At 69.0% G+C, this 55964-nt stretch carries 54 protein-coding genes (2 of these 54 only partly in view); 31 read left to right on the forward strand and 23 right to left on the reverse strand.

Annotation, left to right across the window (positions count from 1 at the left end; all coding sequences use genetic code 11):
• Positions 1-612, reverse strand: partial view of a SulP family inorganic anion transporter gene (locus ACFRAQ_RS17135; protein WP_379100485.1) — the beginning only. 1077 nt of this gene lie to the left of the window's left edge; only the first 612 of its 1689 coding nucleotides appear in the window; its start codon is at positions 610-612; the stop codon falls past the left edge of the window.
• A gap of 207 nt (positions 613-819) precedes the next feature.
• Here ACFRAQ_RS17135 and ACFRAQ_RS17140 point away from each other — a divergent pair, with 207 nt between their 5' ends.
• From ACFRAQ_RS17140 to ACFRAQ_RS17165, 6 genes are all read left to right on the forward strand, one after another.
• Complete coding sequence (locus tag ACFRAQ_RS17140; protein ID WP_379100487.1) at positions 820-1362, forward strand: TetR/AcrR family transcriptional regulator; 543 nt, start codon at positions 820-822, stop codon at positions 1360-1362.
• Positions 1363-1465: 103 nt separating this feature from the next.
• Positions 1466-2323, forward strand: coding sequence for a metal-dependent hydrolase (locus ACFRAQ_RS17145; RefSeq protein WP_379100489.1), 858 nt, complete (start codon positions 1466-1468; stop codon positions 2321-2323).
• Positions 2324-2354: 31 nt separating this feature from the next.
• Positions 2355-3236: a metal-dependent hydrolase gene (locus ACFRAQ_RS17150; protein ID WP_379100492.1), complete on the forward strand. Its 882-nt coding sequence runs from the start codon at positions 2355-2357 to the stop codon at positions 3234-3236.
• Between the two features lie 16 nt (positions 3237-3252).
• Positions 3253-4824, forward strand: a complete 1572-nt coding sequence (locus ACFRAQ_RS17155; protein WP_379100494.1) for a flavin-containing monooxygenase — start codon at positions 3253-3255, stop codon at positions 4822-4824.
• Complete coding sequence (locus ACFRAQ_RS17160; protein WP_379100496.1) at positions 4821-5711, forward strand: SDR family NAD(P)-dependent oxidoreductase; 891 nt, start codon at positions 4821-4823, stop codon at positions 5709-5711. Before ACFRAQ_RS17155 ends, ACFRAQ_RS17160 begins: the two co-directional genes overlap by 4 nt.
• Positions 5708-6751, forward strand: coding sequence for a 2Fe-2S iron-sulfur cluster-binding protein (locus ACFRAQ_RS17165; RefSeq protein ID WP_379100498.1), 1044 nt, complete (start codon positions 5708-5710; stop codon positions 6749-6751). Before ACFRAQ_RS17160 ends, ACFRAQ_RS17165 begins: the two co-directional genes overlap by 4 nt.
• Before the next feature lie 65 nt (positions 6752-6816).
• Here ACFRAQ_RS17165 and ACFRAQ_RS17170 read toward each other — a convergent pair whose 3' ends face one another.
• Both ACFRAQ_RS17170 and ACFRAQ_RS17175 read right to left on the reverse strand, forming a co-directional pair.
• Positions 6817-8019, reverse strand: a complete 1203-nt coding sequence (locus tag ACFRAQ_RS17170) for an amidohydrolase (RefSeq protein ID WP_379100500.1) — start codon at positions 8017-8019, stop codon at positions 6817-6819.
• Positions 8016-9254, reverse strand: a complete 1239-nt coding sequence (locus ACFRAQ_RS17175) for an MFS transporter (protein WP_379100502.1) — start codon at positions 9252-9254, stop codon at positions 8016-8018. The genes ACFRAQ_RS17170 and ACFRAQ_RS17175 overlap by 4 nt, the downstream gene beginning before the upstream one ends.
• A gap of 172 nt (positions 9255-9426) precedes the next feature.
• Between ACFRAQ_RS17175 and ACFRAQ_RS17180 the strand changes: the two genes are divergently transcribed.
• From ACFRAQ_RS17180 to ACFRAQ_RS17205, 6 genes are all read left to right on the forward strand, one after another.
• On the forward strand, positions 9427-10647 hold the full coding sequence (locus tag ACFRAQ_RS17180; protein ID WP_379100504.1) for a serine hydrolase domain-containing protein: 1221 nt from the start codon (positions 9427-9429) through the stop codon (positions 10645-10647).
• A gap of 233 nt (positions 10648-10880) precedes the next feature.
• Complete coding sequence (locus ACFRAQ_RS17185) at positions 10881-12596, forward strand: thiamine pyrophosphate-binding protein (protein WP_379100506.1); 1716 nt, start codon at positions 10881-10883, stop codon at positions 12594-12596.
• A 23-nt stretch (positions 12597-12619) separates the two neighbouring features.
• On the forward strand, positions 12620-13252 hold the full coding sequence (locus ACFRAQ_RS17190; RefSeq protein WP_379102117.1) for an SRPBCC family protein: 633 nt from the start codon (positions 12620-12622) through the stop codon (positions 13250-13252).
• A 2-nt stretch (positions 13253-13254) separates the two neighbouring features.
• Entirely contained in the window at positions 13255-14271 is a 1017-nt protein-coding gene (locus ACFRAQ_RS17195; RefSeq protein WP_357288319.1) for a 3-oxoacyl-[acyl-carrier-protein] synthase III C-terminal domain-containing protein, read from the forward strand.
• A gap of 13 nt (positions 14272-14284) precedes the next feature.
• Positions 14285-15289 carry a pyridoxal phosphate-dependent aminotransferase gene (locus ACFRAQ_RS17200; RefSeq protein WP_379100509.1) on the forward strand — a complete coding sequence of 335 codons (1005 nt, stop codon included), beginning with the start codon at positions 14285-14287 and terminating at the stop codon, positions 15287-15289.
• Positions 15289-15795 (forward strand): MarR family winged helix-turn-helix transcriptional regulator, encoded by a 507-nt coding sequence (locus ACFRAQ_RS17205; RefSeq protein WP_379100510.1) that lies wholly within the window; start codon positions 15289-15291, stop codon positions 15793-15795. The genes ACFRAQ_RS17200 and ACFRAQ_RS17205 overlap by 1 nt, the downstream gene beginning before the upstream one ends.
• A 28-nt stretch (positions 15796-15823) precedes the next feature.
• On the opposite strand, the gene ACFRAQ_RS17210 is transcribed toward ACFRAQ_RS17205, so the two are convergent.
• Positions 15824-16534, reverse strand: coding sequence for a Mut7-C RNAse domain-containing protein (locus ACFRAQ_RS17210; RefSeq protein ID WP_379100511.1), 711 nt, complete (start codon positions 16532-16534; stop codon positions 15824-15826).
• Positions 16535-16867: 333 nt separating this feature from the next.
• Between ACFRAQ_RS17210 and ACFRAQ_RS17215 the strand changes: the two genes are divergently transcribed.
• From ACFRAQ_RS17215 to ACFRAQ_RS17250, 8 genes are all read left to right on the forward strand, one after another.
• Positions 16868-17266 (forward strand): hypothetical protein, encoded by a 399-nt coding sequence (locus ACFRAQ_RS17215; protein WP_379100513.1) that lies wholly within the window; start codon positions 16868-16870, stop codon positions 17264-17266.
• A gap of 194 nt (positions 17267-17460) precedes the next feature.
• Positions 17461-19005, forward strand: a complete 1545-nt coding sequence (locus ACFRAQ_RS17220) for a condensation domain-containing protein (protein WP_379100515.1) — start codon at positions 17461-17463, stop codon at positions 19003-19005.
• Positions 19006-19141: 136 nt separating this feature from the next.
• Positions 19142-20614 carry a glycosyltransferase gene (locus tag ACFRAQ_RS17225; protein WP_379100517.1) on the forward strand — a complete coding sequence of 491 codons (1473 nt, stop codon included), beginning with the start codon at positions 19142-19144 and terminating at the stop codon, positions 20612-20614.
• Entirely contained in the window at positions 20611-21582 is a 972-nt protein-coding gene (locus ACFRAQ_RS17230; protein ID WP_379100519.1) for an ATP-binding cassette domain-containing protein, read from the forward strand. The genes ACFRAQ_RS17225 and ACFRAQ_RS17230 overlap by 4 nt, the downstream gene beginning before the upstream one ends.
• The gene (locus ACFRAQ_RS17235) at positions 21579-22412 is read left to right on the forward strand and encodes an ABC transporter permease (RefSeq protein WP_379100521.1); all 834 of its coding nucleotides are present in this window, start codon (positions 21579-21581) and stop codon (positions 22410-22412) included. Before ACFRAQ_RS17230 ends, ACFRAQ_RS17235 begins: the two co-directional genes overlap by 4 nt.
• Positions 22413-22425: 13 nt before the next feature.
• Positions 22426-23778 carry a hypothetical protein gene (locus ACFRAQ_RS17240; RefSeq protein ID WP_379100523.1) on the forward strand — a complete coding sequence of 451 codons (1353 nt, stop codon included), beginning with the start codon at positions 22426-22428 and terminating at the stop codon, positions 23776-23778.
• A 93-nt stretch (positions 23779-23871) separates the two neighbouring features.
• On the forward strand, positions 23872-24879 hold the full coding sequence (locus ACFRAQ_RS17245) for a diiron oxygenase (protein WP_379100525.1): 1008 nt from the start codon (positions 23872-23874) through the stop codon (positions 24877-24879).
• 91 nt (positions 24880-24970) lie between these two features.
• The gene (locus ACFRAQ_RS17250) at positions 24971-26473 is read left to right on the forward strand and encodes a flavin-containing monooxygenase (protein ID WP_379100527.1); all 1503 of its coding nucleotides are present in this window, start codon (positions 24971-24973) and stop codon (positions 26471-26473) included.
• Between the two features lie 76 nt (positions 26474-26549).
• On the opposite strand, the gene ACFRAQ_RS17255 is transcribed toward ACFRAQ_RS17250, so the two are convergent.
• Both ACFRAQ_RS17255 and ACFRAQ_RS17260 read right to left on the reverse strand, forming a co-directional pair.
• Positions 26550-27257 carry a hypothetical protein gene (locus tag ACFRAQ_RS17255; protein WP_379100529.1) on the reverse strand — a complete coding sequence of 236 codons (708 nt, stop codon included), beginning with the start codon at positions 27255-27257 and terminating at the stop codon, positions 26550-26552.
• A gap of 61 nt (positions 27258-27318) precedes the next feature.
• Positions 27319-28878 carry a carboxylesterase/lipase family protein gene (locus tag ACFRAQ_RS17260; RefSeq protein ID WP_379100531.1) on the reverse strand — a complete coding sequence of 520 codons (1560 nt, stop codon included), beginning with the start codon at positions 28876-28878 and terminating at the stop codon, positions 27319-27321.
• A gap of 67 nt (positions 28879-28945) precedes the next feature.
• On the opposite strand from ACFRAQ_RS17260, the gene ACFRAQ_RS17265 reads away from it, so the two are divergent.
• The 3 genes from ACFRAQ_RS17265 to ACFRAQ_RS17275 are packed head-to-tail and all read left to right on the forward strand — an operon-like array spanning position 28946 to position 33144.
• Positions 28946-30244 carry an ROK family protein gene (locus ACFRAQ_RS17265; RefSeq protein ID WP_379100533.1) on the forward strand — a complete coding sequence of 433 codons (1299 nt, stop codon included), beginning with the start codon at positions 28946-28948 and terminating at the stop codon, positions 30242-30244.
• Between the two features lie 30 nt (positions 30245-30274).
• Entirely contained in the window at positions 30275-31624 is a 1350-nt protein-coding gene (locus ACFRAQ_RS17270; protein ID WP_379100535.1) for a M20/M25/M40 family metallo-hydrolase, read from the forward strand.
• Positions 31621-33144, forward strand: a complete 1524-nt coding sequence (locus ACFRAQ_RS17275; protein ID WP_379100537.1) for a YfcC family protein — start codon at positions 31621-31623, stop codon at positions 33142-33144. The genes ACFRAQ_RS17270 and ACFRAQ_RS17275 overlap by 4 nt, the downstream gene beginning before the upstream one ends.
• On the opposite strand, the gene ACFRAQ_RS17280 is transcribed toward ACFRAQ_RS17275, so the two are convergent.
• A complete protein-coding gene (locus tag ACFRAQ_RS17280) occupies positions 33141-33722 on the reverse strand; it encodes a TetR/AcrR family transcriptional regulator (protein ID WP_379100539.1) in 582 nt (193 codons plus the stop codon). The genes ACFRAQ_RS17275 and ACFRAQ_RS17280 overlap by 4 nt on opposite strands.
• Positions 33723-33789: 67 nt before the next feature.
• Here ACFRAQ_RS17280 and ACFRAQ_RS17285 point away from each other — a divergent pair, with 67 nt between their 5' ends.
• A complete protein-coding gene (locus ACFRAQ_RS17285; protein WP_379102119.1) occupies positions 33790-35106 on the forward strand; it encodes a family 1 glycosylhydrolase in 1317 nt (438 codons plus the stop codon).
• Positions 35107-35198: 92 nt separating this feature from the next.
• On the opposite strand, the gene ACFRAQ_RS17290 is transcribed toward ACFRAQ_RS17285, so the two are convergent.
• Positions 35199-36191 carry an LLM class F420-dependent oxidoreductase gene (locus ACFRAQ_RS17290; protein ID WP_379100541.1) on the reverse strand — a complete coding sequence of 331 codons (993 nt, stop codon included), beginning with the start codon at positions 36189-36191 and terminating at the stop codon, positions 35199-35201.
• A 104-nt stretch (positions 36192-36295) separates the two neighbouring features.
• Positions 36296-36760: a MarR family winged helix-turn-helix transcriptional regulator gene (locus ACFRAQ_RS17295; RefSeq protein WP_379100543.1), complete on the reverse strand. Its 465-nt coding sequence runs from the start codon at positions 36758-36760 to the stop codon at positions 36296-36298.
• Positions 36761-36842: 82 nt separating this feature from the next.
• Between ACFRAQ_RS17295 and ACFRAQ_RS17300 the strand changes: the two genes are divergently transcribed.
• Positions 36843-37166, forward strand: coding sequence for a rhodanese-like domain-containing protein (locus tag ACFRAQ_RS17300; RefSeq protein ID WP_379100545.1), 324 nt, complete (start codon positions 36843-36845; stop codon positions 37164-37166).
• Between the two features lie 15 nt (positions 37167-37181).
• Here the strand turns inward: ACFRAQ_RS17300 and ACFRAQ_RS17305 are convergent, their stop codons facing one another.
• Positions 37182-37766: a TetR/AcrR family transcriptional regulator gene (locus tag ACFRAQ_RS17305; protein ID WP_379100547.1), complete on the reverse strand. Its 585-nt coding sequence runs from the start codon at positions 37764-37766 to the stop codon at positions 37182-37184.
• Between the two features lie 85 nt (positions 37767-37851).
• Here ACFRAQ_RS17305 and ACFRAQ_RS17310 point away from each other — a divergent pair, with 85 nt between their 5' ends.
• Both ACFRAQ_RS17310 and ACFRAQ_RS17315 read left to right on the forward strand, forming a co-directional pair.
• Positions 37852-38697, forward strand: a complete 846-nt coding sequence (locus tag ACFRAQ_RS17310) for a CoA transferase (protein ID WP_379100549.1) — start codon at positions 37852-37854, stop codon at positions 38695-38697.
• Positions 38698-38702: 5 nt separating this feature from the next.
• Positions 38703-39863: an acyl-CoA dehydrogenase family protein gene (locus ACFRAQ_RS17315; protein ID WP_379100551.1), complete on the forward strand. Its 1161-nt coding sequence runs from the start codon at positions 38703-38705 to the stop codon at positions 39861-39863.
• Between the two features lie 50 nt (positions 39864-39913).
• On the opposite strand, the gene ACFRAQ_RS17320 is transcribed toward ACFRAQ_RS17315, so the two are convergent.
• Positions 39914-41140, reverse strand: coding sequence for an MFS transporter (locus ACFRAQ_RS17320; RefSeq protein ID WP_379100553.1), 1227 nt, complete (start codon positions 41138-41140; stop codon positions 39914-39916).
• A complete protein-coding gene (locus tag ACFRAQ_RS17325; protein WP_379100555.1) occupies positions 41140-41790 on the reverse strand; it encodes a GntR family transcriptional regulator in 651 nt (216 codons plus the stop codon). The genes ACFRAQ_RS17320 and ACFRAQ_RS17325 overlap by 1 nt, the downstream gene beginning before the upstream one ends.
• A gap of 151 nt (positions 41791-41941) precedes the next feature.
• Between ACFRAQ_RS17325 and ACFRAQ_RS17330 the strand changes: the two genes are divergently transcribed.
• Positions 41942-42403 carry a YiiD C-terminal domain-containing protein gene (locus tag ACFRAQ_RS17330; protein ID WP_357288401.1) on the forward strand — a complete coding sequence of 154 codons (462 nt, stop codon included), beginning with the start codon at positions 41942-41944 and terminating at the stop codon, positions 42401-42403.
• A gap of 62 nt (positions 42404-42465) precedes the next feature.
• Here the strand turns inward: ACFRAQ_RS17330 and ACFRAQ_RS17335 are convergent, their stop codons facing one another.
• Positions 42466-42849: a hypothetical protein gene (locus ACFRAQ_RS17335; RefSeq protein WP_379100557.1), complete on the reverse strand. Its 384-nt coding sequence runs from the start codon at positions 42847-42849 to the stop codon at positions 42466-42468.
• A 125-nt stretch (positions 42850-42974) separates the two neighbouring features.
• Positions 42975-44207: a cytochrome P450 gene (locus ACFRAQ_RS17340; RefSeq protein ID WP_379100559.1), complete on the reverse strand. Its 1233-nt coding sequence runs from the start codon at positions 44205-44207 to the stop codon at positions 42975-42977.
• A 209-nt stretch (positions 44208-44416) separates the two neighbouring features.
• Here ACFRAQ_RS17340 and ACFRAQ_RS17345 point away from each other — a divergent pair, with 209 nt between their 5' ends.
• Positions 44417-45994: a carboxylesterase/lipase family protein gene (locus tag ACFRAQ_RS17345; RefSeq protein WP_379100561.1), complete on the forward strand. Its 1578-nt coding sequence runs from the start codon at positions 44417-44419 to the stop codon at positions 45992-45994.
• Between the two features lie 32 nt (positions 45995-46026).
• Here the strand turns inward: ACFRAQ_RS17345 and ACFRAQ_RS17350 are convergent, their stop codons facing one another.
• The gene (locus tag ACFRAQ_RS17350) at positions 46027-46944 is read right to left on the reverse strand and encodes a MerR family transcriptional regulator (protein ID WP_379100563.1); all 918 of its coding nucleotides are present in this window, start codon (positions 46942-46944) and stop codon (positions 46027-46029) included.
• Between the two features lie 87 nt (positions 46945-47031).
• Between ACFRAQ_RS17350 and acpM the strand changes: the two genes are divergently transcribed.
• Positions 47032-47337, forward strand: a complete 306-nt coding sequence (acpM, locus tag ACFRAQ_RS17355; protein WP_379100565.1) for a meromycolate extension acyl carrier protein AcpM — start codon at positions 47032-47034, stop codon at positions 47335-47337.
• Between the two features lie 95 nt (positions 47338-47432).
• Here acpM and ACFRAQ_RS17360 read toward each other — a convergent pair whose 3' ends face one another.
• Together ACFRAQ_RS17360 and ACFRAQ_RS17365 are read right to left on the reverse strand one after the other, a co-directional pair.
• Positions 47433-47879: a DUF4189 domain-containing protein gene (locus tag ACFRAQ_RS17360; RefSeq protein WP_379100567.1), complete on the reverse strand. Its 447-nt coding sequence runs from the start codon at positions 47877-47879 to the stop codon at positions 47433-47435.
• A gap of 275 nt (positions 47880-48154) precedes the next feature.
• On the reverse strand, positions 48155-49495 hold the full coding sequence (locus ACFRAQ_RS17365; RefSeq protein ID WP_379100569.1) for a lipase family protein: 1341 nt from the start codon (positions 49493-49495) through the stop codon (positions 48155-48157).
• Positions 49496-49913: 418 nt separating this feature from the next.
• Here ACFRAQ_RS17365 and ACFRAQ_RS17370 point away from each other — a divergent pair, with 418 nt between their 5' ends.
• The gene (locus tag ACFRAQ_RS17370) at positions 49914-50489 is read left to right on the forward strand and encodes a TerD family protein (RefSeq protein WP_379102121.1); all 576 of its coding nucleotides are present in this window, start codon (positions 49914-49916) and stop codon (positions 50487-50489) included.
• On the opposite strand, the gene ACFRAQ_RS17375 is transcribed toward ACFRAQ_RS17370, so the two are convergent.
• The 6 genes from ACFRAQ_RS17375 to ACFRAQ_RS17400 form a co-directional block, all read right to left on the reverse strand.
• On the reverse strand, positions 50471-51292 hold the full coding sequence (locus ACFRAQ_RS17375; RefSeq protein ID WP_379100571.1) for a PLP-dependent cysteine synthase family protein: 822 nt from the start codon (positions 51290-51292) through the stop codon (positions 50471-50473). The two genes, ACFRAQ_RS17370 and ACFRAQ_RS17375, sit on opposite strands and share 19 nt — an antisense overlap.
• Before the next feature lie 126 nt (positions 51293-51418).
• Entirely contained in the window at positions 51419-52213 is a 795-nt protein-coding gene (locus ACFRAQ_RS17380) for an SGNH/GDSL hydrolase family protein (RefSeq protein ID WP_379100573.1), read from the reverse strand.
• 76 nt (positions 52214-52289) lie between these two features.
• A complete protein-coding gene (locus tag ACFRAQ_RS17385) occupies positions 52290-52745 on the reverse strand; it encodes a nuclear transport factor 2 family protein (RefSeq protein ID WP_379100575.1) in 456 nt (151 codons plus the stop codon).
• 175 nt (positions 52746-52920) lie between these two features.
• Positions 52921-54684, reverse strand: a complete 1764-nt coding sequence (locus ACFRAQ_RS17390) for an oleate hydratase (RefSeq protein ID WP_379100577.1) — start codon at positions 54682-54684, stop codon at positions 52921-52923.
• 45 nt (positions 54685-54729) lie between these two features.
• Positions 54730-55590, reverse strand: a complete 861-nt coding sequence (locus ACFRAQ_RS17395) for a 3-hydroxyacyl-CoA dehydrogenase (RefSeq protein ID WP_379102123.1) — start codon at positions 55588-55590, stop codon at positions 54730-54732.
• Positions 55591-55592: 2 nt separating this feature from the next.
• Positions 55593-55964: the 3' portion of a TetR/AcrR family transcriptional regulator gene (locus ACFRAQ_RS17400; RefSeq protein WP_379100579.1), read on the reverse strand. The gene runs 276 nt beyond the window's last position; 372 of the gene's 648 nt are visible here — the last part of the coding sequence; its start codon lies off the right edge, out of view; the stop codon is at positions 55593-55595.

Below are 55964 nucleotides of genomic sequence, written 5' to 3' on the forward strand. Positions count from 1 at the left end.
CATGGCGACCAGCAGGGCCAGGGCCTCGATCCTGGGTATCAGCCTGGCGACCGCCCAGACCAGGATGGTTCCGACGGCGACCCAGGTGGCCGAGGACTGCCAGTGCCCGATGCCGGTGAGCCAATTCCATACCTGCACAAGCTTGTTGTGCCCGGGCGGCTTGTAACCGGTGGCGTCCTTGAATACGCCGGTCATGATCTGCAGGGCGATGCCGGTGGAGAAGCCGACCATGACGGCGTTGGACACGAAGCTCATGACCACGCCCAGGCGCAGCACGCCCATGCACACCATGACCACGCCGACCAGCAGGGTCAGCGCGGCCAGATTGCCCGCGTCGTGCGGATCGAGTCCGGCGGTGGCGATGGCGGATTGGCCGGTAAGGGCGATCGCGCTGGTCAGGGTGGTGACCATGAGGACGGTGGAGGCGGTGAGCGAGCCCAGGATGGGCGGCACCACGCCCGCGTAGAGTCCGGCCACCGGATTGAATCCGGCGATGGAGGCGTAGGCCATCCCTTCGGGAATGCTGAACAGTCCGGTCGCCATTCCGGCGGTGACGTCTTTGGCTGTTGGTTTGCCGATGCGTTGCCGAATGCTCGTCACGCTTGTGCCCACGCGTGTGTCTCCTCGCTGCCCGATCAGCCGTCGACAAGCTGGAACCCAGATCAAGTAGAACGCGGCGCACCGCGTCCGCGAACAGCCTTACATAGACCGGGCGAACTTCCGGCAAATTGATACCGGTCTGTTGCTCAGAACTGACCCTGGACGAATCCGGACGTACGTCTCAGGATGAGACCTGATCTTCACCGGTGAGGAGTGGGCATGGTGGCCGAGCAGCGCGTGGATTGGCTGACGGGCGGGGTGCGGCGGTCGGTCGCCTCGGATCGGATCGTCGCGGTCGCCTCGGAACTGTTCCAGACCCGTGGCTTCGATCGGGTGGGCATGGACGACGTGGCGGCGGCGGTCGGCTGCTCACGGGCAACTCTCTATCGGCACTTCCCGGGCAAGGCGGCGCTGTTCGACGCGGTCATGGCCAAGTCGGCGGTGGGGGTCGCCGAGCGGGTGGCCGCGACCGTGCGGCGCTACGAGGGCTCGCGGCGGATCGTGGAGGCCATCCTGGCGTCGGTGGCGGCGGTGCGTTCGGATCCGGTGCTGGCCAAGGGGTTCGCCGGCACCCGGGCGGGCGGCAGTGACGGCGCGTTCGCCAGCTCGCCGGAGCTGGGGCGGATCGCGACCCTGCTCACCGGCGTGGCGCCGGATGACGAAGCGGTGCAATGGATTGTGCGCATCGTGCTCTCGCTGCTGACCTGGCCGCTGGCCGACGCCGCGAGTGAGCGGCGGATGGTGGAGCGCTTCATTCGCTGAAACCGGCCGGAACGCGCGCTTGTCTACTGTCTGGGACAGTCCTACACTTGCTATATCGAACACGCGGTACCAGGTACTTCGTGTCGCATCAAGGATGGTCCAGATGGCGAATACCCTTCCGGCGCAGACCTATCCCCGGGCCCGCCGTATCAGGTTCCGATTCGATCGCGCTTCCGGCGACAAGTACTTCGTCGAGAACGACATGGTCTACAGCCATTTCGTGGCCGGCATGTCCGGCGGCTTCCCGGCGGGGGAGGAGTCCTTCATCCGCTCGGTCCGCCGGGTGGCCGACCGGGTCACCGACCCGGTGCTGAAGAAGCGGGTGACCGGCTTCGTCGGGCAGGAGGCCATGCACGGCCTCGAGCATCGCAAACTCAACGACAAGCTGGTCGAGCTGGGCTATCCCATCGCCTGGCTGGACTCGCCGCGGGCCGTCGAGCGTATGCGGTGGATCGAGGAGCGGGTGTCGCCCGAGGTGCACCTGGCCATGACGGCGGCAGCCGAGCACTACACGGCGGTCCTGGCGCAGCGCATCTTGTCCAGCGATGAGATCCAGGCGATTCCCGGCGATCCGGAAGTCTGGAATCTGCTGAATTGGCATGCGCTGGAAGAACTCGAGCACAAGTCGGTGGCCTTCGACGTCTTCCGTGCGGTCGGCGGCAGCGAGCGCACCCGCATCGCGGTCATGCTCGCCATGTACTCGCTCACGCTGCCGCTGACCTATGTGACGCTGGCGCTGGCCGTCGGGCGCGATCCGGTCGCGCGGCAGCAGCCGATCCGCGTTGCGCGCGAGGCGTATCGGCTGTTCACCGGTCCGGTCTTCCACCGGCTCATGCCGGAGCTGGGCAAGTATCTGCGCCCCGGCTTCCACCCCGACGACATCGACACCTCCGCCCTGCTGTCCCGTTGGCAGTCGGAGCTTTTCGGCGACGACGGCCAGCTCGTCGACCACCTGAAGTAGTCACAACTCCATTGCCAGAAAGGACCGGCCAATGACGATCGGTCGGCAGGACTCCGCGTCCCTCATGCCCTACCCGAAGGTGCGGCGCATGCGTTTCCGGTTCGGCGACCCCGAGCCGATGGCGCACCAATTCGTCCGGGGCGACATCCCTTTGACGCATTTGATCGCCGTGCTCTCCGGCGCCTTCCCGCCGGGGGAGGAATCGTTCATCCGCTCGGTGCGCAAATTCTCCGGGCAGATCACCGATCCCGTGCTCAAGAAGCGGGTGGCCGGATTCATCGGGCAGGAAGCCGTGCACGGGCAGCAGCATCGGCGGTTGAACGAGCAGCTCGTCGAGAACGGCTTCCCGATCGTGCGGCTGTTCACCTTCGCGCCCGGCGCGTTGCGCGAACGCGGGGTGATGGCGATCGAGAACGCGGTGCCGCCGGAGGTGCATCTGGCGTTCACGGCCGCGGCCGAGCATTACACGGCCACACTGGCCAAACGCATTCTGAGCAGCCAGGAGATCCAGGACATTCCGGGGGATCCGGAGGTGTGGCATCTGCTGAACTGGCACGCCTTCGAAGAGCTCGAGCACAAGTCGGTGGCGTTCGACGTCTTCCGGGCGACCGGCGGGACCGAGGTCGTGCGGATCGGGGTGATGGCGGGGATGTACGTGTTCACCATCCCGGTGGTGTCGCTCGGCGTCCTCGCCTCGATCGTCGGCGATCCGCGCAGTTGGCGGCCGTGGCAGGTGGCGCGGCAGACGGTGCGGCTGGCGCGCGGGCCCATCGTGAAGGGCCTGCTGAAGGAGATGCGGCCCTATATGCGGCCGGGCTTCCATCCCGACGACATCGACACCGATGGGCTGCTCGCGCAATGGCAGCGAGAGCTCTTCGGCGCGGACGGCGAACTGTCCGACCGCATCGGCTGAGCCGGAGGAGATCGACATGGCAACACAGCGCGGTGGCACGGGTGCGCCGTCCGCCGTCCGGCCCGATCACGAGGTCATCGTGGTCGGCGCCGGATTCGGGGGCATCGGCAGCGGGATCGCACTGCAACGGAGGGGAATCCACGACTTCGTGATCGTGGATAAATGGGATCGGGTCGGTGGCACCTGGCACGCCAACACCTATCCCGGTGTGGCGGTCGACATTCCGTCGTTCATCTACAGCTTCTCCTACGAGCAGCGCGGGGACTGGTCGCGGATCTTCGCTCCCGGCACCGAACTGCGGGACTACGCCGAGGGCATGGTCGACAAGTACGGGCTGCGGGAGAAACTGCGGCTGAACACCACCATCATGGCGGCCGACTTCGACGACCGGAACAGTCTGTGGCGCTTGCGCACCGACGGCGGGCAGCAGCTCACCGCGCGGTACATCGTGCTGGCGATCGGTGGGCTGGAACGGCCCAAGATGCCCGACATCCCGGGACTCGACGACTTCGGCGGGACACTGCTGCACACGGCGCTGTGGGATCACGATGTCTCCCTGGCCGGGAAGCGGGTGGCGGTCATCGGCACCGGAGCCACAGCGCTGCAACTGATTCCGGCGATCGTGGACGAGACCGAGCACCTGACCGTGTTCCAGCGGACGCCCATCTGGGTGTTCCCGAAGAACGACGCCGAGGTCGGACCGCTCGGGCGGATGATGCTGGGCAATACCGGGATCCGCACCGCCCTGCGGCTGGCGGGCAATCTCGGGACCGAGGTCGCCATGAGCGGCATGGTGGCCGGACCGGCCTGGCTGACCTCGACCGTGCGCCGGGCCGCCGAGGCGCCGATCCGCCGCTGGATGCGGTCCCAGATCCAGAATGCGGAGCTGCGGGAAAAGCTCACGCCGCGTTACGGATTGGGCTGCAAGCGGCCGTCCATGTCCAATGACTACCTGCGGACCTTCAACCGGTCCGACGTCAGCCTGGTCACCGACTCCATCGCGCGGATCACCGAGCGCGGGGTGGTCACCGTGGACGGGACCGAGCACGAGGTCGACGTGCTCGTCTGCGCCACCGGCTTCAAGCTGTGGGAGAAGGGCTCGATCCCGCCGTTCCCGGTGCGCGGGCGTGGCGGGCAGGATCTCGAGAAATTCTGGGACGAGCACCGGTATCAGTCCTACCAGGGTGTTTCGGTACCCGGATACCCGAACTCGTTCACCATCACCGGGCCGTACGGGTTCGTGCTGGGTTCCTACATCTGGATGATCGAGGCCACCTCGGCCCATCTGGCGCGGGTCATCGCCGAGTCCGAGGCGCGCGGCACCACGGAGGTCGAGATCCGGCAGGAGGTGCACGACGAGTACTTCCGGCAGTGCCTGCGCAGGCAGCGGAAGAACTTCTTGTTCACGCCGGTGTGTGAGGGCTCCAATACCTACTACCTCGACAATCACGGCGATTCGCCGTTCCGGCCGTCCACGCACGGCGAGATGTACTGGCAGAACCGGCATTTCGATCTGGACGTCTACCGCTACACGGTGGGTGCGCCGGTCGCGGCCCGGACGGTCGCGCTCTCGGAGGAGGTCTCGTGAAACTCAATGCCATCGATCCGAAGCTGGTGGTGGTCACCGGCGCGGGCAGCGGGATCGGGCGGGCGACGGCACTGCGGTTCGCGCGCGGGGGATCCCAGGTGATCGTCTCCGATATCGACAAGGACGCGGCGCTCTCGACGGTGGCGCTCATCCAGGCCGAGGGCCGGCGGGCGGTCGCCGCCCAGCTCGACGTGACCGATCCGCACGCCTGGGCGGCGTTCGCCCGGGACGTGCACGCCGATCACGGGGTGCCGGACGTGCTGGTCAACAATGCCGGAATCCTGGTCAGCGGGGCGTTCCTGGATCTCGAACCCGACGACTGGGAACGGCAGCTGGACGTGAACCTGCTCGGGGTGGTGCACGGCTGCCGGTCGTTCGGGCGGCTCATGATCGACGAGGGCAAGCGCGGGCACATCGTGAACATCGCCTCCGCGGCCGCGTTCACCCCGACGCCGGTCATGTCGGCGTACTCGGTGTCCAAGGCCGGGGTCAAGATGCTCACCGAATGCCTGCGGCTGGAGTTCGCGCCGAAAGGCGTGGGGGTGAGCGCGATCTGCCCGGGCGTGATCAATACCGATATCGCCCGGCACGCCACCGCGGTGGGGGTGGATCCGCGGCTGGTGGAGCGCGGGCAGCAGCTCACCGCGCAGCTCCAGGAGCTGGCCGAACGCCTGCCGTTCTCGTTGATGAGCCCCGATCTGGTGGCGCGCGCCGTGGTCCGCTCGATCCGCTACGACCTGGCGGTGGTCCCGGTCCGCACCGAGGCGTGGCTGGGCTACTTCATGTTGCGGCTGGCGCCGGGCGTGAATCGCCGGATGACCCAGGCCTTGTCGATGGACCGCATCCAGGCGGCCGGTGAGCTGGTCTTCGGCAGGAGAGCGCCGTGACCGCTCGCGCCCACCAGCTGAAGGTGCGTGAAGTCATCAGCGAGACCGCCGACGCGGTCTCGCTGATCTTCGATATCCCCACCGACCTCACCCCTCGCTTCGCCTATTCCCCGGGCCAGTATCTGACCTTGCGCGTCCCCAGCGACCGCACCGGCTCCGTGGCCCGCTGCTACTCCCTGTCCAGCAGCCCCCACTGCGACGACCGACCCACCGTCACCGTCAAACGCACACCCGGCGGCTATGCCTCGAACTGGCTGTGCGACAACGTCTCTCCCGGCGACATTCTCACCGTGCTCGAACCCGCCGGTGTCTTCGTCCCCCGCACCTGGACCCGCGATCTCCTGCTCTGCGCCGCCGGCAGCGGCATCACCCCCATCATCTCCATTCTGAAATCCGCCCTCACCCTGGGCCGCGGCGACATCGTCCTCCTGTACGCCAACCGCGACCGCGCCTCCGTCATCTTCGGCTCCCAGTTGCACGACCTGACCCGCCGCCACCCTCGCCGCCTCACGGTGACCCACTGGCTCGAATCCGACCGCGGCCTCCCCACTGCCCGAGCCCTCGCAACGTGGGCCCGGCCCTACCGGCGCCACGACGTATACCTCTGTGGCCCAGCCGGATTCGCCTCGACGGTCCGCCAGGGCCTGGGCCGACTCCGCATCCCCGACCGAGCCATCCGCCGCGAGGACTACCGTTCACTGACCGACAACCCCTTCGAAGACCACACCCCACTCGCGGCCGCCCCACAACCTGTCGACCCCACCGCCGCCACCGTCCGAGTCGACATCGACGGCGAATCCCACACCCTCCCTTGGCCCCGCACCCAGAAACTCCTCGACGTCCTCCTCGACCACGGCATAGACGCCCCCTACGTCTGCCGCGAATCCGCCTGCGCCACCTGCGTCTGCACCGTCAAACAAGGCCGCACCCGCATGCTCCGGAACGAATCCCTCATCGAGGAGGAACTGGCCCAGGGTCAAACCCTCGCCTGCCAAACCCTCCCCGAATCCGACGACCTGCACATCTCCTTCGAGCCGTGACCCGCGGCCGGAATCAGCCCGGTATCCCGTGCCGCACAGGCTGAGTGGATACCGGGCTCGCGTCGTTACGGGCGGGTGAGTTCGGAGCGGGCCGCCGTCACCATGGTGGTGATGGCGGCCGGGAGGGCCTGGGCGGGGTCGGGGGCGAAGCGGGGGGAGTGGTTCGAGGGGTAGTGGGGCGGGAGGGCGGATTCGGTGAGCATGTAATGGAGGTCGTCCTGGGTGAAGCGGGCGGGGTCCATGCCGCCGATGTGCCAGAAGACGGAGGGGACCTCGGCGGCGGCGCCGAAGGCGCCGAAATCCTCGCTGCCGGTGATGGGGTTCTCCATGGGCATGACGGGCAGGCTCGCGGCGGCGAGGGCGGCCAGGACGCGCTCGGTGTCGCCGGGGGTGTTCTCGGTGACCGGGAAGTGGTCGTAGAACTCGACTTTCGGTTCCTGGGGTGCGCCCGCGGCGGCGGCCTCGGCCTCGGCGAGGCGCTGGATGCCCTCGATCATGCGGGCGCGGGAGCCGTCGGTGAAGGTGCGCAGGCTGAGCAGGACCTCGGAGCTGTCGGCGATGATATTGGGGCGGGTGCCCGCGTGCAGCGCCCCGGCGGTGAGGACCGGCGTTGCGGCGGTGGCGGTCTGGCGGGCGGTCAGCGCCTGCATGCGCACCACGAATGTCGCCGCCATGAGCAGCGGGTCGACGGCGGTGTGCGGCTGGGAGGCGTGGCCGCCCTTGCCGAGGAAGGTGATGCGCACCGAGTCGGAGGCGGCCATCAGGGTGCCGGGGCGGCTCAGGATCAGCCCCGCGGGCAGCGGGCCGACATGCTGGCCGAGCACGATGCGCGGCGCCGGAAACCGGTCCAGCAGACCGTCGTTGAGCATGCTCTGCGCGCCCGCGCCGGTCTCCTCGGCCGGCTGGAACAGCGCGACCACGGTGCCGGGCAGCGGATTCGCGGACAGTTCCTCACACGCGCCCAGCAGCGCGGCGACGTGCACATCGTGGCCGCAGGCATGCATGACCCCGGGGACGGTCGAGGCGTAGTCGAGGCCGGTCTCCTCCTGCACCGGCAGGCCGTCCATGTCCGCGCGCAGCCACACCACCGGCCCGGGCCCGCTGTGCAGCACCCCGACGACGCCGGTGCCGCCGACGTTCTCGGTCACCTCCCAGCCGGGCAGCGCGCGCAGCTCGTCGGCCACCAGTCGCGCCGTGGCCCGCTCCTCACCCGACAGCTCGGGGTGGGCGTGCAGATGCCGGTAGACCTGCTGCCAGTGCTCGATCATGGGAGACGCTCCTTCGACGGGACGGCCGCCGCGGCGCGCCGGGACACCATCGTCCGGAACGCGTCGGCGGTTTGCGGAACCACCAGCGCCGCCAGCAGTGCCAGCAGCGGCCCGATGGCCATGGTTTCGAAAGCCGTTGTGTACGAGACATGATCGGTGATGAACCCGAAGGCGAGCGGGCTCGCCACGCCCGCCAGCTGCCCGCCGAAGATGATCACGCCGGTGGCCGCGCCGATGTAGACGCTGGGCAGCGCCCGCAGCGGCACCGAGAACGCGGGCATGTAGGCCAGCCCCGCGACCAGGCTCATCACCACCCCCAGCAGCACGAACAGCGGGAACGACTCGGCCCGCGGCAGCGCGAAGAGCATGGCGGCGGTGAACGCCATGGCGGGCACCACGATCACCCGTGGCCGTCCGCCGAGCCGATCCGAGAGCCGCGCCCCCAGCACCACCCCGGCCGCCGCGGCCAGCGTGGTCGGCACCGCCGCGAAAGCGATGCCCGCCATGGAGATTCCGCGCTGCTCATGCAGGAAGGTCGGCGTCCACGCGGTCACGCCCCACACCAGCACGTCGTAGCCGAAGAACATGACCGCGAAGCCGAGCAGCGCGGGGGAGAACAGCACCGAGCGGCGTTCGGCCGCGGGCCCGGCGGGCGCGACCGGAATCTCGTCCTGGGTCAGCGGTTCCGGCATCCACCGCCGCCAGGCCAGGATGACCGCCACCCCGAGCACCGAGATGACGGCGAACATGACGCGCCAGCCCACCGTGGGCAACAGGACGCCCGCGATCACCGCCGCCAGCAGCAGGCCCGCCGCGTTGGAGGAGTTGGTCCAGCCGGCGGCCGTGGTGCGCTGATCGGGATGGCTGCGTTCGGCGAGCGCCTTGATGGCCGCCGCCGGGAACACGCCCTGCACCAGACCGAACAGGAATCGAATCGCGAGCAGCACGCTGAACGACCAGGCGAGCGCGGTCAACCCGGTGAAGACCGACCAGGCGGTCAATCCGACGATCCCCACCCGCAGCGCCCCGTACCGATCCGCGAGCAGACCCCCGGGCACCTGGATGATCGCGTACGCGACGAAGAACACCGACACCAACAGCCCCTGCTGCGTGTGGTCCAACCCCAGGTCCTCGCCGATCGACGGCAGCGCGAAATTGATCACGGTCCGATCGATGTAGTCGACAACCCAGGCCGCGAACAGCAGCATGACGGTTATCCGCGTGGTGCGTGGCATCAGGCCCCTTCACGACGGGAGTGGCTGCATGCCACAGTGGCCCCCGAATCCGAGAATAGGGGCGATTTGCCCGATATTGCCATACGAACCGGGCCCCGCGGCCGACCCGGCGGCGGCTGACGCGCCGGTGCCGCTACCGGCCCGAAAGCCGGTCCCCGTAGGCTCGCCGACGATGAGCGAGACGATGACGCACGGGTACGTGGCCGAGGGCTACGGCCGGGTCGCCGACGCCTTCCGCCGCAATTTCCGGCACGGCGAGATCGGCGCGGCGGTCGCCGTCTTCGACGGCGACACCCCCGTGGTGGACCTGTGGGGCGGCCCGCGCGACCCGGTGCGCGGACTCCCGTGGGAGCGCGACACCATCGCGCCCGTCTTCTCCTGCACGAAGGGCGTCGCGGCGCTGATCCTGGCCATGCTCGTCTCGCGCGGGCAGCTGGACTACGACGAGCCCGTGGTGCGGTACTGGCCGGAATTCGCGGCCCACGGCAAGGATGCGGTGACCGTCCGCCAGCTCATCGACCATCAGGTGGGCCTGCACATCCTGCGCGACACCCGGATGACCCTCGACGACCTGCACGATCTGGACGGTGTGGCCGCGGTGCTGGCGGCTCAGCGCCCCGGGTGGACGCCGGGCACCCGGCAGGGCTACCACCCGGTCAGTATCGGGCTGTATCTCAATGAACTGGTTCGTCGCGCGGACCCGGCCGGGCGCAGCATCCGGACCTTCCTCACCGAGGAGATCTCCGGTCCGCTGGGCGTCGATGTCACCCTCGGCCTGGACGCGGACCTGGGCGGTGACCGGATCGCCCGCCTGACCCGCACGACCGGTCTGGACCTGCGGCACGAGCGGAACCTGCCGTGGAATCAGGCGATTCCGGCGCTGCTGCGCCGCGGTCAGCTCTTCCGCGCCCTGTCGGTTCCGGACCTGGGCATGCCCGAGGATTTCGTGCGCCCCGAGATCATGTCGGTCGAGTTGCCCGGCAGCAATGGCGTCGGCTCGGCGCGCGGCCTGGCCCGCATCTACGCGGCGGGCCAAACCGGCGAGTTGCCGATCGCGCCGGAGGTGCGGGCCCGCATCGCCGACCCGGGCCCGGTGCCCGCCCCGGATGCCGTGCTGCGTACTCCGACCCGATTCCACCTGGGCTTCCGGAAGTCGTGTCCCGCCTTCCCCTTCGGCTCATCCGACCACCGCGCCTACGGCACGCCTGGAATGGGTGGTTCGCTCGGTTTCGCTGATCCGGCGACCGGGCTCTCCTTCGCCTACGTCCCCAATCGGCTGGGTCTCACCCTCAATGGCGACCGGCGCTGCCTACGCCTGGCCCGCGCGGTGTTCGACTCCTCGACACGCCGAACGCGCACGCGCACTGAACCACAGCGGTCCGCCGCTCGTTGATCCGGATGTACCGGCCGCCGGCCGGTAGCCGTCCAGATGCGGTCCGGATTTCCCCCTGTGCCCGGACCGGGGCCCCGCCGGGATGTCCCCGGTGGGGTCTTCGCGTAGCCAAAGTGCCTGTACGGCAGCATCTTTCGGGCATGTCTGTGACCTGAGACACATTGATCGAGGTCCTTCCGGCCGGATACCTTGTGTGCGATGCATCGTGGACAAGGCAATACGAACGGGGGATCGTGACCCAGAGCGAACGCGCGGCCCGAACCGTCGCCGACCTCGTCGTCGAACGGCTCGCGATCCACGCCGACCACGTCTTCGGCGTCGGCGGGGCCAATATCGAGGACGTCTACGACGCCCTGCACCGGCATCCGGAGCTCACCGGCATCATCGCCAAACACGAGTTCGGCGCGGCCACCATGGCCGACGGGTACGCCCGCGCCACCAACCGGCTCGGTGTGGTGGTCGCGACCTCCGGCGGAGGCGCCATGAATCTGCTTGCGGCCCTCGCGGAATCGTTCGACTCCCGAGTCCCGGTCCTCGCCCTGGTGGGGCAGCCGCCACTGGGGCTGGAGGGCCGGGGCGCCTTTCAGGACACCAGCGGGGTTCCCGGCCGCATCGATGCCGAGCGGCTCTTCGCCCAGGTCACCCGCCACTGCGTGAAAGTTCGTCGGCCGCAGGACATCTCGGTGGAGCTCGACCGGGCGATCGCGGCGGCGCTGGCCGGTGGCCCGGCTGTCCTGTTGCTGCCCAAGGACATCCAGGCCGCTCCGCTCATCGAGGGCGATCGGGCGACGGCCGAACCGCAGGCTCAGGGCAGTGACACCGCCGCAGCGCAGCCCGATGATCGAGTGCTGCTGCCCGATGACGTCGTGGATCTGCTGGCAGGACTGCCGCAGGGGAGTCCGACGGTAGTCATCGCCGGGCCCGAGGTCGCCGCGGCCGACGCGCGCGCCGAACTGGCGACCGTCGTGCGGGCACTCGACGCGACGGTCCTGGTCACCCCGGACGCGAAGGACGCGTACTCGAACGCGGATCCCCGCTTCGCCGGTGTGGTCGGCGTGATGGGTCATCCGAACGCCGCCCGCCTGGTGTCCGAGGCGGAACTCTGCCTGCTGGCGGGAGCTCCACTCCCGCTCACCGCCCGCGCCGGACTGGACACCGCCCTCGCCGCCTGTCCACGGGTCGTGTATCTGGGTATCGAGCGGCCTTTCGTCCCGGTGCACGCCGAGGCGCGTGGTCCGCTGGCCGCCGCGCTGCGCGGTGTCGCGAACTCGACCCACGGGACCGAGGGTGCGCACCTCGAGCCGGGCTCCACCGGCGTACAACCCGATCGCCTGCCCTTGCCCGAGTTGTCCGTGCCGCCCGCGTCCGGGCCCGGGCTGCGGTACCGCCCCGCCGTGGCGGCCATCGAAGCGGCACTGGACCCCGGCACCGACGTGGTCGCCGACGCCGGGAACACCGGCGCGGCCGTCGTGCACCACCTCGGAATCCCCGAGGGCGGCCGGTTTCTCATCGCCCTGGGCATGGGCGGCATGGGCTATGCGTTCGGCGCCGGCATCGGCTGCGCGCTGGGCCGCGGCCGCCGCACCGTGGTGATCGCCGGGGACGGCGCGTATTTCATGCACGGCCACGAGGTGCACACCGCGGTCGAGTACCAGGTGCCGGTCACCTTCATCGTGTTCAACAACAATGCCCACGCCATGTGCGTGACCCGCGAGCAGGTCTTCTACTCCGGCGAGTACAGCTTCAACAGATTCCGCGCGTCGGAGATCGGCGCGGGCGCCGCCGCCCTGTTCCCGGAGCTCCCGGCCTGGACCGCGCGCACCCTCCCCGACTTCGAGCAAGCCCTCGACAAATCGCGGGCGATACCGGGGCCCGCGTTCATCGAACTGCAGTGTGACCCGGACGAATTCCCACCCTTCGCACCGTTCCTGAAGGAGTCTTTCGCATGACCGAGACCGTCGCCGACGAGCCGATCGAAGTCCCGGAGCTGGACGTGCCGGGCGTGTACCGCATCGAGACCATGGCCCTCAAGGAGGGCATGCCGCTGGTCCTGGACATGACCCGCGCCGTGTACCCGCACGACGAGATCTACGGACAGTACTGCACCGTCACCGAATACGTGGCCGCGCCGCCGGACGAGGTGTACGCCTACCTGGCCGACACCCGCAGCCTGTGCGAATGGACCTACAGCATGCGCGGTTTCGAGCGCACCGCCGATCCCGAGGTGTGGGTGTCCGACGACCGCATCGGCTCGCACACCCGCATCTTCACCCGCACCGTCGCCAACCCCGAGGCTCGCACCGTCGACTACCACTGCGCCTGGGACCAGGCCGACCACCTGTGGATGGTCTACCTGATGCGGGTGGTGGACGCGCAGGTGGTGCTGAACAAGCCGGGTTCGGTCGTCACCTGGACCAATTGCCACCACCCCTTCTACGAGGACAACGCCTACCCCGAGACCGCGCCCGAGGGCCGCCCGGTGTGGGTCGGCGACTTCTGGCACCTCTTCGCCGCCGGGCACCTGCTGGAACTGCGCAATCTCAAAGCGATCTGCGAACACCGGCACGCCGCCGGGCAGCCGATCAAGCCGGAATGGATGGACTGATCATGAGCGCCGACACCGTGAGCCTGCTCGATGTCGCCGGGTACCTGCCCGAGACCATCGTCTCCGCCGACTATTTCGCGCAGTACGCCGACCCGGACGAGGTCACCTCGAACCTCATGTTCAAGGCCCCCAAGTTCCGCCGCCATGTCGCGCCGGGCGAGACCCCGGCCGATATGGCCGAGCGCGCGGTCGCTCCGATCCTGGACCGGCACGGCCGGGACGTGTTGCGCGGCATCGACATTCTGATCGTGCACACCCAGCTGCCCGATATCGGCATCGTCGGCAGCGGCGGGGATGTGGCGGCCCGGCTCGGCATCGCGCCGGAGTGGCTGATCGACCTGCACAATGGCGGCTGCGCGTCGTTCGTGTACGGCATGAAGCTGGCCCGCCAGATCCTGCTGTCCTCCGACGCCCGCTCGGCGCTGGTGGTCACCATCCAGAACGTGGCCGGTCAGGTCTTCACCCAGGAGCAGGTGCGCGGCAAGGCACAGGCCGCCATTCCGGGTGACGGGGCGGGCGCGGGACTGCTGGTGAAATCCGGTGATTCGCCGATCCTCGATATCGAGACCCGCCACCTGCCCGAGTTCTCCGGGCAGATGACCGTGATCGCCGACCCGCCGCGCCGCTACTGGGAGGCCGGCAGCGGTGAGATGCACGTCGGCTTCACCGAATCCAAGATCGCCAAGGTGCTGCAGCGCGGCAACCGGCTGGTCCCCGAGGTCGCGTCGGCGGTGTGCGGCCGGATCGGCGTGCCCACCCAGGACCTGGACCTCTTGGTCACCAATCAACCCAATAGAGCCTTCCTGCGCAATTGGAGAGACGCCCTGCAACTGCCGCAGGAACGGCATCCCGACACCTTCGACGACTGCGGAAACCTGTTCGGCGCGGGCATTCCGGTCACCTTCGACCGCGCGGTCGACGAGGGCCGGGTGCCGGCCGGATCGCTGGTCATGTTCGCGGGCTTCGCGCACGCGGGCGATTTCGCGGGGGCCGCCGCCCTCCGCTGGGGCGGACGCTGAAGGGGGCGGCGCCGTGAGTCCCCTGGTGACGGCCGGACATCGGCTGCAGCTCAACGAGATTCCCTACGGCCCGCCGCCCTCGGTGCAGGAGGCGCTCAGCGCGGCGCTGGCCTCGGCCAACCGGTATCCGGAATTCCTGCCCCGCCGCCTGCCCCGGCTGATCGCCGAACGGCTCGGCTGCCCGCCCGATCGGATCGTGGTGGGCGCGGGCGCGACCGGCGTGATCATGCACATCGTCCAGGAATTCGGGACGGGTGGCGCCGAGGTGGTGATGGCGACGCCCACCTTCGACGGATTTCCCATCCTGACCAGCATGGCGGGTGGGCGGCCGATCACGGTGCCGCTCAACGATTCCGGGTGCCAGGATCTCCCGGCGCTGGCCGCCGCGGTCACCGGGAGAACCCGGCTGCTGGTGGTCTGCAGCCCGCACAACCCCACCGGAACCCTGGTTCCGGCAGAGGAATTCGAGAATCTCCTGAAGGAAGTTCCGGATACCGTCACCGTGGTCCTCGACGAGGCGTACGTGGACTTCGTGTCGGGCGCCGATCGCATCGATGTGTTCGCCCTGTTGGATCGACATCCGAACCTGCTCGTCCTGCGTACCTTCTCCAAGGCGTACGGTCTGGCCGCGCTGCGGGTCGGCTACGCGCTCGGGGCCCCGCGGCTGATCACGCGAATAGCCCGCTGGCAGTTGCCTTTCGGCATGACCGCGCTGGCCGAGGTAGCGGTGCGGGCCTGCTACGAGGCCGAATCCGAGATCGAGGCGCGGGTCGCGACCCTGGCCGCGCACCGCGACCGGCTCACCACCGGACTGCGGGCAGTCGGTCTCTCGGTGCCCGACAGCTACGCCAATTTCTCCTACCTGACCCTGCCCGGTCCCGAGGCCGATCGGGTCGCGACCGCGCTGGCGGGCGCGGACATCCACGTCAAGTCCTATCCCACCGGTATCCGCATCACCGTCGGTGATCGGGCGGCCACGGACGCGGTGCTCGCCACGGTCCGCAGTACAGTGCAGTAATGCAAGAACATCCGCCTTCCGCACCCGCTGGGGCCGGAGCGGACGAGGAGATCGATTACGCGCTGCTCTCGCTCAATGCCCAGCTGTGCTTCGCGCTGTACTCCACGTCGCGATCCATGACCGCCGCCTACCGGCCGTTCCTGGACGATATGAATCTGACCTACCCGCAATACCTGGTGCTGCTGGCGCTGTGGGAGCGTCCCGGCATCGCCATGAAGGACCTGGGCGAACAGGTGCACCTCGACTACGGCACCCTCTCCCCGCTGGTCCAGCGACTACAGGCGCGCGGCCTGGTGGAGAGCGTGCGCAGCGCCACCGACGGCCGGGCCGTGGTCCTGCACGCCACCGAGGCCAGCCGGGAACTCCAGCAGGGCGCGCAGCAGATGATCCGCACCGTGCTGGATCTGGTGGGAGTTCCGGTGGAGGACATCGAAGTCCTGCGCGACCAGGTCAAGGCCCTCGGCGCGCGCCTGGACGCGGCCGCGGCCGCCGCACGCGCCCGCTGACCGGACCCGACCCGCCGGCTACCGTCGCTCAGGCGAATTTCGCCAATGCGTCGGCCACGATGGCGTCCAGACGCGCGTGGTGCGCGCCCTTCCAATAGGTCTGGCCGCAGTCGACGCACTCGGCGAAGGTGTCGTAGCTCTGGCCGGTGTTGTCCGGCAGGCGGTCGCGGACCGTGGCCGGGTCGGCGGGGCGGAGCGCGCCGTTGCAGGAGGTACAGCGGGTCCACGGGGCCAGGCGCGGGGCGAAGCGGGACAGGATGTCGTCCAGCTGCTCGGCGGGGTGGTGGCTGTACACGTAGGCGCCGGAATAGATTTCGCGGCGGCGCAGCAGGCCGCGGTCGCGGGAGAGCAGGACCCGCTGCTCGGCGGCGGAACGGGAGGCCAGCGCGGCGTCGCCGATATCGGGATTCTCGTAGGCCGCATCGATTCCCAGCAGACGCAGGCGGCGCGCCAGGGTGCCCAGATGGATGTCGAGCAGGAAGCGCAGCGGCTCGGCGCACGGTTGCGGGCGGGCCACGGCCGACACGGTGATCTTCTCGCCGCCGCGCGGAATGTGGCCGGTGGCAACGGATTCGCCGTCCACCAGGACCGTGCCCACCTCGGTGAGCGGCACGCCCAGCGACTCCACCACGTGCCCCAGCGTCGAGGTGCCGTCCACCCGGACCGGCGTGCGGTCCCGCTGACCGACGAACACGCGCAGCTCCGGCGCGAACTCGACGGTGATTTCCCCTGCGTTCACCAGCCCAGGATCCCAGAAATCGGGTACCCGCGAGCAACTCGTTTTCCGCCCGGGGTGCGCCGGCGGTCTGCGGCCGAATGTGAAGTAGAGGCGAATTTCACCTGTGCAGTGGCCTGAAGCACAGGAGAAGGGTGTGAGAACAGTCCGTTAACCAATTGTTTGCGCTCAGGCTGGTTGCGGAGTTGGCCGGTTGATGATTTTCTGGGGTTCGCAGGTCATCTACCCATCGGGTGAAAATCCTCGGCAGCGTCGCCAATCACAATTCGAACCTGCCCCCACCAAGTCGCCGCTCTCGGCGCGCTTGTCCTGATGAAGGTGAAAGGAAATCGGGCCATGTCTGCATTCCGATCGGCTCGTGCGGCCGCAGTCCTGCTGGCGGGGATCGCCGTGCCCCTGCTCGTGCCCGTCCTGGCTACCGCCGCACCGACGGGCGGTGACACCCCCGCCGGTGCCGGGCCGGCCCCCGAACAATCGATAATGCCGCAGCTCGGAACCGGTAGTGCCGCCGTGGGGACGGGGTCGGCCACCGCCGCCGGACTGGTGGGGGCGCTCGGCACCGGCAGTGCCGCCGCGGGTAGTCTGGCCGGGCTGGTACCCGGACCCGGCTCGGTGCTGGGTCTGCTCGGCACCGGGAGCGGCGCGGCCGGCGGGTCCGCGCAAGCCGGCGGCACCGCGGCTCAGGCGCTGGGCTCGGGCAGTGCCGCCGCGGGCGCCGGATCTGCCGGGAAATAGTGCTCGACAGCACAGTGGCGGGGGACTCCCGGTGTGCCGCATCACCGTCGAGCGGCATATCACTATTCAATAGCTTCCAATTCGCCGGATAGCTCATAAACGGTTTCGATCGCGTGGTTTCGCGCACCGTGAATCTTTTGCGGAAATCGAACGGCCGCACCGGCACCGGCGAAGTCTCGATGAGGGAGACGGTCATGGATTACACCCACCTATCCGAATTCGCGGTACGCCCGGGCGCACTCACCCTGTGGCGGGCCGAACTGGCGCCCGGGGCGGCGTGGACCGCCGACGCCCGGCCCCTGACCAGCGTGCACGTCCGCCACTGCCGGGAGACGGACGCCGCGGACCCGCGACCGGGCCGGGGTCGCTGGATCGGAACCATCTTCGAAATGGACGCGCCGTTCCACCCCGCGCACTGGCGCGAGACCGCGCGCCGCTGGCACGCCCGCCACGAGGGCCTGCGCACCACCGTGACCCGCCACGACGTCCCCGAACCCGAGCGGCTGGTCTGCGTGGCCGCCGACGTCGCCGTCACCGCCGAGCCGATCCCCGGCGTCACCGGCTCCGGCGCGATCAACGAATACCTCGGCGCCACACTGGAATCGAGACTATCGCCGCTGCGGTGGCCGCACTGCCTGCTCGCCACCGTGGAGCACGCCGACACCGGCGACTTCACCGTCCTGGTGGCCGCCGACCACTCCGTGCTGGACGCCTACTCGCAGGCCATCGTCATCCTCGAACTCCGCGCCCTGTACGCCGAGGTCACCCGAGGCGAGCCGCCCCGCGAATCGCCGACCTTCGGCAGTGCCGCGGACTTCGCCCAATGGGAACGCGACACCGCCGCCGCCCTCACCCCCGACTGCGAGGCGGTCCGCTACTGGCAGCGCTTCCTCGACGGCTCCGGCGGCATGCTGCCCCGCTTCGAACCCGCGATCACTGCCGAGGGGAGGGCGACTGTGATCGCGGGCGGTGGGACGGGCGCGGTCGTCGGCGGGGGCGAGCTCGCGGCGCTCCCGCAAACCTCCGTATCGCGAAAGCTGTTGTCGCTCGGTGAACTCGAGCAGGTGGAGCGCGCGGTGAGCGAGCGCGGCCACCGCCTCTCGGTGGCGGTCTTCACCGCGCTCGCCATCGCCTACCGGCGGGCCTTCGGCTACATCTCCCTGCGCGCCATCATGCCCATCGCCACTCGTCCCGACCTGCGCTGGCTCGAATCCATGGGCTGGTTCGTGAACGTCGTCCCCCTCGACCTCACCCTCGCCCCCGACCTGGACCTGGACAGCGCCCTCGAGTCCACCCGCACCGTCCTGCGCCGCTCCCGCACCGCCAACGACGCCACCTGGACCCGCGTCCTGGAACTCCTGAACTGCACCGACCACCCCCGCTTCGGCATCTCCTTCCTCGACATCCGGGCCCTCCCCGACCACGAACTCGTCGAATCCCTGCGCGGCCACACCCTCCGCGCCGAGTCCTACGCTCCCGACGAGGTCTTCTTCTGGATAGTCCGAGCCACCGACGGCCTCCGCCTCTCCACCCGCTTCCCGGCCACCTTCCCGGAGGTCGAGATGGACCGCTTCCTCACCGAATTCACCCGCGCCATGCGCGAATTCGCCGGCGAGCAGGGTGGCGGAGACCGAACCGCCGACACGCGAGCGTCTTTCGCGCTTCCGTCGGCCGCCCCCGACCGTGTCGCGGAGTCGGCGCCCCAAGCCCCGCGGGCACTGACACCGGCCCGGGTCTGACCATGGATACGCCGTCGAAGACCCCGCGCGCTCGCCGCGATGATGTGCGCCATCGGCCGGATCAATACGTGCGCCGGCGTTTCGCCGTTCCCATGTCGGCGCCATCCGGTCGTGTCCTCGAGATCGGGGGTACACGATGAAAGTGCTGCTCGCCTTCGCCGGCAGCCGGGGCGACGCCCAGCCGGGCGTGCTGCTCGGTCGGGAACTCGCGGCGCGTGGCCACGACGTCACGCTCGCCGTCTCACCGAACCTCGTCGGGTTCGCCGATCGATACGGTGTTTCGGCCGTGCCGTTCGGACTCGACAGCGATGAGATGCTGCGCGCTCAACGCGATGATCGGCGATTCCGGCACCCGAATCCCGGGCAGCGGGTGCGCGCTGTGCTGGAGCTGCAACGCCGCGGATTCGCCGAGGCCGCGGACGATCTGCTCGCCCTGGCCGGGGGCTCCGAAGCGCTGGTCACCGGCATGGCGTGCGAGGAGGCCGCTGCGGAAGTCGCACGGCACCACGGGATTCCGATCGCAGCGGTGCACTTCTTCCCGATCGAACCGAACCGTTCGGTCCCGGTGATCCCGGCGGCATGGGGGCGACACCTCCCGGGCACGCTGAACCGGCTGGGCTGGAAGGCGTTGACCGTGGCGCGCGCGTGGAGCCTCGAGCCCGAGCGCGCGGCTTTCCGTCGCACCGCAGCCCGTGGCTCGGCCTCGCGCACCTCCGCCGTGCATGCCGGTGGCTTCGAGGCCCGCGCCCGGCCGGAGGACCGGGCACCCGGATCGGGGCGGGGCGGGTCGATACCGCCCCTGGTCGATCGTGCGGGCCGGCGGACCCCGGCATACACGGCGATTCAGGCCTACGACCCCGCACTGTTCCCCGGGCTCGCGGACGAACTGCGCGACATGCCGTTCACCGGGTTCCCGGTGGCTGCCGAGGACGGCGCCGGGCGGCGTGCGCCGGAGTGGCCCGAGCCCGGAACGAGCGCGGTCGAGGAAGGAGGCCCCAGGCTCGGTGCGGAGTTGCTGGAGTGGCTGATCGCCGGTCCCGCTCCGGTGTACGCGGGTTTCGGGTCGATGCCGGTGGCCGAACCGGTCGCGGTCGAGTCGCTGGTCCGAGAGGTAGGTCGGCGGCTCGGGCGGCGGATATTGCTGGTGGGCCCGATGTTCCGAGGCCGGATCGATGATGAGCTGGCGGTGGTGGATCAGGTCGACCACCGAGCGGTGCTGCCGTTGTGCGATGTCGCCGTCCACCACGGCGGGGCCGGGACCACCGCTGCGGTCTTGCGCGCGGGGGTGCCGTCGGTGATCTGTTCGGTGCAGGCGGATCAGTCGTACTGGGGCAGGCAGGTGGAGGCCCTCGGGCTGGGGGCGACCGCGCCGTTCGCGGGACTCACCGCGAATCGGCTGGAACGGTTGCTGATTCGCGCGAGCCGGCCCGACGTGCGGCTGCGGGCGGCCGCCTACGGGGCGCGATTCCGCGGCGACGGGGTCGCACGTGCCGCGGACGCCGTCGAAACCCTGCTGCCGCAGGCTACGACGCGATCGCCGGGCGCGGAAGGACTCTCGATCCCAACCGGTGGATATTCGGCTTCGACAATGATCGGAGGTGCGCGATGAGTGAGATCGCCATCGAAACACGCGGACTCGGAAAGAGTTTCGGATCCATGACCGCCGTCGACGCGGTCGACCTGGACGTCGCGGCCGGGACGGTGTTCGCGCTGCTGGGACCCAATGGCGCGGGGAAGACGACCACCGTGCGGATGCTGGCCACCCTGGCGCGTCCATCCCGGGGCACCGCAACGGTTTTCGGGTACGACGTGGTCGGTCAGGCCACGGCTGTGCGGTCGATGATCGGGCTGACCGGGCAGTACGCGGCCGTGGACGAGAACCTGACCGCGTGGGAGAACCTGCGCCTGTTCGGGCGGCTGCTCGGCCTCGGCCGGAGAGCGGCCCAGGATCGGGCGGCGGAACTGCTGGACGAGTTCGAGCTGACCGCCGCGGCCAACCGGCGGGTGGGGTCGTTCTCGGGCGGCATGCGGCGGCGACTGGATCTGGCGGCGACGCTGATCACGGTGCCGCCCTTGATCTTCCTGGACGAGCCCACCACCGGTCTGGACCCGCACACCCGCGAGCGCATGTGGTCGGTGGTGCGCGGCCTGGTCGGGCGCGGCGCGACCATCCTGCTCACCACCCAGTACCTCGAGGAGGCGGACGCCCTCGCGGACCGGATCGCCGTGATCGACCACGGCACCGTCGTCGCCGAGGGCACGGCGGGGGAGTTGAAGTCCTCCATCGGCGAGGAGATGCTGCGCCTCGATCTGGCCGATTCCGCGCAGCGCCCGCTGGCGGATGCCGTCGTCGAAAGGCTCACCGGCACCACGCCGTTGCACGGCGACAACCCCGCCACCGTGACCGTTCCGCTCACCGATATCGGCGCGGCCGCCGACATCGTCGCCGCCTGCCGCGACACCGGGATCCGCCTGCGCGGCTTCGGGGTCGAACGCCCCGACCTGAATTCGGTGTTCCTGGCGCTCACGCGGCGCCCGGCCCGCACCACGCCTCCGGCCGAAAGGCGGACCGCATGACCGTCCTGTCCGACACCCCGGTACTCGTGCACCCCACCGCCCGCATCGCCCGGCAGCCCCGTCTCACCCGGGTCGGCCTGCGCGCGGGTCTGGCGCAGTCGCTGTTCATGGCCCAGCGCGGCCTGCTGACCTTCCGGCACAGCCCGCAGCTGCTCTACGACGCCGTGCTGCTGCCGATCGTGGGCCCGCTGCTGTTCGGCAGCGTCTTCGGCAAGGCCATCGCGGGCAGCCTGGACGCGTACCTGCCCACGCTGATTCCCGGTGTGCTGGTGCAGATCGTGCTCACCTCCTCGGTCGCCATGGGCGTCCAGCTCTCCGAGGACATCCGCTCGGGTGTCTTCGACCGCTTCGTCTCCATGCCGATCGCGCGCTTCGCGCCGGTGGCCGGTGGCCTGCTGGCGGGCGCGACCCGCTACGTGATCGCCGCGCTCATGGTGCTGCTGGTGGGCTTCGGCATGGGCTACCGGCCGGACCACCCGCTGGGCCTGGTGGCGGGTGCGGCCCTGGTGGTCTTCGCGACCACCGCCATGAGCTGGCTGTTCGCCTTCATCGGCGTCACCGTGGCCAAACCCGCCGCCGTGCAGGGCATGTCGATGCTGGTGCTCACCTTCGCCAGCTTCGCCTCCAATGCCCTGGTCCCGGAGGCGGCCATGCCCACCTGGCTGCGCCACGTCTCCGACTACAACCCCGTCTCGCATCTGGTGGCGGCGGTGCGCACCCTGGCCGAGTCCGGTTCGGTCGGCTCCGACTTCGCCTGGTCGGTGGGTTCCGCGCTCGTCGTCGCGATCGTGTTCGCGCCCTTGACCGTTCGCACCCTGCGTGCCGAGTGACCCGGAGACCGTCATGCCCGCCGTCCTGAACCGGCTCACCGCCGACGACGACCTGTTCCTGAAACTGCACGACCTGTACGGCACCGCCTTGGTCAATCAGCTGGCCTGGCGCTTCGACGAACCGCTGGATCCCGCCGTGCTGGAACGCCTGCACGCGCACCTCGCCCACGGCTTCCTGGCGCGGCGGGTGATGACCACGTCCGTCCCCTTCGCTCGGCCGTGGTGGGTATCGGCCGCGACGGCGGAACCGCTGGCTGTGCAAGAGCGGCCGGTATCCGAAACAGCCGTCCTGGATTGGCTTTTCGAACAGAGCAGGGTGGAGTTCGACCCGGTCACCGGCCGGGTGTGGCGACTGTCGGCCGCGCCGACCACCTCCGGCGGCACCCTGCTGTCCCTGGTCACCTCGCATGTGGGCGCGGACGGCGGCGCGGTGCTCTACGCGCTGGGTGACGCGCTACGCCGCCTGGACGCCGGGGACACACCGGATATCGCGACGAGTTCGGGCCGCCTGGTGGGCGCGATCCCCATGGGCGGCCTGCTGCGCGCGCACCTCGCCGACGCCATCGGCCAGCTGCGCGCCGCCGCCCGCGGTATCCGCGCCGCGATCGAGGCCCGCGACGTCCGCGAGCCCGACCGCAACCCGCGCCCCTCCGAACCGCGGCTGCCGCTCCCGGATCGCCACTCCGCCGCCGACCTCGTCGTGGAAGTCGATGCGGCCGAATGGAATGCCGTCGCCGCCGCCCACGACGGCACCGACAACGGCCTCATGGTCGGCGTCGCCGTCGGCCTGCTCGGCCGCAGCGGCCGTATCGAGGACGGCGCCGAGGTCCGCGTCGACATTCCGCGGTCCCTGCGCGGCCTCGACGATCCCCGCGGCAATGCCACCACCGGCCTGCCCATCGCCGTGCCCTACCGCAAGGGCGAGCGCACCGACCTGCGTCAGGTCCGGACCGCCATCAAGCAGGCGGCCCGCGCCTATTCCGATCCGGCCACCACCCCCGCGCTGCAACACCTCCAGCCGGTCCAGATGATGCTGCCGAAGGTCGTCCTGGGCTTCTTCTCCCGCACGGCCAAGGCCCCGGAATGCCTGTGCACGAATCTCGGTGAGACCGGTCAGGGCGTGGCGACCATCGCGGGGGTGCGCGCCCGCTCGGTGCTCATGCGGCCGGTGGTCTGCACCGCCGACACCGATCTGTTCCGTCGCGTGGAGGTCGGCCTGAACCTGTCCTGGTCGAGCGACGGCGACACGGTCACCCTCGCGATCACGGGTGCGGATCCGGATCGCTTCCCGACTCGGGAAGCCCTTCGCGACCTGGTCGGGGCCGAATTCGAGGGGTGGGGACTGCGTCCTCTCTTCTGGAGCTGAACCCTACTGGTCGGTACCTGTTGACGCGGCGCCAATGTACGCGTAACCATGGATTACAGATACTTAGGTCCATTTCCGAAAGAGGCTCTGACAATGACGTCAGCACATGCGACGGACGACCCCGCGGTCGCGCTTGCCCGGCAGTACGCCGACAAGCTCATGCTGCTCTCGCAGGGGTCCGTCGACAAGAATTTCGACCCCTACACCGATATCGATTGGGACCACCCCGATTTCGAGGTCAAGGCCGACGACAAGCGCTGGATCCTGCCCGTCTCCGGTGACATGTTCGCCCGGCATCCCTGGTATCAGGCCCAGTCCGAGGCGCGCAAGATCGCCATCGGCCTGTGGCGGCAGGCCAATATCGCCAAGGTCGGCCTGCAGTTCGAGACCCTGCTCATCGGCGGCATGGTGCAGCACACCTTCAAACTGCCCAATGGCTCGCCGGAGTTCCGGTACTGCACCCACGAGGTCATCGAGGAGTGCAACCACACCCTGATGTTCCAGGAGATGGTGAACCGCATCGGGATCGACGTGCCCGGCATGAGCACGATCCTCAAGCAGCTCACCTACCTGGTGCCGCCGCTGGCCTCGGTCTTCCCGAATCTGTTCTTCATGGCCGTGCTCTCGGGCGAGGAGCCGATCGACCACATCCAGAAGACGATCCTGCGCGCCGGCGAGGACATCCACCCGATCATGCGCGGCGTCATGGCGATTCACATCGCCGAGGAGGCCCGCCACATCTCCTTCGCGCACGAGTTCCTGGAACACCATGTGCCGCAGGCGAACCCGTTCGACAAGTTCGTACTGTCGCTGGCCTTCCCGATCGTCATGTGGATCGGCGGGCGGGCGATCCTGGTTCCGCCGCGCGCCTTCTTCGAGGAGTTCGGCATCCCGCGCGAGGTCCGCAAGGAGGTGTTCTTCGGGTCCGCCGACTCGAAGGAGGCGTTCGCGGGCTTCTTCGGTGACGTGCGGTCGCTGGCCAAGAAGATCGGGCTGATGAACCCGGTGTCCAAGCGGGTCTGGAACGCCCTCGGCATCGGCGGCCCGAGCACCCGCTACCGGTCGGAGCCGGATCGGCCGGGCCAGGTCCGCGCAGCCTAGCCCGACCGGTGGTAGACGTTACCGTAAATAACATGTAATACTCGGTACGCCCGGACGCCGGTGTCCGGGCGCGACCAGAAGCGAGTTCCCCATGACGCGGCATGTCGACGTACTGATCATCGGCGCGGGCCTGTCCGGTATCGGCATGGCCTGCCACCTGACCAGGGAGAAGACCGGGCGCAGCTACCTGATCCTGGAGCGCCGGACCGCCATCGGCGGCACCTGGGACCTGTTCAAGTACCCCGGTATCCGATCCGACTCGGACATGTACACCTTCGGGTTCGGTTTCCGGCCGTGGCACGGCACCAAGGTGCTCGCCGACGGACCCCACATCCGACAGTACGTCGAGGACACGGCCGCCGAGTACGGCGTCATCGACCACATCCGCTTCGGCCGCAAGGTCACCAAGGCGTCCTGGTCCAGCGCCGAGAGCATCTGGACCGTCGAGGTGCTCGACGAGCGCACCGGCGAGACCGAGACCTACACCAGCGACTTCTTCGTCGGCTGCACCGGCTACTACGACTACGACAATGGCTACCAGCCGGCGTTCCCCGGTGCGGAGACCTTCGGCGGCCAGATCGTGCACCCGCAGCACTGGCCCGAGGATCTCGACTACAAGGGCAAGCGCGTGGTCGTGATCGGCAGTGGCGCGACCGCCATCACCCTGATCCCGGCCATGAGCAAGGACGCCGCGCATGTCACCATGCTGCAGCGGTCGCCCACCTACATCGCCGCGCTGCCCGCCGACGACCCGGTCGCGGTCGGTTTCAAGTTCGCCAAGGTGCCCGCGGCCATCGCCTACAAGGCGGGCCGGGCGCGCAATATCGCGCTGCAGCGGGCCAGCTACCAGCTCTCGCGCACCAACCCGAAGCTGTCGGCCAAGCTCATGCTGGCCGCCGTGCGCGCGCAGGTCGGGCCGAACATCGACATGAAGCACTTCACCCCGAGCTACAACCCGTGGGATCAGCGCCTCTGTGTCGTGCCCAACGGCGATCTGTTCAAGGTGCTGCGCAAGGGCGAGGCGTCGATCGTCACCGACACCATCGAGAGCTTCACCGAGAAGGGCATCCGGCTGTCCTCGGGCCAGGAGCTCGAGGCCGACATCGTGGTCAGCGCAACGGGTCTGAAGGTGCAGATGCTCGGCGGCGCGGACCTCGAGGTGGACGGCGAGACGCTCGCCACCCGGGATCTGGTGGCCTACAAGGGCGCACTGCTGGGCAGTGTGCCGAACATGATGATCGTGCTCGGCTACACCAACGCCTCCTGGACCCTCAAGGCCGACCTGGCCGCGGAGTACTTCTGCCGCCTGCTGAACCACATGCGCGACAATGGTTTCAGCGAAGTGGTCGCGGTGCCCGAGGAGGGCGACCGGTCCGAGGCGTCGCTCATGGGCGGCGCGCTGACCTCCGGCTACATCCAGCGCGGTGACGGCGTCATGCCGCGTCAGGGCACCCGGGGGCCGTGGCTGGTGATCAACAACTACTTCCGCGACCGCGCCATGCTGCGCAAGGCTCCGCTGGAGGACGGTGTGCTGCGGTTCCGTCGCGGCGCCCGCAAGGCGGCTCCGGTCGCGGCCGAAACCCGTTCGGCCTGATCGGATTCCGGATCTCGAACCCGGCCGTGCAGGGTGCGGCCGGGTTCGTTGTTTTCCGGGGACGAGGTAGGTGGCCCTAGACCGGCTGGAAGCCGCTGCCCACGCCCTTGCCGGCGTCGACCGCGGCGCGCACGGTGTCGAACGCGACGGCGATGACGGGGGAGTGCAGCGGATTGTTGGCGTCGGTGCAGCTGAACCGGAGATTGCGGGTGTCGCTGATCAGCGGCGCGGAGATCATGCCGACCAGCCTGTCACCGATGGTGACCGGCGCGCCCGAATCGCCGTAGCTGGAGCAGGCCTGCTCCAGCAGCCCCACCGGGCTCGACGTCCACACCACGCCACAGGCGTGCCCGCTGGTCCGGCCGTTCTGGCACACCACGCTCCAGGCGGGCGGCGTCGGCGCGAACCCGGCGATGGTGGTGCCGTCGAACGAGCGCAGCGGGGTGACCGCGGCCGGATCGAATTCGATGACCGCGTAGTCGAGTTGCGCGTCCGCGGCGCGGACCACCCCGACCACCCCGGCGTCGGGGAACTGCTCGCCGTGCACCGGCGTACCGGCCTCGGCGCAGTGTCCGGCGGTGAAGCCGACCAGTCGCCCGGCGGCGTCGTAGCCGATGGTGGTCAGGCTGCACTTGGCGGTGTGCCCGCCCTGGCCCAGCACCAGGCCCGAGCCGCCGCCCAGCGCGGCCTCGGTGTCACCCGGCGCGGCCTGTGCGGCCGGGACGGTCGACAGCCCGCAGGCCACGGCCACCGCCGCCGGTGCGATCCAGCGCTTCACCTGCATTGACCGACCCACCTATCCACGATTCGACTCGACGCGTATTGCTCCACGGTAGCCCGCGGGTTCAGCGCAGCCAGATCGGGCGCTGTGCGGCGAAGGGATCGGACTGGACGTGCGGCGCGTCCGACCAGATCATGGTTTCGCGCCGGTCGCGAGTGTAGCGGGGCCAGTCGGCGCCCGGGTCGGCGTTGCTGATGAACGCGACCCACGCCCGGTGCATGGCGTCGGCCAGCGCCTGCGGCGGATGCTCGCCGGCCACCGCGGTCACGCCCTGGGCCTTCAGCAGGTCGAAGGCGAACGGGACGTCGAGGCAGTGAAAGGACATGCCCTGGAACTCGGAGGCGTTCGAGGTCCAGGTGAACTCGTAGAGCCAGGTGGGTTGCCCGCGGCCCGCCCGCATCTCGGCCACCCGGTAGGACGGCATCCGGATCACGGCATCGCTCTGGGCCTGTCCCGCAAGCTGATCCGCCGACAGCCCCGGGTAGGCGAGGTGCCAGTCGGCGGCGCGGGAGGCGTCGAAACCGAGCGCGCCCAGGGCGGCGGGCAGCGTGGTGTCGGTGACCGGCGGCCGTTGTCCGGTCAGCGGCGCGGCATTGAATTCGTGGGCGGTGAAGCCGAGCATGAGTGGAACATCCTGGTCCGCACCGGATTTCAGCACCGCGCCGCTGGTGGCCGGGATGAGCGTGCCGTCCGCCCACGGGGCGAGGCCGAGCAGGGTGGCGGCCGTGCTGTCGGGTCCGGGCATGCGCAGCTTGTCCTCGAGGTCCTGCAACCCGGACTTGCTCAGGTCCCGCAGCGCGGCGGCGGTGGCGGGCAGGCCGGTGCGCTTGGTGAACAGGGCCGACATGGCCAGCGCGGTGGCGCGATCATTGGGCTGGGTGACCGCGCCGGACTCCGAAATACCCGCGCGGAAAAGACCTTTCGCGGACGGAGTGTTCATGAGCGCCCACACCGCGCCGCCGCCCGCCGACTGGCCCGCGATCGTCACCTTCGCCGGATCCCCGCCGAACGCGGCGATATTGTCGCGCACCCAGGCCAGCGCGGCGATCCAATCCAGCACGCCCCGATTGTCGGGGGCATCGTCGAGATGCAGGAAGCCTTCGATGCCCAGGCGATACCCGACCGACACCAGCACCACGCCGTCGCGATTGAACGCCGCGCCGTCGTACCAGGGGCTGGCCGGGCTGCCCGCCACGAACCCGCCGCCGTGGATCCACACCAGCACAGGCAGTTTCGCGTCCGGATCCGGCTTCGGGGTGAACACGTTCACCGTGAGGATGTCGTCCCCGGGAATCGACGGCTCCGGAATCGCGGTCACCTCGGACAACTGCTTGACCTGAGCGGTCGGACCGTACGCCGTGCAGTCCCGGGTCTCGGTCCACGCGGCGGCGGGCACCGGCGCGGCGAACCGCAGCGCGCCCACCGGCGGCTGTGCGAACGGGATGCCGAGGAAGGCGGCGCCGGTTTCCCGCCGCACCCCGCGTACCGCTCCCGCCGCGGTGGTCACGACCACCGTCTCCTTCGGCTTCTCGGACTCCGACGTCCCGCGCGCGCACGCCGCCGTGAAGGCCAGCGCCCCCGCTCCCAGCAGCAGAGTTCGTCGTCCGATCCGTTCCACGCCCATGCCAACCTCTGATCCCGAATTAACGTCAACACTTGAAATATTTATCTGACACCATAATCTCGATCCCGTGGATCCCACACCGCCCACCCGACGCCCCGCCATCCCTGGCGGCCCGGCCGTGTCGCCCCCGACCGACGCGGCCGCCATTCGGCGTCGCAATCTGGGCCTGGTGTTGCGGCACCTCGCCGACCACGGCCCGTGCCCGCGCACCGAGGTGGCCGCCGCCACCGGACTGGCTCACGGTTCGGTCACCGCCCTCGTCGCCGATCTCGCCGACCGCGGCCTCATCGCCGAGGACGACGCCCAGCGTTCCGGCGCCCGCGGCCGCCCCGGCCGCCCGCTGCGACTGGAACCCGGTCGCGCCGCCGTGGCCGCCATCCAGGTCACCTCCGAACAGCTCCGCGTCGCCGTGTCCGACCTCGAGGGAGTCATCACCTGGCGCGACACCGTCGCGCACGATCCGGCCCCCGGCACGCCCGCCGCCATGGCCGCCGCCATCGCGTCCATCATCACCCGCGCCGCCGCCCCGCTCGCCGAATCGGGCCCCGGGCCCATCCTCGCCCGCGCGGTGATCGCCATGGCCGGCCCGGTCCTGGACGACCCGGACCAAACCGTAGTGGTGGCACCGGATTTCGGCTGGCTCGAATCGGTCCCCCTCCGCGACCTGATCGCCGCCCACCTCCCGACCCCCGCCGTGGCGATCGACGTGATCAACGACGCCAACGCCGCCGCCCTCGCCGAATTCCACGCTCTCCCTCGCGATTCCCGCGGCCTCGTCCTCATCGAGGCCGGCACCGGCATCGGCGGCGGCGTCGTCCTGGACGGCCGCATCCACACCGGCAGTCACGGCGTCGCCGGCGAGCCCGGCCACCTCCCGGTAGCCATGAGCGGCCCCGGCTGCGTCTGCGGCGCCCGCGGCTGCCTGGTCACCTTCGCAGGCCCCGAGGCTGTCCTCGATTCCGCCGGCCTCACGTCTCTACTCCACGACGAGGGCCTGCAAGCCGCCCAGTCCGAACTCCTCGCCCTGCTGAGACAGTCCGAACCCCAAGCACTCTCGGCAATGGACGCCGCCGCCACCGCCCTCGGCACGGCCATCCTCTCGATCACCGCCCTCCTCGACATCGACGAAGTCGTTCTCGGCGGCCTGCTGGCGGAGTGGTTCCCCTGGATCGCGCCGACCATCGAGAATCGCCTCCGCGGCCGCCGGGCCCTGGCCCCCACGCTCGGGCTTCGGATCGCACCCGCGGTCCTCGGCGACGATGCCATCCTCATCGGCGCCCTCGGCTTCGCCCGCCGCGCGGTCCTGGCCGACCCCGCCGTGGTTCCGCCGCTGCCGATTCTGCGTGTCGCTGAAGATTCGCGGTGAACCGACGCCGGGTGGTGGTTCGATGACGGAATGGACCTGCGCCAGGATCTGAGCGGTACTGTCGACGGACTCATGCCGGAGTTGAAGGCACTGCTCGGGCACTTGGTGGAGATACCGTCCATCGCGTTTCCGGACTATCCGAAGGAGAATGTCCAGCGGGCGCACGATCTGATCGCCGAGGAGTTGCGGAAGTCCGGCGTGGGGGAGATTCGGGTGCTGGATCTGCCCGATACCTCGCCGGTCGTCTACGGACGGATCCCGGCTCCGGAGGGCGCGCCGACCGTCCTGCTGTACGGGCACTACGACGTGCAGCCCGCGGGGGACGAAAGTCTCTGGAACACACCGCCGTTCACACCCATCGAGCAGGACGGGGCGATCTACGGACGGGGCGCGGCGGACTGTAAGGCCAATGTGGTGGCGCATATCGGGGCGTTGCGGGCGTTCGGGGGTAAGCCGCCGGTCGGGGTGACGGTGGTGATCGAGGGGCAGGAGGAGTACGGGTCGGTCTTCGACGACTATCCGGCCGAGCATCCGGAGTTGTTCGAAGCCGACGCGCTGTTGATCTGCGATGCGGGCAATATCCGCGCGGGGCAGCCGACGCTGGTGACCGCGTTGCGTGGGGTCGCGGACGTGTTCGTGGAGGTGCGCACCCTGGCCGCGCCGGTGCACTCGGGGCAGTTCGGCGGTGCGGCACCGGATGCGCTGTTGTCGTTGATCGCCGCGCTGGCCACGCTGCACGACGCGGACGGGAATGTCGCGGTGCCGGGGCTGCGTCGCGACCACTGGACGGGCGCGAACTACACCGACGCCGAATTCGCGCGGGTGACGGGAATGCGGCCGGGTATGCCGTTGCTCGGGACCGGTCCGATCGGTGAGCGGATCTGGTACGGCCCGGCGATCACCGTGATCGGGTTGGACGCCCCGCCGACGAAAACCGCTGCGTCCGCGGTGGTTCCATACGCCAAGGCGTACCTGAACGTGCGCGTGCACCCCGAGCAGGACCCGGCCGAGGGGCAGCGCGCCGTCATCGAGCATCTGAAGAAGGCCAAGCCGTTCGGGGTCGAGCTGGAGGTGACCGGTGGCGATATCGGCGCCGGATTCGCCGCCCGTACCGACGGTCCCGCGTACGCGGCCATGGGTGCGGCCATGACCAAGGCGTGGGGTGTCGACGCCATCGATTCGGCCATGGGCGGTTCCATTCCGCTGACCAATGCCATGGCCGCCGCCAATCCCGGCTCCGAGGTGCTCATGCTCGGCGTCGAGGATTCCGAATGCAATATGCACGGCTTCAACGAACGGGTGCTGCTGAGCGAGTTGCGGAATGTGGCGCTGGCCGAGGCCGAGTTCTTCCAGCTCTTCGCCGACAGGATGCGCCGATGAGCGACACCGCGACCATCGAGGACGCTCCGAAGCCCGTGCGGCACAAGAAGAAGCGCGGCTTCCCGTCCACGTACACGATCCTGGCCGGGGTCACCCTCGCGGTGTGGCTGGCTGCCTTCGTGATTCCGCCGGGCTCCTACGACGTGGACGCGCAGGGCCGCCCGATCGCGGGCTCCTATCACCGCATCGCGGACGCCAAGGAGTTCTCGGCGCGCATCCGGGACATGTTCCTGGCTCCGGTCAACGGGCTCTACGGCATTCAGGACGCGAAGACCTCGCAGGTCGCCCCGGACCTGAGCGGTTCGCTCTACGGCGCGGCCGCGGTGTTCCTGTTCGTGCTGGCGGTGGGCGCGTTCATCACCGTCGCCTTCGCCACCGGCGCGCTGGACAGCGGGATCGGACGCCTGGCGTTCAAGCTCCGCAACCGGTCGATCCTGCTGATCGTCGGCATCATGGTGGTGTTCGCGATCGCCGGCACCGTCGAGGGATTCGCCGAGGAGACCCTGGGCTTCTACGCCCTGCTGGTCCCGTTGACCCTGGCCCTGGGCTATGACCGCATGACCGCGGTCGGCGCGATCATCTCGGGCGCGGGCATCGGTGTGCTGTGTTCGACGGTGAACCCGTTCGCCACCGGCACGGCGTCTTCGGCGGCGGGCATCGCCATCGGCGACGGCATCGTGCTGCGCCTGGCCATGCTGGTGGTGCTGACAACGGTCACCGTCGCCTACGTGATCTGGTACGCGCGCCGCGTCCAGGCGGATCCGAGCAAGTCGTGGTCGGGCTGGCAGCCCGGCGACAGCGAGGTGAAAGCCGATGAGCACGAACCAGATCCGATGACCCGCCGCCAGGTGGCGGTGCTGTGGCTGGTCGGCGTCACCTTCGCGTTCATGATCTTCTCGATCATCCCGTGGGGCACCGTCATCAAGGGCCCCGACGCGAAACCCTACGGCTGGGAACTGGGTTGGTACTTCCCGGAACTGACCGCCCTGTTCCTGGTCGGCGCGATCGTGGTGGGTCTGGCGGGCGGACTGGGCGAGGCCAAGATGTCGGAGAACATCGGCAAGGGCTTCAGCGATTTCGTCGGCGCGGGCTTCGTGATCGTGCTGGCCCGCGGCGTCACGGTGATCATGAACAACACTCAGATCACCAGCACGGTGCTGCACGCGCTGGAAGGTGTGGTGTCGGGCACCTCGTCGGCGGTGTTCGCGGTGGCGGTGTTCCTGGTGAACGTGCCGCTGGCGTTCCTGATCCCGTCGACGTCCGGGCACGCCACGCTGGCCATGCCGATCATGGCCCCGCTGGCCGATTTCGCGCACGTGCCGCGGTCGTTGGTGGTGACGGCGTGGCAGTCGGCGTCGGGCTGGGCGAATCTGGTGACGCCCACGACCGCGGTGGTCACCGGTGGTATCGCGCTGGCCAAGGTGCGCTACGACCGGTACGTGAAGTTCATCGTTCCGCTGATGGCCATTCTGTTCGTGCTGATCGGTGTTTTCCTGGCGATCGCCGCGTGGCTCGGCTAGCCAGTGCGGGGCTCGACGCCGGTGAACTGGGCCCAGCACTGCCGCAGGTAGAACTCCATATCGATGGCCGGGTCGATGAGCCACCGCGATTGCAGACCGTCGGACAGGGCCATGAACGCGGTCGCCATCACCTGGGGGTCGACGGCGGTCGGGACCTTGCCGTCGCGTTGCAAACCGCGGATCAGCTCGGCGAAGGCGGCGGTGCCCAGTTCGTAGTGCAGCCGCATGTATTCGTGCGCGGGATGGTTGGGGTCCGCGGCCGCGGCCTGCATGTGGGTGAAGAGTTCGATGAGCCCGGGGACCTGGGTGTTGTGTCGGATGAGCCGGATCAGCGCCTCGGGCGTGGCCTCGCCCAGATTGGCGGCGTCGACCTGATCCCGTTTGAGCAGCACCGCGACGAACAGTTCCTCCTTGGAACCGAAGTAGTGCAGCAGTCCGCTCTGGCTCAGCCCGACGGCCTCGGCCAGTTCGGCCACCGAGGTCGCGAGGAAGCCGCGTTCCGCGATGGTCTTCAGGGCGGCCTCGAGGATCTGCTCCCGCCGTTCGATGCCCTTTCCGTAGGGTCCGCGTTTCGCCACCGGTCGAGTCTAAGCGGATTGTGAGAGTTCCTTGTCCGTCAAAACCGTGAGTAGTACGGTTTTCGCCATGCGCTTACGCCGCCGCACTCTCGCACTGGCCGTCGTGGCCGCCACCGCCGGTCTCACCCTCACCAGCGCCCCCGCCTTCGCGCGGCCGGAGCCGCCCACGCACATCGCGCCGCTCGGACCCGACTTCCTCTGGGGCGTCGCGGCGTCGGGCTTCCAGTCCGAAGGCCATGCGCCGGACAGCAATTGGTCGCGCTACGCCGCCTCCGGGAAGACCGAGGACACCTACCGCGACTCGATCGACTTCTACGACCGGTTCGAATCCGATATCCAGCTCGCCAGGCAATTGGGCGTGAAGGTGTACCGCATCGGCATCGAATGGGCGCGCGTCCAACCCCAGCCCGGGGTGTGGGACGAGGACGGACTTCGCTTCTATGACAAGGTGATCGGCGCGATCGAGGCCGCCGGCATGCGGCCCATGCTGACCATCGACCACTGGGTGTATCCGGGCTGGGAGGCCGACCGCGGCGGCTGGAATCGCCCCGGCATGGTGGACGACTGGCTGGCGAACGCGCGGACGGTGGTGGATCGCTACGCCTCCGGCAACCCGCTGTGGGTGACCTTCAACGAACCCGCCATGTACATGATCAACGAGGTCCGGCTGGGCATCCTGCCCGCGACCTCGGTGCCGATCATGCAGGATCGAATCGCGCAGGCGCACAACGCCGTCTACGACTACATCCACCAGGTGCAGCCGGGCGCCATGGTCACCAGCAATGTCGCCTACCTCCCGACCGCCGAGGACCTGGTGAACGGCCCGCTGCTCGGCAGGATCGCGGCCAAGCTCGACTACATCGGGATCGACTACTACTACGGGGTGTCCCCGGACGCCATGAACTCGGGTTCGCTCTCGGAGATGTGGAAGAACCCGCTGCAGGCCGACGGCATCTACTACGCGCTGGACCACTATTCGCGCGCGTACCCCGGCAAGCCGCTCTACATCGTGGAGAACGGTATGCCCACCGAGGACGGCAAGCCCCGCGCCGACGGGTACACCCGCGCCGACGACCTGCGCGACACCGTCTACTGGGTCCAGCGCGCCAAGGCCGACGGCATGAACGTGATCGGCTACAACTACTGGAGCCTCACCGACAACTACGAATGGGGCTCCTACACGCCGCGATTCGGCCTGTACACCGTCGATGTGAAGACCGACCCGGCGCTCACCCGGCGTCCGACCGACGCGGTTCCGGCCTATACCGAGATCACCGGCGCGGGCGGCGTCCCCGCCGGTTACCGCCCGACCCGCGACCCCAAGACGTGCTCGCTGGTCGACGCCCCGTCCAGCTGCACCGATCCGGTGACGCTGCCGCACTGACCACCCGGCGGTTCGCCGGATCGGCCGCGGGACACCCGCGCCCGCGCATCGGGTGTCGTCCCGGCGCGGCCGATCCGGCGAGCGACTCCCGCTCAGCGCAGCGCCGGAATGACCTCACGCTCGAACAGCTCCAGACCCGAAGTGTCATAGGCGGTTTCGGGGAAGTAGTGGATCGAGTAGCCCAGCCCCAGATCCTTGACCTGCGAGAGCCGTTCGACGATCTGCTCCGGCGTGCCGACGGCGGGGGAGTTGCGGAACAGATCCTTGACGTGCTGGGCCGCGCCCTCCACGCCGACGAACGGGGCCAGGCGGGACTCCAGCTGCGCCAGCCGGTCCTCGACCTCGGCCTCCGTCGCGCCGACCAGCGTATTGAAGTTGGAGCTGCGGGTGATGGCGTCGAAATCCGTTCCGACCGCGGCACAATGGCCGCGCAGCAGCTCCGACTTCTGCGCGAAGGTCTCCGGGTCGCCCGCGAAGTTGGTGTACCGCGCGTACTTCGCCGCGATTCGCAGCGTCACCTTCTCGCCGCCGCCGGCGACCCAGATCGGAATCCCGCCCTCCTGCACGGGAAGCGGCCGCACGATCGCGCCGTCCACCTGGTAGTGCTTGCCGTCGAGGGTCGCCTTACCCGTCGTCCAGGCCTGCCTGAAGATCTGCACACCTTCGTCGAGCCGACCCAATCGCTCACCGGCGGAGGGGAATCCGTACCCGTAGGCGCGCCATTCGTGGTCGTACCAGCCGCCGCCGATGCCCATCTCCACGCGGCCGCCGGAGATGAGGTCCACGGTGGCGGCGACCTTGGCCAGGTAGGCCGGGTTCCGGTAGCTGATGGCGGTGCACATCTGCCCCAGCCGGATGCGCGAGGTGCTGGCGGCCAGCGCCGACATCAGCGTCCACGCCTCGTGGGTGGCCTCCTCGGTGGGCACGGGGACGGTGTGGAAGTGGTCGTAGACCCACAGCGATTCCCAGGCGTCCCCGGAATCCGCGCGCGTGGCCAGGTCCCGCATCACTCCCCAGTGCGCGGCCGGGTCGATGCCGACCAGGTCGAGCCGCCAGCCCTGCGGGATGAAGATGCCGAAGCGCACGAGATGTCTCCTCTGTTCGAATCCGGTCCGATCGAATCGATTCCGGCATCCACTGTTCCCGTCGCCCCGCCCGGCGGCAACCGTTCTGCCCAGCCCGCGCCGAACTACGGTGCGCCGCCCTCCGGGCCGGCGATATCGGCCGGGTCCAGCACTTTCCGCAGCGCGGTCGCGACGGTCTCGAGTTCGCGCGCGTCCAGCTTCTCCCCGAAGCGCCGTTCGATGCCCGCGAGATAGTGCGGCGCCGACTCCCGGAATCTCCGCCGGCCCTCGTCGGTGATGGCCACGAACGCCGAGCGTCCGTCGTCGGGATTGGCTTCGCGCCGGACCAGCCCCTGCGCCTCCATCTCGGTCACCAGCCTGCTGACCCGGGTGCGGCTGAGCACCACCCGCTCACCCAGGTCGCTCATCCGGAGCCGGTGCGGCGCATCGAGTTCCAGCAGGACGTCGTACCAGCTCAGCGGCAGCCCGGTGGCGCGGCGCAGTTCGGCGTCGAGCTCGGGCACGAGCAGGGCGTGGACTTGGAGCAGGGCGGCCCAGGCGTGCACGGCCGGATGGGATCGGGAGGACACCGCCCCATCCTAACCGGTTGCGTGCGCGCGCACCTAAGTAGTAGCGTGCACACGCACATACATTTCCGTGAAAGGAACCCCCATGACCGCACTCATCACCCGCGAGGAACTCGCCCAGGAGATCGCCGCCGGAACCGTCACCGTGCTCGACGCCCTCGGTGGCACGTACTACGCCAAGGCGCATCTGCCCGGGGCGCTCGCGCTGATCGAGGCCGATGTGGAAACCGAAGCGCCGCGCCTGCTTCCGGATCGCGACGCCGCCATCGTCACCTACTGCTCGAACGCGGCCTGCCCCAATAGTCAGAACGTGGCGACCAGGCTGGAACGGCTCGGCTACACCAATATCCGCAAGTACCGCGACGGCATTCAGGACTGGACCGAAGCGGGCCTGCCCGTCGAAAGCTGAGCGGCCCTCGGGTATTCAGTCCTTGACGGTGATCGACAGCCGGGGCCGGGTGGCGTTGTCGGGGGAGACCCGCTCCCAGACCGCGTCCAGCATCGGGGCCAGCAGCAGCTCGCCGAACTGGCGCAGCAGCACGGCGACGATCTGGTCCGACTCCGGCTTGTCGGTCGAGGCCAGGCCCGCGGCGCGGAGTCCGGCGACCTCGCTGCGGGTCAGTTCGACCACCGCGTCCAGCAGGTGGATGCGGGTCTCGGACGGCTCGAGCAGCGACCGGCGGATGTAGTTCACCACGGCGGGGTTGGCGTGCAGCATGTTCCGCACCGCTTCGTCGCGGGCGGAGGCGACCTCGGCGTGGGTGCCGGTCGGCGGGATCGAGGCGACGGCCTGTGCGAAGTATTCGACGACCAGTTTGTCGACCGCGTCGCGCAGGCCGTCCTTGGTTTTGAAATGGTGCTGAACCAGCCCGAGGGTCACGCCGGCCTCGGCCGCGACCGCGCGCAGTGACACCCGGGAGTCGCCGTACTGGGCGAACAGGTCCATGGCGGCATTGCGGATGCGGGCCTTGGCGGTCAGGTCCTCGTTGGTGGCTCGTGGGTTCAGCATCGCCCCTCAACTTAGCGGTTCCAGGCCATGTACCCGGCAATTGATGTGATTGACCGGTTCGCGGTACAACTGTATCGTTCGCGATATGGAGGAACCAACGCTGCGGCCTCTGGCCGGAGTCGAAGTCGTGTCCCTGGCGGTCAACCTGCCCGGTCCGCTCGCCGCCGCGCGGCTGGCCGAGCTGGGCGCGCAGGTGATCAAGGTCGAGCCGCCGACCGGTGACCCGCTGGCCGCCGCCGCGCCGCAGTGGTACGAGCACCTGGTCGCGAACCAGCAGGTCGTCACCCTCGACGTGAAGCAGGACGCCGACCGCGCCAAGCTCGACGAGCTGCTGGCCACCGCCGACCTGCTCATCACCTCCATGCGCCCCTCCGCCCTGGCCCGCCTCGTGCTGGCGCAACCGCAGCAACGCTTCCCGGAGCTCTCGCTCATCGAGATCATCGGCCACGCCGACGAGCCCGAGGTCCCCGGCCACGACCTGAATTACCAAGCGGTGCACGGCACTCTGACCCCGCCGCACATGCCGAAGGTCCCGATCGCCGACATGCTCGGCGCGGAGCGCGCGGTCTCCACCGCCCTGGCCGCCCTGGTGCGCCGGGCGACAACCGGTGCGGGACAGCCGTATCGGGTCGCTCTGGAAGAAGCCGCGGCCCGTGCGGGCGACGCCGTGCGCTACCGCCTCATGGGCGACGGCGCGGTACTGGGCGGCGCGTTCCCCGGCTACGGCATCTACGAATGCGCCGACGGCCACGTCGCGCTGGGCGCGGTGGAGCCGCACTTCTTCCTGGGCGCGCTGGCCACCTTCGGCGCCGACGGGACCCACGAGGCCTTCCGGAAGGCGTTCGCCGACCAGACCATCGCCGAGCTCGAGACCATCGCGGCTCGGGAGGACCTGCCGCTCAACGGCATCCGACGCAACAACGGAGAGTGACACCGATGTCCGAACTGTTCCCCGACTACCGGCCCACCTGGGAGACCGATCAGCACCGCGAGCTGCGCAAGCACGCCGCGGAGTTCTTCCGCAAGGAGGCCGTGCCCAACCGTGAGCGCTGGACCGCGCAGCACATGGTCGACCGCGAGTTCTGGAACAAGGCCGGCGCCGCGGGCCTGCTCGGCCTGGACCTGCCGGAGGAATTCGGCGGCGCGGGCGGTGATTACGGCATGCAGGCCATCGTCCAGGAGGAGCTGGTCTACGCCCACGACAACGGGTTCGGCTTCTCCGTGCACTCGCCGATCGTGTCGCACTACATCTATAACTACGGCAATGACGAGCAGCGCGCGAAGTGGCTGCCGGGCATCATCAGCGGCGACCTGGTGCTGGCCATCGCCATGACCGAGCCGGGCACCGGATCGGACCTGCAGTCGGTGCGCACCACCGCGATCCGTGAGGGCGACCACTACGTCATCAATGGCTCGAAGACGTTCATCTCCAACGCGACCCACTGCGATCTGCTGGTGATCGTGGCCAAGACCGACCCGTCCAAGGGCGCGGCCGGTGTCTCGCTCATCGTGGCCGAGACCAAGGATCTGCCGGGCTTCGAGCGCGGCCGGGTGCTGGAGAAGATGGGCCAGCACGCGCAGGACACCCGCGAGCTGTTCTTCTCCGACATGCGCGTTCCGGTGGCGAATCTGCTGGGCGCGCAGGAAGGTCTGGGCTTCTACCAGCTCATGGAGCAGCTGGCCCGGGAGCGGCTGATCATCGCGAGCCTGTGTTCGGCGCTGGCCGAGGCCGCGGTGCTGGAGGCCCTGCGCTACTCCAAGGAGCGTGAGGCGTTCGGCCGCCCGATCGGCAAGTTCCAGCACAACGCCTTCACCCTGGCCGAGGTCAAGACCGAAGCGCTGGCCATCAAGACGCTGGTGGACTACGCGATCCAGCAGTACATCGACGGCAAGAACGACCCGTCGACCGCGTCCATGGCCAAGCTGTTCGCCGCGGAGACCTGCGACAAGGTGGTCGACCGCTGTCTGCAGCTGTTCGGCGGCTACGGCTACATGATGGAGTACCCGATCGCGAACATGTACACGGGTTCTCGCGTGAACCGCATCTACGGCGGCACCAGCGAGATCATGAAGGAGATCATCTCCCGCTCGCTGTGAGGCGGGGCCCGGCGGCGGGCGGTTGGGGGCCGCCGCCGGGGTATTCGGGCTCAGGCCGGGCGGGACCGGCTCACGATGGCCAGACACACCGCGCAGGCGGCGGCGAGGACGCCGAACATGGCGGGGTAGCCGACGCCGATGCCGTTGTGGCAGACCGCCATCAGGGCCGGGACGCCGAATCCGAGGTAGCTGACCGCGTAGAACACCGCGGTCAGTCCGGCCAGGTCGTCGGGGCGGGCCATGCGCTCTATCTCCAGCAGGCCCGCGACCAGCCCGCTGCCGAATCCCATGCCCAGGGCGACGGCGGTCAGGACGGTCAGCCACAGGGTGAGGGTGGCGGAAGCGGCTGCGGCGAGCAGCATTCCGAGGATGACCAGGCTCAGGGCCAGCATCGGCAGGCGCAGCGAGCCGGGGCGATCGATCTTGCGCGCCACCGACTGGATGCCGAAACCACAGCCGAGGGTGATCACGGTGATCAAGGCGGAGAACGCGATCGGGGCGTCGTGCACCTTGGGCATCATGAGCGTCGGCATGATGGCGTACGCCGCCGCCGACGAGGTGAACAGCCACAGGCACACCGGCAGCGCGATGGTCCGGAAGCGGTGATGCGCACCGACCGGGACCTTCAGATCGTCGAGAAGCCGTCCCGGATTCACCTGCGGCACGATGGTTTCCGGCGCGCGGAACAGCAGCGCCGCGGCCGCGGCGCACAGCGCCACATTGATCAGATAGGCGAGCGAGTCCGGCCACGGACCCCACTGCGCCAGCACGCCCGCCACACCCGCGCCGACGCCGAAGCCGCCGGTGAGGCTCATGGCCGAACGGCGCGCCCCGGTGCCGGAGGCGGTGTCGGCGGTGAACGGCGGCTGCGACAGCTCCTTGAGCCAGCTGCTGCCCACCGCCATGGCCAGGCCCAGCGCGATGCCGCACAGCACCCGGCCCGCGGAAAGCATGGGGACCGAATGGGATCCGAAGGCCAGCAGCGTCGAGCCGGTGGCAGCGATGAACGGCGCGGGCCGCATGAGCGGGCGGCGGCCGTAGCGGTCCGACAGCGGGCCGCCGATGAGCAGGGCGGGCACGATGCCCAGCACGTATTCGAACAGCAGCAGGTCGACAGTGGTGACGGGCAGTCCGTCGCGCTTGTACATGACCAGCAGGGGCGTGAATTCGTTGCCGCCCCAGGCGATCGCGAAGATGGCCGTCGCGACGCCGAGCCACGCCGTCGGGTGGGTGCCCAGTCGATCGGCGCGGGTGTGGAGGCTGGTCAGGGTCGCCATCACAGGCCCCTCGGGGTGACGCCGTGCACGTCGGTGAGGTGTTCGGCGAGGGCCTCGGCGAATCCGGCGCCGTCGGCGGCGTCGATCAGATCCGCCAGGCGGGTGTGCTGCTCGATGATGCGGTGCGGGTTGGTCTCGCCGCGTCGCAGCGCGACGCTGTTCATCCGGCGCTGCCGTTCGCGCAGGGAGTCGTAGAAGCCGATGAGCAGCGGGTTGTCCGCGGCCACCACGTATTCGCGGTGGAAGTCGGCGTCGGCGATGGCGAATTCCTCGAGGTCGCCGGCGTCGGCGAGTTCGCGCTGGCGGTCCAGGGATTCGCGCAGCCGGGGAATCAGGCCCGCGCGGGCGATGCGGGTGAGCGCGTCCACCGCACCGGTTTCCACGACGTAGCGGGCGTGGATCACATGGTCGGCCTCGTGCGAGGGGACGGGCACCACGAGGGCGCCGCGCTTGGGATAGAGCCGCATCCAGCCCTCGGTCTCGAGCCGCAGGAAGGCCTCGCGGACGGGGGTGCGGGAGGTGCCCAGTTCCCCGGCCATCTCGTTCTCGCTGACCAGCTCCCCGCCGGGGAGGTCGCCGCTGAGTATGCGTTCCTTGATTTCGCGGTAGGCCCGCTCGGCGGCGGAGAAAGTCTTGGACACGACTTGCATACTAGAGGGTCGTGGGATGATTTGCCTGGATGTGGCGGGTTTCACGGGCCGGGATGAAAGAGTTGCGCGGTAACCCTCTCACGCGGAATGATTCACCTTGTTGGCAGTACGTCAGTAAGTTGCCATTAACTTCTGGGACGAGGAGGTCCGCATGGCGAACGATGCCCCCGCGCTGAACGAGGTCGTGAACGGCGGTCTGGAGTTCACGATTCCGATCGCGCACAAGATGGGGGTGCGGGCCGAGGAGGTGCGCCCCGGGTTCGCGGCCACCACGGTCCCCATCGAGGGCAACGGCAATCACTTCGGCGTCATGTACGCCGGTGTGCTGTTCACGGTCGCGGAGATCCTGGGCGGTGCGATCGCCATCTCCAGCTTCGACACCGCCAAGTACTTCCCGCTGGTGAAGGACCTGCACGTGTTCTTCCGGAAGCCCGCCGCCACCGATGTGCGCGCCGAGGCGTCGCTGTCGGAGGAGGAGATCGCGCGGATCACCGAGGAGGCCGACGCCAAGGGCAAGGCCGACTTCACCCTGACGGCGAAGGTGACCGACGCCAACGGTGTGGTCGTCGCCGAGACCCAAGGGCTGTACCAGCTCCGCGCCCACGGCAAGTAGGCCGCGACAAACGACCGAGCCCCGGGAATCGCTCCCGGGGCTCGGTCGTTGTCGGCCGTCGATCAGGCGACGATGATCCAGCCCTTACAGCCGGTGCCCATGCTGCCCGGCCAGTCCGAGCCCGACACCTCGAACGGGATGGCGCCCGGCATCGGGGTGCCCAGGTCGACGGTGGTGGTGACCGCGCCGTAGGTGTCGGGCAGCGGGGTGCGCGTCCCGGCCATGTCGATCTTGGCGTCGTCGGTGAAGTTGCTGGAGGTGGTGATCTCCAGCGTGGTGGGTGTGAACGAGTGCGCCAACAGCGTGGTCTGGCCGCACTGGCCCTTGGCGTAGTTGAGCGTGATCTTCTGCGGCGCGGCGTCGGCGGCGGCCGGCGCGGCCAGCGCACCGGACAGGGCACACGCGGTTGCCGCCAGGGTGATGCGGCGGACGTACACGATCTTCACGAACAAAACCCCTTTCCTGTGGTCACAGCTGTGGATGCCCCCCTGATCGATCGACGACGATCATGCCGTGACCGCGCCCCCGGCACGCGGCGGACGCGCGGAAGAATCCGGGCGAGTCCGCGGGCTCACGTGTTTCGGATGTGGAGCCGCAGCGGCAGCGTGCGATGGCGGCGCACGAAGATGCTCGGAAACCACTGCGGCGGGGCGTCTTCGACGAGGGTGAAGGCGGAGGTGCGCTCGAGCAGGGCGGTGAGCGCGGCGGTGGCCTCCAGCTTGGCCAGTGCCGAGCCGATACAGAAGTGGATGCCGCGCCCGAAGGCGAGATTGTTGGCGCCGCTGCGGCGGTCCAGGTCGAGGGTGTCCGGATCGTCGAAGCGGGCCGGGTCGCGATTGGCGGCGCCCCACTGCAACAGCAGGTGGCTGCCCGCGGGAATCTCGATGCCGCCCAGCGCGGTATCGGTGGTGACGTGCCGATGATGGCCTCGGAAGGGCGATTCCAGGCGCAGCGCCTCGTCCAGGAAGGCGGGCAGCAGGGCGGGTTCGGCGCGCAGCTCGTCCTGGAGGTCGGGGCGGGCGGCCAGCAGCCGGGCGGCATTGGCGATGAGGCCCGCCGTGGATTCGCCGCCCGCGCCGACCAGTTGGACCAGGATCAGCACGGCCACCACATCGGTGATCTCCCCGGCGGCGCAGGCGCGGGCCAGCACGCCGAGCAGGTCGTCGCCCGGGTTGCGCTGGGCGGCCGCGAATTCGGTGTGCAGGTAGCCGGTGAGTTCGGTGGCGGCGGTGACCAGGTGGACGAAACGGTCCGAGTCGACCACGCCGCCCAGCATCTCGGTGCTGTCGTAGGCCCAGGTGAGCAGTTGCGGCACCGCGGCGTCGGGGAGTCCGATGATGTCGGCGACGAGCGCCAGGGGGAGGCGGTCGGCCATGCCGGTCGCCCAGTCGATGCGATCGCCGTGCAGTTCCTCGGTCCACAGCCGGTCCACCAGTTCGGTGACAGTGGGGCCGAGGCCGCGAATCCGCTTGGCCAGCAAGGGCTGCACGAGTTTGCGCTGGGCCTGGTGGCTGGGGTCGTCGGCGGTGGCGAGGACGTGGACGGCCTGGCCGCCGCCGTCCATGTCGAAGGTGACGGGCGGCTGCCCCTCCTGCCGCAGGAGCGCGCCGGTGAGGTTCGAGGAGAAGTCGTCGACTCGATTCACGGCCTCGGTCACCAGATCCCACGACGTCACCAGGTAGAAGTCGGTGCCCGGGATGCGGTAGACAGGGGATTGCTCGCGCAGCCGCCGGTACAGCGCGTAGGGGTCGTCGATGTGCGCGGGATCGAAGACGTCGAGCGCATCGGGTGAGGTGCGGGTCATGGGGCCACCGTCGTCCCGACCTGAATCGAGTGTCAACAAGCGTCTCGCGGTGAGACGGATCCGCCGTGCGGACCCGCCCGTACGCAGGAGTTTTCCCGGCTTCGTGAGACTTCGGACCCCCGTCTGGACCGGCCGACTAGTATCGAACGACTACGCGACAGCGCTTGCTGGCCCAGGAGGCTCGGGTGATCGTGCGTGAACAGGGGTGGATGAGGCGGGGATCCAGCGCGGTGTTCGCGGCGGTGGCGCTACTGGTGGTGATCTTCGCGGTGAACGGCCCGGTGGCGCGGGCCTCTGCGGGCCCCGCCCCGGACACGGTCACCATCGATAGTGGTGCGTTGCACGGTGTCTCGACCGCGTCGTATCGCCTGTTCAATGGAATTCCTTACGCCGCACCACCGGTCGGTGCGCTGCGCTGGCGGCCGCCCGAGCCGGTCGCGCCGTGGCCCGGAGTTCGTGAGGCCCGCGACGCGGGCCCGAACTGCGCCCAGCCGACCGGGTTGGGCGGCCTGCGCACCACCGTCGAGGACTGCCTGTACCTCAATGTCTGGACGCCGCCGACGCTCCCGGCCGACGGCCGCGCCCTGCCCGTCATGGTGTGGATCCACGGCGGCAGCCTGCAGACCGGCACCGGAAGCATGTACGGCGCGGCCCCTGTGGTCTCCCAACCCGACGGGGACGTCATCGTCGTCACCATCAACTACCGGCTCGGGCTGTTCGGCTTCCTGGCCGCCTCGGCCCTGGACGACGGTTCCGGCTCCGGCGACTACGGCCTCATGGACCAGCAGGCCGCCCTGCGCTGGGTCCACCGCAATATCGCCGCGTTCGGCGGCGACCCCGATCGCGTCACGCTGGACGGCGAATCAGCCGGCGGGGTCTCGATCTGTGCCCACATGGCCACCCCGTCCTCCACGCCCCTCTTCCACGCCGCCATCCTCCAGAGCGGCCCCTGCGCGAGCCGATCCCTCCCCGACGCGGAGGCCGAAGGTGACGCCTGGGCCGCCGCCGCGGGCTGCCCCGCCACCGACGACGCTACCTGCCTCCGCAACCTCTCACCCGACATCCTGGTCGACCGCGGCCCCGACGACACCAACGTCGTCCACGGCAACGCCTACCTCCCCGAAAGCCCCCTGGCGCTTCTGAAATCCGGTGGCATGTCCCATATCCCCACGTTCGTCGGCTCCAACCACGACGAGGTGGCTCTCTGGGTCTGGATCAAATACGGCCTCCCCCTCGGCCCCGCCATGACCCCCGCCGACTACCCCCGCCTCCTCGCCGCCAAGATCCCCGAACTGACCCCACCCCACATCGACCGGGTGATCAGCGAATACCCCCTCGCCGACTTTCCCCAGCCCGCCTTGGCCCTCACCCGCGCCTGGACAGACCAACTCGTCTGCAAACTCATCTCCCAGGTCGCCGACCTCTCTCGCCAAAACCCCACCTACGTCTACGAATTCGACGACCGCACCGCCCTGGCCCCACCCAGCACCTTCCCCATGGGCGCCTACCACGCCGCCGAACTCCCCTCTCTCTTCGACCTGGTCCAAGCCGGCTTCGCCCTCGACGGCGTCATGACCCCACCCCAACGCCGCCTCCAATCCGACATCCGCCGCTACTGGACCCGCTTCATCAACACCGGCACCCCCGACCCGGCCGGCCTCCCCGCCATCCCCCGATACGCCCCCACAGCACCCACTTTCCTCTCCCTCCGCCCCGCCGGAAACCAGTTCTCCGACACCTTCACCACCGACCACCGCTGCGCCTTCTGGAACGATCTGATCGGGTAACCGCCGATCGAACGACGGTGTCGGAAGGCCTGTCAGGTGGAGTGGGCCAGGGCCTTGTACAGCCAGTCGTGGGCGCGGCCGATCGTGACTCGTGGACCGAGGAGTCGGTCTGTCAGGGACCAATAGCGGTGAATTCGGGGGTCGGAGTCGGTGGCGTCGCGCAGGAGGTGCTCGCGGAATTGTCGGGTGTCGCGTTCGCCGCGGGCGGTGGCGTGGGCGGTGACGAATCGGTCGAGCTCGTTGCCGGAGCGCGGGGGAATGCCGTCGGCTACGAGGGGAACGACGTCGATCATGATCTCGCCCATCTCGTGGTACAGGGCTCGCGGGTCGCGGATCAGGTCGGGGCGATTTCGCCAATATTGGTGCCGGACAGCGTTGTTCAGGTCGAGGTCGGTGGCGAGGGCGGCCAGTTCGGCGTAGGCGACGACCTCGTCGACGGATGGTTCGGTGGGCGGCTCGGGGACGTTCCAGCACACCCAGCCGTCGCTGTCGCACCGCGGAATCGGCGTGAGAATGCGGTGCCAGAAGCGGATGAGACACTCGTGTAACGCATTACCGTCCTGTGCCGCGGCCAGCAATGCCAGCCGTTCGGCGCGTTGGGCCGGGGCGGCTGCCTCCATGGCTCGTACGGATGCGCGACGCCAAGCCAGCGACCTGAATTCGATATCGAGCTTTGCGCTTTCGGTGGCGATGGCCTCTTCCATCGATTGTTCTCCGTGCAGCACGCCGGTGATCGAGTCCAACCCGAGTCCGAGCGCCCGTAACCGCCGCACCAGCAGGAGCCGTTCGGTCGCACTGTCGGCGTCGAACATTCGATGCCCGCCGCCGCTGCGCTGGGATTCGAGAATGCCTTCGTCGCAGTAGAACCGGATCGTGCGCACCGACAGCCCCGAGTCGCGCGCCAATTCCCCGATGCTCATGCGCGCGGCGGGCTTTGTGTCGTCCGTCACAAGCTGTTGAACCTCCACCCCACTGGAGCTTTTAGCGTACTGGCACTGCTGTTCGGATCTATGTCGTCACATCGAGGAGAGTGTTTCGTGGCCAGTACCCAGGAAGAAATCGTCACCGGGATCGCGGAGATCGTCGAAGAGGTGACGGGAATCGATGCGTCCGAGGTGACGATCGAGAAGTCCTTTGTCGACGACCTGGAAATCGATTCGCTGTCGCAGGTGGAGATCGCGGTCCAGCTGGAGGACAGGTACGACGTGAAGGTCCCCGACGAGGACCTCGCGAGCCTGCGGACCGTCGGTGACGCGGTCGCGTACGTCCAGAAGATGGAGGCCGAGAAGCCGCAACTCGCCGCCGAAATGGAGGCGAAATACAAGGAAGGCCAGGCGAATTGAGCGTAATTCGCCACTGATCTGACCGCGGGCGTTCGGTGTCGCAGCCGATCGAGTCGTCTGCGGCACCGAACCGTCACGCGGTCTTCGACCCCGAACTACGCGTTACCGGTGCACACCACGTCGCTGACCGCCGTCGCTGACAGGTCGGCCGAGCCGACATTGGCCAGCATCGCCTGCGGGTAGATCTCGGCGAGGCTGTTGTAGGCGTCGCGCAGAGCGGAGGCGCGGTCGGGGCCCGTGCCGGTGCCGACTGCCAGGTAGTCGCTGTTGTCATTGCGGTAGACGAGCGCGCCACAACCGTTGGCCCACGTCACCATGATCCGGCAGTCAGCGGTGCCGCCCTCGGCGCAGTCCGCGATCGCGGCGGCTTGCGCCTCCGCCGCGCTGGGCGCGTTGACGCTTCGGCCGTAAGCCCACTCGTCATGGCTGAACGCGATCGCCCCGTACAGCCCCGCCGCATCGGCCGTACCGGCACAGATCGCCGACCCCGCCGCAAGACCGACCGCCGCCACCGCGACAACGGCCTTACCCATGAAACTCATCTAATTCATTCCCTCTTCGCGCATGTACAGACACGGACCCGACAACCGCATCGGATCCTTCGGATCGGAGAATCATGTCCGATCACCCTCGAATTCGCCCAATGCATATCGCGCATCACAACGTCTACTGCGGAATCCCCATTACCTACATGGCAGCGCCGGATTCCGGCATCGAAATGATGAGTCTGCCGCCATTGGTCAAGCGCAAACGCGGCGCGGGACCGGCTTTCGGGGGACCACCCGCGTTTCGGCCGCTCGGTGCAGTCCTCGAGGCGTCAGAAGCCGAGGAAGGTGCGGACTGGGCCGGTGAGGATGCCTGAGATGAGGGCGTCCATGGCGGCGGGGTCGGCGGCGGTGGTGGGGACGGTTCGGGTGTCGCAACCCGGGTGGGCGGAGGGGTTTTCGGCTTGTTGCTGGAGCCAGGCGAGGGCGCCGGGGGCGCCCAGGAACCATTCGCCGATGTGGGCGGAGGCGGGCATGGCGAGTTGTTCTCGGCGGTAGGTGACGGGGGTGCCGGCGGCGCAGTAGGTGGAGACCAGGGTGTCGATGCTGGAGATGAGGCTGCCCTCGTCGTCTAAGGCGTTGTAGATGTAGAGGGGGGCGGTGGGGGCGGTGGCGCCCAGGGTGCGTTCCTCGAGGGCGGCGCTGATGGCGGGGTCGGTGACGATCTGCTCGATGGGTTCGGTGAGGAACTGGTTGGCGTCGAAACCGAGGCTGGACACCATGTTCTGGGGTGTGCAGTTGTCCGCGGCGTCCGCGATCTTCTGTTTCCCGGCGGGGGTGAGGTAGTGGTTCATGGCGGCGGTGAACGCGGGGGAATCCTGCATGATGCCCATCAGCGCGATGGGGAGCAGGCCGCCGCCGACGGGCGTGCCGTTCATGGCGAGCATCGCGGCACGAGGGTCACCGACCGGTGCGCCCGCCGCCGTCCCGGCCAGATTCAGTTCGGGAGCGTACCGCGGCTGTTCCTGTGCGGCCCAGGCACTCGCGATACCGCCACCGGAGTAACCCCACAGCAGAGCCGGGGTGCCGGGCCCCGGCAGGGCGGCCGGTTCGAACGCCTCGACGGCCCGAATGCCGTCCAGGACGGTGTAACCGGGCTCCTTCGGCGTCGAGTAGTGGTTGTCGAGGCCGCCGAAGTCCGGCACCGACACCGCCCAGCCGCGGGCGAGCCCGGCGGCGATCATCGCCGTTTCGCCGGACATCGTGGTCAATTGCAGCGGACCGGATTTCGACGGATCGATCCAGGGGACCCGCCCCTGATACAGCGCCTGGGACGGCATGCACTGCGGTGCGATCGCGTCGGTCATGTTCTGGAACGACAGCAGTGCCGTCGGCCGAGTCGTGTTCGCGGTCTTCAACACCGTCGTCACCGCGGCATAGGGCTGACCGTTCGCCGCTGTGGTCCGATACAGCAACTGCCACGCTTGGACCGGCCACGGAACCAACTGTGAATAGCTGGCCTGGATCGGTCGCACGCGCAGGATCGTCCCCGGCTGTTGCGCCGCATAATCCGCGGGCGGCGTGTAGAAGGAGTCGGCGGTATCGGGAATCGCCGACGCCGGCGCCGCCATGACGCTCGTGGCCCCCACCAGCGCCGCGATCGGAATCGCCACTCGCGCGCATCGCGTGAAAAGTGTTGTCCGATAACGATATTTATGGCGCGACGACATCGGCCGCCTCCCCTTCGGCGCTCGAACTGTAACAGGTTTCATTTCGATGGGGCCGTTGTTCGCGAGCGTTTCGGAGGAACTGCCGGGCGAGTACATTCGAGGGGTGACGCGCGGTAGGGGGGAGCCGTTGGCGGGCGCGCGATTGCGGGCCGCGATCCGGGAGGCGCACGCCGAGGCGATGCGGGCGGTGGTCGCGGCGGAGCCGGGGGAGCCGGCGGTGCCTCGGGATCTGATCGAGTTGCTGGCGTTGCAGCGGCGGGTGGCGGTGATCGCCGAGCAGTTGGACGCCGAATCGGTGGCTCTGCGGGTGCGACGCGAGGACGATTGGGGATGGGATCGACTTCGGAGGGAAGGTAGTTCGATGAGTGTCAGTTTGGCCAAGGGTGGGAATGTCTCGCTGTCGAAGCAGGCGCCGAATCTGACGAAGGTTTCGGTGGGGCTGGGGTGGGATGTGCGCAGCACCACCGGGGCCGATTTCGACTTGGATGCCAGCGCCATGGCCTGCGGGCCGAATCAGCGCGTGGTGTCGGACAAGCACTTCGTGTTCTACAACAACCTGCGTTCGCCCGAGGGGACCATCGAGCACACGGGCGACAACCTGACCGGTGCGGGGGAGGGCGACGACGAGGTGATCAATGTGGACCTGGCGGCCATGCCGCCCACGATCACGAATATCTTCTTCCCCGTATCGATTTACGACGCCGAGGCCCGGCGGCAGGCGTTCGGGCAGGTCCGGAACGCGTACATCCGGGTGGTGGACGCGGTCACGGGGACGGAACTGGCCCGGTTCGATTTGACCGAGGACGCCTCCACCGAGACGGCGATGGTGTTCGGGGAGTTGTACCGGCACGGCGCGGAATGGAAGTTCCGGGCCATCGGTCAGGGGTATGCGTCCGGATTGGGTGGGATCGCACGGGATTACGGCGTCAACGTCTGACCTTGCTTCAGACCGGAATCCGGTAGCAGCGTGACCACGCGGGCTCGCGGACCCAGGCGGAGCCCCACGCGGATGGCCGCGACCACATTCGCGCCGGAGGAGTTTCCGGCGCGCAGGCCCTCCTCGCGGGCCAGTCGGTGAGCCATGGCCTCGGCGTCGGGACTGGAGACCGGCGCCACCTCGTCGACCAGGGTCGGATCCCACAGGGGCGGTGGATAACCCAGCCCGATGCCCTCGATCCGATGCCGGCCGGGCGGGCCGCCGGACAGCACGGGCGACTCGGCGGGCTCCACCGCCACGACCTGAATCCGCCGCTGTTTGTGATAGCGAAGCAGCGCGGCGCTGCCGCGGAGTGCGGCGGCACTGCCGACCGCCTGAACGAACGCGTCCACGCGGCACTCGGTCTGCGCCCAGATCTCCTGCCCCAGACCGTGATAGCCGGTGATGGCGTCGGTGTTGTTCAGGTGATCGGGCCAGAAGGTGCCGGGCTCCCGGCTCGCCCGCTCGGCCGCGGCGGTGGAGTCGACCAGCCGCAGCCGATACCCCTTGGCCGCGCACACCAGCCCGAGCGCGGAACCGCTACTGCCGCGCGCGTATTCGACCACCGTGTCACCCGGTTGCAGCCGCCCGTCCCGCTCCGCCACCGCGATCATGGCCTGGGCGGCCCGATCCTTCATGCTGCCGGACGGATTCTGCCCTTCGAGCTTCACCAGGATCTCCGCGCACCCCTCGGGCGTCACCCGGTGCAACCGCACCAGCGGAGTATTGCCGATCGCCGCCAAGACGTTGTCGCCGATGAACATGATCCGCGCCGACCCTTCCCGGGCCCCCGACTGGGCTCGGGTTCGATTGTCCGGCAGCGGGGCGGGCTCGCGGGCCGGATCGGCGCAGGTTCGGCCCGCGACGAGGATTCGGTGCGCGCTGAAGATTCAGTGCGCGAGCGGCGCGCCGAGCACCGGCAGCGGCTGCGGCCGCTTGGCGACCCGCTGGTCACCGGAGGAGATCCCGCGCAACCGCCGCATGGCCCACGGCCCCAGCGCGGTTGCCGCCCACTCGAGTTCGGCCGCCATCGACCGCAGCAGCCCCCGCTCGGGCAGCGCGGGGATGAGCGGGCGGGTCCAGGTGTCGTCGGAGCCCGGCAGCCGCAGCGCCTCGGCCATGGCCTCGGCGATGCGCTGATGCCCGAGCGGGCTGGCGTGCAGCCGGTCGGGACTCCACAGCCGCGGATCGGTGACGACGGCGTGATGCCCGGTCTCGGCGACCAGGACCCCGTGCCGCCGTGCCGCCGCCCGCAACCGCTCGTTGAGGATCGACACCCGCCCGCGCAGCGGCCGGGCCAGCGGAATCGTCTCGGCGACATCGGGAAAGGTCAGGGTGGCCACGACCGCGCCGGTCGCGGTGAGCGCGGCGAACATCGCCTCGACATCCGCGACGATGGCGTCCGGATCGAAGGCGGGACGCAGCAGGTCGTTCATGCCCGCGAGCACGGTCGCCAGATCGGGCCGCAACGACAGCGCCGCATCCAGCTGGTCGGCTCGGATCTGCCCGGCCAGCTTCCCGCGCACCGCCAGATTGGCGTACGACAGGCCCGGATTGGCGGCGGCCAGCCGCTCGGCCAGCCGATCCGCCCAGCCCCGCAGGCCGGTCCGGTCGTCGCCGTCGCCGACGCCCTCGGTCTGGCTGTCGCCGAGTGCGACGTAACGGGTGTAGGTGCCATCGGTCATGGCGGATCGGCCTTTCGGTGACTGTCCGTGGATCATCCCAGGGAATCGGCGGCTCCGGCGGCCGCCGCGAACACGTTCACGCACCCGCCGCCTGGTGTTCGGCCGCCGCTGCCTCCCGTTCGATTTGCGCGACGGCCTCGGCCTGGATCCGCGCGAACTGGGCGGCCATCGCCTCGGCCAGCGCCTGGGCGCCCGAGAGCGGGCGGACCATCACCGTGAATTCATCGATCTTGCCGTCGGCGTCGAAGTGCAGGAAGTCGCACCCGGTGATGCGCTTGCCCGCGACCGTGGTCTCGAAGACCAGCGCGTGATCGGCGGCGTCCGGCGCACCGATCTCCTTCACGTACCGGAAGTCCTCGAACACCCGCAGAACCCCGCGCAGAATGGCCGCGGTGATGGCCTTACCCGGGTAGGGCTTGAAGGCGACCGGGCTGGTGAAGACGACATTGTCGGCGAGCAGCGCTTCGATGGCCGCGGCGTCACGGGCCTCGACGGCCTGACGGAACCGCTCCGCCTCTCCGTGCTTGTGCATGATCCCCTCACATCCAGGTAGTCAAATCATTGCCTATATCTTCGAACGGTAGCGCTAAGCCGCAGTAACTGTCCAGAGTCCATATAGACAATTAGTTCACTATCGAGCTCCAGGCCGGATGTGGAGACGACGACGGCCCGATCCCACACGGAACCGGGCCGTCGCGGCGGACGCGCTACTTGCCGATCACGCCGTACTCGGTCAGCAGCTCGCCGATCTCGTTGTTGCCGAGCCGCTTCGCCACCCCGCGCCACAGCAGCTCCGGTCCGGGCAGGTCGATCGGATCGCCGTCGCGCAGCCGGGTCATGGCTGTCAGCAGCGTGCGGATGTCGTAGGTGGAGTTGAACACCTCCGGCACACCCCGCTCGATGTCGAGCAGCTGATACGCCGCCTCCATCCCGGTGCGCACCGAGTACTCGGTGGTGAAGATGCAGTCCCGGCTGGTCTCCGCGAACTGGCCGATGAACGCGAAGTTCACCGATCCCGCGGGCACCACGTCGGGCCGGTCACCGGCCTTGCGGGGCATGAAGAAGGCGGTCACGTACGGCATCATCACCGGCACGCAGCGCGCCGCCTCGGCCGCCAGTTCGGGGATGTCGGACTCGGGCACGCCCAGGTGGTACAGCCATTCCTGGGTGATCTCCGCGCCGGTGCACTCCTGCATGGTCTTCTTCACGTAGTCGCCGGGCTTGTCGGCGAACAGCGCGTACACCCAGACCACGATCTGATCCTTGGGCTGCTGCTTGAAGTGCGGCTGCCGGTTCACCGTCCAGCTCATCAGCCAGCTGGAGTCCTTGACGGTGACGATGCCGCCGGTGACGACCTTGCCGCTGAAGGGATCCCGTTTACAGATCTTCTGAATGTATTCGGGGATGCGCTGATCCAGCGTGGTGACGGTGGCCGACTCCCACTTGGTCTCGGGGATATGCGAGCCGAACACGTCGGGCCGTCCGAAAGCCTCGTCCTTGGCCGCGATGCGCCGCCACAGATCCCACGCCGGGGCCGGGCCCTCGTTCAGCTGGGCGGGCGTGTGCTGGTCGCCCTCGTCGGAGTTCTCGGTCAGCGACCCGATGGTCATCAGCAGCAGATCGTCCGGACCCAGGTCCACCCCGCCGTCGACGCCCTCGGAGGTCCAGTGAATCCTGGTGGCCTGCTTGCGATCCCCGCTGATCTCGAAGTCGACGTCGGTGACGGTGGTGTCGAACCTGAACGTGACGCCCTGGTCCAGCAGCCACCGGTACAGCGGCAGCACCAGCGACTCGTACTGGTTGTACTTGGTGAACTTCAGCGCCGAGAAGTCCGGCAGTCCGCCGATGTGGTGCACGAACCGGTGCAGGTACAGCTTCATCTCCAGCGCGCTGTGCCAGTCCTCGAAGGCGAACATGGTGCGCCAGTACATCCAGAAGTCGCTCTCGAAGAAGTCCTTCGAGAACACCTCGTTGATCCGCTTGCCCTCCATCTCCTCCCGGGTGGCGAGGAAGATCTTGGTGACGTCCTTCTGCGCCTTGTCGTTCAGCGTGAAGAGGTTCTTGGTCTGCGCGCTCTGCCCGCGATTGACGGTGGCGCGCTCCAGCGAGAAGTTCGGGTCGTCCTTGTTGAGCCAGTAGAACTCGTCGAGCACGCTGGCGTCCTCGACCTCGATGGACGGGATGGACCGGAACAGGTCCCACAGGCATTCGAAGTGGTTCTCCATCTCGCGGCCGCCGCGAATGACGAAGCCCTTCTTCGGTTCCTTGATGCCGTCGAGCGCGCCGCCGGGGATCTTCAGCTCTTCCAGAATGGTGATCTTGTCACCGGGCATCCGGCCGTCGCGGATGAGGAAGGCCGCGCCGGACAGCGAGGCGAGACCCGACCCGACGAACCAAGCCGTCTTGCCGTCCACGCCCGCGGGCTTGCGGGGCCGCGCGAAGGCTTCGTAGTTGCCGCTGGTGTACTCCATCAGAACTCCTGTCCCTTGGGGATCGGTCTGGAAAACGGTGTGCGCCTAGGCCGTGTACTTGTAGAACCCCTCGCCGGTGGCGATGCCGAGCTTGCCCTTGTCGATGTAGTTGTCCTTGAGCCACTGCGCGATTCGCTGCCCGGTGGCGTCGCCGCTCATCAGGATGTTGTAGGGCGTGGTGAGCCCGATGATGTCGAGGATCTGGAACGGCCCGGCCGGAGCGCCGGTGCCGATGCGCCAGGTCTTGTCCACCGCCTCGGGCTCCGCGTAGCCGCCCTCGGCGAGGTTCATGGCCGCGTTGAGCAGCGGCACCAGCAGCGAATTGAGGACGTAGCCGGCCTTCTCCTTGTGCAGTTCGATGGGCACCATGCCGATGGCGGAGGCGAAGTCCGCCACCGCCCGGTAGACGGCCGGATCGGTGTCGTCGGTGCCCATGATCTCGGCGGTGTTGAAGTGCCACACCTGATTCGCGAAGTGCAACGCCAGGAACCGGTCGGGCCGGCCGGTGAAATCCTTGATGGCGCTGGGTAGCAGGGTGGAGGAGTTGGTGGCGAAGATGGTGCCCTCGGGGGCGAGCTTGCCCAGCTTCTCGTAGATCTCCTGCTTGAGCGAGAGCACCTCCGGAACCGCCTCGATCACCAGGTCCGCCTCCGAAACGGCCGCGCCCAGATCGGAACTCAGCGTGATGCCCGCCGCGGTCGCCTCGGCCTTGCCGTCGCCCGCGCCGGGCACCTGCTCGCGGTAGGTGGCGGCCAGCTTGTCGAAGCGCCCGCGGGCCGCGGTCAGCGCCGCGTCGTCGATGTCGTATCCGGTGACGTCGAAGCCGCGGAACGCGGTCTGGAACGCGATCTGGGAACCCAGCACACCGGTGCCGAGCACGGTGACCTTGCGGATCTCGATGCCCATTGTCATTGCCTCCCTGTGGATGTGAAGAATCCGGCGATTATCTGTGCGATCTGCGCCCGCAGATCCGCCATGGCGTCGTGCCCGGGATGCGCGCCGGTGGACGGCCGGGCCAACGCCAGATGCAGCACCGCGAAGATGCTGCGACCGGCTACTCGCGCCTGCTCCTCGACCTGTGGTGACCCCGTCGCGCCGGAGTCGGCGACGAGCCGTTCGGCGATCATGGATTCCAGCCGGGCCACCAGGGCCAGGCCCTCGGAGCGGTACTTGTCGGTGGGTGAGCCGAACAGCAGTTCACGCTGATAGACGATGGTGTTCTCGGGCCGTTGCGCGGCGGTCCGCAGCAGCGGGCCCAGCATCTCGTACACCGCCGCGAC

Source organism: Nocardia sp. NPDC056611 (assembly GCF_042792755.1).
Classification (GTDB): domain Bacteria; phylum Actinomycetota; class Actinomycetes; order Mycobacteriales; family Mycobacteriaceae; genus Nocardia.

What these genes read in the sequence shown, in the direction of transcription:
- ACFRAQ_RS17140 (WP_379100487.1), top strand. Translation starts at nt 820, where the DNA reads ATGGTGGCCGAGCAGCGCGTGGATTGGCTGACGGGCGGGGTGCGGCGG.
- ACFRAQ_RS17145 (WP_379100489.1), top strand. Translation starts at nt 1,466, where the DNA reads ATGGCGAATACCCTTCCGGCGCAGACCTATCCCCGGGCCCGCCGTATC.
- ACFRAQ_RS17150 (WP_379100492.1), top strand. Translation starts at nt 2,355, where the DNA reads ATGACGATCGGTCGGCAGGACTCCGCGTCCCTCATGCCCTACCCGAAG.
- ACFRAQ_RS17155 (WP_379100494.1), top strand. Translation starts at nt 3,253, where the DNA reads ATGGCAACACAGCGCGGTGGCACGGGTGCGCCGTCCGCCGTCCGGCCC.
- ACFRAQ_RS17170 (WP_379100500.1), bottom strand. Translation starts at nt 8,019, where the DNA reads ATGATCGAGCACTGGCAGCAGGTCTACCGGCATCTGCACGCCCACCCC.
- ACFRAQ_RS17175 (WP_379100502.1), bottom strand. Translation starts at nt 9,254, where the DNA reads ATGCCACGCACCACGCGGATAACCGTCATGCTGCTGTTCGCGGCCTGG.
- ACFRAQ_RS17180 (WP_379100504.1), top strand. Translation starts at nt 9,427, where the DNA reads ATGAGCGAGACGATGACGCACGGGTACGTGGCCGAGGGCTACGGCCGG.
- ACFRAQ_RS17195 (WP_357288319.1), top strand. Translation starts at nt 13,255, where the DNA reads ATGAGCGCCGACACCGTGAGCCTGCTCGATGTCGCCGGGTACCTGCCC.
- ACFRAQ_RS17205 (WP_379100510.1), top strand. Translation starts at nt 15,289, where the DNA reads ATGCAAGAACATCCGCCTTCCGCACCCGCTGGGGCCGGAGCGGACGAG.
- ACFRAQ_RS17215 (WP_379100513.1), top strand. Translation starts at nt 16,868, where the DNA reads ATGTCTGCATTCCGATCGGCTCGTGCGGCCGCAGTCCTGCTGGCGGGG.
- ACFRAQ_RS17220 (WP_379100515.1), top strand. Translation starts at nt 17,461, where the DNA reads ATGGATTACACCCACCTATCCGAATTCGCGGTACGCCCGGGCGCACTC.
- ACFRAQ_RS17225 (WP_379100517.1), top strand. Translation starts at nt 19,142, where the DNA reads ATGAAAGTGCTGCTCGCCTTCGCCGGCAGCCGGGGCGACGCCCAGCCG.
- ACFRAQ_RS17230 (WP_379100519.1), top strand. Translation starts at nt 20,611, where the DNA reads ATGAGTGAGATCGCCATCGAAACACGCGGACTCGGAAAGAGTTTCGGA.
- ACFRAQ_RS17235 (WP_379100521.1), top strand. Translation starts at nt 21,579, where the DNA reads ATGACCGTCCTGTCCGACACCCCGGTACTCGTGCACCCCACCGCCCGC.
- ACFRAQ_RS17240 (WP_379100523.1), top strand. Translation starts at nt 22,426, where the DNA reads ATGCCCGCCGTCCTGAACCGGCTCACCGCCGACGACGACCTGTTCCTG.
- ACFRAQ_RS17245 (WP_379100525.1), top strand. Translation starts at nt 23,872, where the DNA reads ATGACGTCAGCACATGCGACGGACGACCCCGCGGTCGCGCTTGCCCGG.
- ACFRAQ_RS17250 (WP_379100527.1), top strand. Translation starts at nt 24,971, where the DNA reads ATGACGCGGCATGTCGACGTACTGATCATCGGCGCGGGCCTGTCCGGT.
- ACFRAQ_RS17255 (WP_379100529.1), bottom strand. Translation starts at nt 27,257, where the DNA reads ATGCAGGTGAAGCGCTGGATCGCACCGGCGGCGGTGGCCGTGGCCTGC.
- ACFRAQ_RS17260 (WP_379100531.1), bottom strand. Translation starts at nt 28,878, where the DNA reads ATGGGCGTGGAACGGATCGGACGACGAACTCTGCTGCTGGGAGCGGGG.
- ACFRAQ_RS17270 (WP_379100535.1), top strand. Translation starts at nt 30,275, where the DNA reads ATGGACCTGCGCCAGGATCTGAGCGGTACTGTCGACGGACTCATGCCG.
- ACFRAQ_RS17275 (WP_379100537.1), top strand. Translation starts at nt 31,621, where the DNA reads ATGAGCGACACCGCGACCATCGAGGACGCTCCGAAGCCCGTGCGGCAC.
- ACFRAQ_RS17285 (WP_379102119.1), top strand. Translation starts at nt 33,790, where the DNA reads ATGCGCTTACGCCGCCGCACTCTCGCACTGGCCGTCGTGGCCGCCACC.
- ACFRAQ_RS17300 (WP_379100545.1), top strand. Translation starts at nt 36,843, where the DNA reads ATGACCGCACTCATCACCCGCGAGGAACTCGCCCAGGAGATCGCCGCC.
- ACFRAQ_RS17305 (WP_379100547.1), bottom strand. Translation starts at nt 37,766, where the DNA reads ATGCTGAACCCACGAGCCACCAACGAGGACCTGACCGCCAAGGCCCGC.
- ACFRAQ_RS17310 (WP_379100549.1), top strand. Translation starts at nt 37,852, where the DNA reads ATGGAGGAACCAACGCTGCGGCCTCTGGCCGGAGTCGAAGTCGTGTCC.
- ACFRAQ_RS17315 (WP_379100551.1), top strand. Translation starts at nt 38,703, where the DNA reads ATGTCCGAACTGTTCCCCGACTACCGGCCCACCTGGGAGACCGATCAG.
- ACFRAQ_RS17320 (WP_379100553.1), bottom strand. Translation starts at nt 41,140, where the DNA reads ATGGCGACCCTGACCAGCCTCCACACCCGCGCCGATCGACTGGGCACC.
- ACFRAQ_RS17325 (WP_379100555.1), bottom strand. Translation starts at nt 41,790, where the DNA reads ATGCAAGTCGTGTCCAAGACTTTCTCCGCCGCCGAGCGGGCCTACCGC.
- ACFRAQ_RS17330 (WP_357288401.1), top strand. Translation starts at nt 41,942, where the DNA reads ATGGCGAACGATGCCCCCGCGCTGAACGAGGTCGTGAACGGCGGTCTG.
- ACFRAQ_RS17340 (WP_379100559.1), bottom strand. Translation starts at nt 44,207, where the DNA reads ATGACCCGCACCTCACCCGATGCGCTCGACGTCTTCGATCCCGCGCAC.
- ACFRAQ_RS17345 (WP_379100561.1), top strand. Translation starts at nt 44,417, where the DNA reads ATGAGGCGGGGATCCAGCGCGGTGTTCGCGGCGGTGGCGCTACTGGTG.
- ACFRAQ_RS17360 (WP_379100567.1), bottom strand. Translation starts at nt 47,879, where the DNA reads ATGAGTTTCATGGGTAAGGCCGTTGTCGCGGTGGCGGCGGTCGGTCTT.
- ACFRAQ_RS17370 (WP_379102121.1), top strand. Translation starts at nt 49,914, where the DNA reads ATGAGTGTCAGTTTGGCCAAGGGTGGGAATGTCTCGCTGTCGAAGCAG.
- ACFRAQ_RS17375 (WP_379100571.1), bottom strand. Translation starts at nt 51,292, where the DNA reads ATGTTCATCGGCGACAACGTCTTGGCGGCGATCGGCAATACTCCGCTG.
- ACFRAQ_RS17380 (WP_379100573.1), bottom strand. Translation starts at nt 52,213, where the DNA reads ATGACCGATGGCACCTACACCCGTTACGTCGCACTCGGCGACAGCCAG.
- ACFRAQ_RS17385 (WP_379100575.1), bottom strand. Translation starts at nt 52,745, where the DNA reads ATGCACAAGCACGGAGAGGCGGAGCGGTTCCGTCAGGCCGTCGAGGCC.
- ACFRAQ_RS17390 (WP_379100577.1), bottom strand. Translation starts at nt 54,684, where the DNA reads ATGGAGTACACCAGCGGCAACTACGAAGCCTTCGCGCGGCCCCGCAAG.
- ACFRAQ_RS17395 (WP_379102123.1), bottom strand. Translation starts at nt 55,590, where the DNA reads ATGGGCATCGAGATCCGCAAGGTCACCGTGCTCGGCACCGGTGTGCTG.